Origin of the sequence: Spirillospora sp. NPDC048823 (assembly GCF_043198445.1) — a bacterium.
In the GTDB taxonomy this organism is placed as follows: Bacteria; Actinomycetota; Actinomycetes; order Streptosporangiales; family Streptosporangiaceae; genus Spirillospora.
Genome location: NZ_JBICUT010000006.1, coordinates 113,890 through 168,188 on the forward strand (window position 1 = coordinate 113,890; position 54,299 = coordinate 168,188).

At 69.5% G+C, this 54,299-nt stretch carries 63 protein-coding genes (2 of these 63 only partly in view); 12 read left to right on the forward strand and 51 right to left on the reverse strand.

The window, feature by feature from the left end; all coding sequences use genetic code 11:
• The 8 genes from truA to infA all read right to left on the reverse strand — a co-directional run.
• Window positions 1-879 carry the 5' portion of a tRNA pseudouridine(38-40) synthase TruA gene (gene truA / locus ACGFK0_RS16145; protein ID WP_392905401.1) on the reverse strand. 9 nt of this gene lie to the left of the window's left edge, so the window shows 879 of its 888 coding nt (coding positions 1-879); it begins with the start codon at window positions 877-879; the stop codon falls past the left edge of the window.
• 324 nt (window positions 880-1,203) lie between these two features.
• A complete protein-coding gene (gene rplQ / locus ACGFK0_RS16150; RefSeq protein ID WP_392905403.1) occupies window positions 1,204-1,722 on the reverse strand; it encodes a 50S ribosomal protein L17 in 519 nt (172 codons plus the stop codon).
• A 94-nt stretch (window positions 1,723-1,816) separates the two neighbouring features.
• Entirely contained in the window at window positions 1,817-2,830 is a 1,014-nt protein-coding gene (locus ACGFK0_RS16155) for a DNA-directed RNA polymerase subunit alpha (RefSeq protein ID WP_392905405.1), read from the reverse strand.
• A gap of 119 nt (window positions 2,831-2,949) precedes the next feature.
• On the reverse strand, window positions 2,950-3,576 hold the full coding sequence (gene rpsD / locus ACGFK0_RS16160) for a 30S ribosomal protein S4 (RefSeq protein ID WP_392905408.1): 627 nt from the start codon (window positions 3,574-3,576) through the stop codon (window positions 2,950-2,952).
• Window positions 3,577-3,595: 19 nt separating this feature from the next.
• The gene (gene rpsK, locus ACGFK0_RS16165; RefSeq protein ID WP_021596710.1) at window positions 3,596-3,997 is read right to left on the reverse strand and encodes a 30S ribosomal protein S11; all 402 of its coding nucleotides are present in this window, start codon (window positions 3,995-3,997) and stop codon (window positions 3,596-3,598) included.
• A gap of 61 nt (window positions 3,998-4,058) precedes the next feature.
• A complete protein-coding gene (rpsM, locus tag ACGFK0_RS16170; protein ID WP_358449826.1) occupies window positions 4,059-4,439 on the reverse strand; it encodes a 30S ribosomal protein S13 in 381 nt (126 codons plus the stop codon).
• Window positions 4,440-4,626: 187 nt separating this feature from the next.
• Entirely contained in the window at window positions 4,627-4,740 is a 114-nt protein-coding gene (gene rpmJ, locus ACGFK0_RS16175; protein WP_021596712.1) for a 50S ribosomal protein L36, read from the reverse strand.
• 72 nt (window positions 4,741-4,812) lie between these two features.
• Window positions 4,813-5,034 carry a translation initiation factor IF-1 gene (gene infA / locus ACGFK0_RS16180; protein ID WP_018657567.1) on the reverse strand — a complete coding sequence of 74 codons (222 nt, stop codon included), beginning with the start codon at window positions 5,032-5,034 and terminating at the stop codon, window positions 4,813-4,815.
• A gap of 264 nt (window positions 5,035-5,298) precedes the next feature.
• Between infA and ACGFK0_RS16185 the strand changes: the two genes are divergently transcribed.
• Entirely contained in the window at window positions 5,299-5,895 is a 597-nt protein-coding gene (locus ACGFK0_RS16185) for a hypothetical protein (protein ID WP_392905412.1), read from the forward strand.
• Between the two features lie 17 nt (window positions 5,896-5,912).
• On the opposite strand, the gene ACGFK0_RS16190 is transcribed toward ACGFK0_RS16185, so the two are convergent.
• Window positions 5,913-6,479, reverse strand: a complete 567-nt coding sequence (locus tag ACGFK0_RS16190; RefSeq protein WP_392905414.1) for a GNAT family N-acetyltransferase — start codon at window positions 6,477-6,479, stop codon at window positions 5,913-5,915.
• Window positions 6,480-6,743: 264 nt separating this feature from the next.
• Between ACGFK0_RS16190 and ACGFK0_RS16195 the strand changes: the two genes are divergently transcribed.
• Window positions 6,744-7,559 (forward strand): phosphodiesterase, encoded by an 816-nt coding sequence (locus ACGFK0_RS16195; RefSeq protein ID WP_392905416.1) that lies wholly within the window; start codon window positions 6,744-6,746, stop codon window positions 7,557-7,559.
• Window positions 7,560-7,590: 31 nt separating this feature from the next.
• On the opposite strand, the gene ACGFK0_RS16200 is transcribed toward ACGFK0_RS16195, so the two are convergent.
• From ACGFK0_RS16200 to ACGFK0_RS16355, 32 genes are all read right to left on the reverse strand, one after another.
• The gene (locus tag ACGFK0_RS16200; protein ID WP_392905418.1) at window positions 7,591-8,037 is read right to left on the reverse strand and encodes a DUF1707 domain-containing protein; all 447 of its coding nucleotides are present in this window, start codon (window positions 8,035-8,037) and stop codon (window positions 7,591-7,593) included.
• 73 nt (window positions 8,038-8,110) lie between these two features.
• On the reverse strand, window positions 8,111-8,941 hold the full coding sequence (gene map, locus ACGFK0_RS16205) for a type I methionyl aminopeptidase (protein WP_392905420.1): 831 nt from the start codon (window positions 8,939-8,941) through the stop codon (window positions 8,111-8,113).
• Window positions 8,942-9,065: 124 nt separating this feature from the next.
• Window positions 9,066-9,716, reverse strand: a complete 651-nt coding sequence (locus ACGFK0_RS16210) for an adenylate kinase (RefSeq protein ID WP_392905422.1) — start codon at window positions 9,714-9,716, stop codon at window positions 9,066-9,068.
• Complete coding sequence (secY, locus tag ACGFK0_RS16215; protein ID WP_392905425.1) at window positions 9,716-11,014, reverse strand: preprotein translocase subunit SecY; 1,299 nt, start codon at window positions 11,012-11,014, stop codon at window positions 9,716-9,718. The genes ACGFK0_RS16210 and secY overlap by 1 nt, the downstream gene beginning before the upstream one ends.
• Before the next feature lie 226 nt (window positions 11,015-11,240).
• Entirely contained in the window at window positions 11,241-11,720 is a 480-nt protein-coding gene (gene rplO, locus ACGFK0_RS16220; RefSeq protein ID WP_392905427.1) for a 50S ribosomal protein L15, read from the reverse strand.
• A gap of 1 nt (window position 11,721) precedes the next feature.
• Complete coding sequence (gene rpmD / locus ACGFK0_RS16225; protein WP_021596720.1) at window positions 11,722-11,904, reverse strand: 50S ribosomal protein L30; 183 nt, start codon at window positions 11,902-11,904, stop codon at window positions 11,722-11,724.
• Window positions 11,901-12,521, reverse strand: coding sequence for a 30S ribosomal protein S5 (gene rpsE / locus ACGFK0_RS16230; RefSeq protein WP_373293705.1), 621 nt, complete (start codon window positions 12,519-12,521; stop codon window positions 11,901-11,903). Before rpsE ends, rpmD begins: the two co-directional genes overlap by 4 nt.
• 34 nt (window positions 12,522-12,555) lie before the next feature.
• Window positions 12,556-12,942 carry a 50S ribosomal protein L18 gene (gene rplR, locus ACGFK0_RS16235; RefSeq protein WP_392905431.1) on the reverse strand — a complete coding sequence of 129 codons (387 nt, stop codon included), beginning with the start codon at window positions 12,940-12,942 and terminating at the stop codon, window positions 12,556-12,558.
• A 2-nt stretch (window positions 12,943-12,944) separates the two neighbouring features.
• Window positions 12,945-13,481, reverse strand: coding sequence for a 50S ribosomal protein L6 (gene rplF / locus ACGFK0_RS16240; protein WP_392905433.1), 537 nt, complete (start codon window positions 13,479-13,481; stop codon window positions 12,945-12,947).
• A gap of 16 nt (window positions 13,482-13,497) precedes the next feature.
• The gene (rpsH, locus tag ACGFK0_RS16245) at window positions 13,498-13,896 is read right to left on the reverse strand and encodes a 30S ribosomal protein S8 (protein ID WP_358448868.1); all 399 of its coding nucleotides are present in this window, start codon (window positions 13,894-13,896) and stop codon (window positions 13,498-13,500) included.
• A 145-nt stretch (window positions 13,897-14,041) separates the two neighbouring features.
• Window positions 14,042-14,227 (reverse strand): type Z 30S ribosomal protein S14, encoded by a 186-nt coding sequence (locus ACGFK0_RS16250; RefSeq protein ID WP_018657585.1) that lies wholly within the window; start codon window positions 14,225-14,227, stop codon window positions 14,042-14,044.
• A gap of 4 nt (window positions 14,228-14,231) precedes the next feature.
• Window positions 14,232-14,822 (reverse strand): 50S ribosomal protein L5, encoded by a 591-nt coding sequence (gene rplE / locus ACGFK0_RS16255; protein WP_392905438.1) that lies wholly within the window; start codon window positions 14,820-14,822, stop codon window positions 14,232-14,234.
• Between the two features lie 5 nt (window positions 14,823-14,827).
• Complete coding sequence (gene rplX / locus ACGFK0_RS16260; protein WP_392905440.1) at window positions 14,828-15,136, reverse strand: 50S ribosomal protein L24; 309 nt, start codon at window positions 15,134-15,136, stop codon at window positions 14,828-14,830.
• Window positions 15,136-15,504, reverse strand: coding sequence for a 50S ribosomal protein L14 (rplN, locus tag ACGFK0_RS16265; RefSeq protein WP_358448874.1), 369 nt, complete (start codon window positions 15,502-15,504; stop codon window positions 15,136-15,138). Before rplN ends, rplX begins: the two co-directional genes overlap by 1 nt.
• Window positions 15,505-15,581: 77 nt before the next feature.
• Window positions 15,582-15,854 carry a 30S ribosomal protein S17 gene (rpsQ, locus tag ACGFK0_RS16270; RefSeq protein WP_392905444.1) on the reverse strand — a complete coding sequence of 91 codons (273 nt, stop codon included), beginning with the start codon at window positions 15,852-15,854 and terminating at the stop codon, window positions 15,582-15,584.
• Complete coding sequence (gene rpmC, locus ACGFK0_RS16275) at window positions 15,851-16,090, reverse strand: 50S ribosomal protein L29 (RefSeq protein WP_392905447.1); 240 nt, start codon at window positions 16,088-16,090, stop codon at window positions 15,851-15,853. The genes rpsQ and rpmC overlap by 4 nt, the downstream gene beginning before the upstream one ends.
• On the reverse strand, window positions 16,090-16,509 hold the full coding sequence (gene rplP / locus ACGFK0_RS16280; protein WP_358448880.1) for a 50S ribosomal protein L16: 420 nt from the start codon (window positions 16,507-16,509) through the stop codon (window positions 16,090-16,092). Before rplP ends, rpmC begins: the two co-directional genes overlap by 1 nt.
• 7 nt (window positions 16,510-16,516) lie before the next feature.
• Window positions 16,517-17,383, reverse strand: coding sequence for a 30S ribosomal protein S3 (gene rpsC, locus ACGFK0_RS16285; RefSeq protein ID WP_392905451.1), 867 nt, complete (start codon window positions 17,381-17,383; stop codon window positions 16,517-16,519).
• On the reverse strand, window positions 17,383-17,763 hold the full coding sequence (rplV, locus tag ACGFK0_RS16290) for a 50S ribosomal protein L22 (protein WP_358448884.1): 381 nt from the start codon (window positions 17,761-17,763) through the stop codon (window positions 17,383-17,385). The genes rpsC and rplV overlap by 1 nt, the downstream gene beginning before the upstream one ends.
• 31 nt (window positions 17,764-17,794) lie before the next feature.
• Window positions 17,795-18,076: a 30S ribosomal protein S19 gene (gene rpsS / locus ACGFK0_RS16295; protein ID WP_358448886.1), complete on the reverse strand. Its 282-nt coding sequence runs from the start codon at window positions 18,074-18,076 to the stop codon at window positions 17,795-17,797.
• Between the two features lie 12 nt (window positions 18,077-18,088).
• On the reverse strand, window positions 18,089-18,922 hold the full coding sequence (gene rplB / locus ACGFK0_RS16300; protein WP_392905454.1) for a 50S ribosomal protein L2: 834 nt from the start codon (window positions 18,920-18,922) through the stop codon (window positions 18,089-18,091).
• Window positions 18,923-18,962: 40 nt separating this feature from the next.
• Window positions 18,963-19,262 (reverse strand): 50S ribosomal protein L23, encoded by a 300-nt coding sequence (rplW, locus tag ACGFK0_RS16305; RefSeq protein ID WP_392905456.1) that lies wholly within the window; start codon window positions 19,260-19,262, stop codon window positions 18,963-18,965.
• Window positions 19,263-19,273: 11 nt separating this feature from the next.
• A complete protein-coding gene (gene rplD, locus ACGFK0_RS16310; RefSeq protein WP_392905459.1) occupies window positions 19,274-19,876 on the reverse strand; it encodes a 50S ribosomal protein L4 in 603 nt (200 codons plus the stop codon).
• Window positions 19,873-20,523, reverse strand: coding sequence for a 50S ribosomal protein L3 (gene rplC / locus ACGFK0_RS16315; protein ID WP_392905462.1), 651 nt, complete (start codon window positions 20,521-20,523; stop codon window positions 19,873-19,875). Before rplC ends, rplD begins: the two co-directional genes overlap by 4 nt.
• Window positions 20,524-20,537: 14 nt before the next feature.
• Window positions 20,538-20,846, reverse strand: coding sequence for a 30S ribosomal protein S10 (gene rpsJ, locus ACGFK0_RS16320; protein ID WP_018657599.1), 309 nt, complete (start codon window positions 20,844-20,846; stop codon window positions 20,538-20,540).
• Window positions 20,847-20,955: 109 nt separating this feature from the next.
• The gene (gene tuf / locus ACGFK0_RS16325) at window positions 20,956-22,149 is read right to left on the reverse strand and encodes an elongation factor Tu (protein WP_392905465.1); all 1,194 of its coding nucleotides are present in this window, start codon (window positions 22,147-22,149) and stop codon (window positions 20,956-20,958) included.
• Window positions 22,150-22,231: 82 nt separating this feature from the next.
• Complete coding sequence (gene fusA, locus ACGFK0_RS16330) at window positions 22,232-24,343, reverse strand: elongation factor G (protein WP_392905467.1); 2,112 nt, start codon at window positions 24,341-24,343, stop codon at window positions 22,232-22,234.
• Between the two features lie 42 nt (window positions 24,344-24,385).
• Window positions 24,386-24,856 (reverse strand): 30S ribosomal protein S7, encoded by a 471-nt coding sequence (gene rpsG / locus ACGFK0_RS16335; protein ID WP_021597494.1) that lies wholly within the window; start codon window positions 24,854-24,856, stop codon window positions 24,386-24,388.
• A complete protein-coding gene (gene rpsL / locus ACGFK0_RS16340) occupies window positions 24,856-25,230 on the reverse strand; it encodes a 30S ribosomal protein S12 (RefSeq protein ID WP_358448900.1) in 375 nt (124 codons plus the stop codon). Before rpsL ends, rpsG begins: the two co-directional genes overlap by 1 nt.
• 503 nt (window positions 25,231-25,733) lie before the next feature.
• Complete coding sequence (locus ACGFK0_RS16345; protein ID WP_392905470.1) at window positions 25,734-27,347, reverse strand: hypothetical protein; 1,614 nt, start codon at window positions 27,345-27,347, stop codon at window positions 25,734-25,736.
• Window positions 27,348-27,588: 241 nt separating this feature from the next.
• Window positions 27,589-28,011 (reverse strand): aldo/keto reductase, encoded by a 423-nt coding sequence (locus tag ACGFK0_RS16350; protein WP_392905975.1) that lies wholly within the window; start codon window positions 28,009-28,011, stop codon window positions 27,589-27,591.
• Window positions 28,008-29,324 carry an ABC1 kinase family protein gene (locus tag ACGFK0_RS16355; protein WP_392905472.1) on the reverse strand — a complete coding sequence of 439 codons (1,317 nt, stop codon included), beginning with the start codon at window positions 29,322-29,324 and terminating at the stop codon, window positions 28,008-28,010. Before ACGFK0_RS16355 ends, ACGFK0_RS16350 begins: the two co-directional genes overlap by 4 nt.
• A gap of 132 nt (window positions 29,325-29,456) precedes the next feature.
• Here ACGFK0_RS16355 and ACGFK0_RS16360 point away from each other — a divergent pair, with 132 nt between their 5' ends.
• The 3 genes from ACGFK0_RS16360 to ACGFK0_RS16370 all read left to right on the forward strand — a co-directional run bounded on the left by ACGFK0_RS16360 (window position 29,457) and on the right by ACGFK0_RS16370 (window position 32,334).
• A complete protein-coding gene (locus tag ACGFK0_RS16360) occupies window positions 29,457-30,620 on the forward strand; it encodes a sensor histidine kinase (protein WP_392905475.1) in 1,164 nt (387 codons plus the stop codon).
• Complete coding sequence (locus ACGFK0_RS16365; RefSeq protein ID WP_392905478.1) at window positions 30,617-31,270, forward strand: response regulator transcription factor; 654 nt, start codon at window positions 30,617-30,619, stop codon at window positions 31,268-31,270. Before ACGFK0_RS16360 ends, ACGFK0_RS16365 begins: the two co-directional genes overlap by 4 nt.
• 326 nt (window positions 31,271-31,596) lie before the next feature.
• Complete coding sequence (locus ACGFK0_RS16370) at window positions 31,597-32,334, forward strand: DUF2382 domain-containing protein (protein WP_392905480.1); 738 nt, start codon at window positions 31,597-31,599, stop codon at window positions 32,332-32,334.
• Between the two features lie 173 nt (window positions 32,335-32,507).
• Here ACGFK0_RS16370 and ACGFK0_RS16375 read toward each other — a convergent pair whose 3' ends face one another.
• Window positions 32,508-32,960 (reverse strand): VOC family protein, encoded by a 453-nt coding sequence (locus tag ACGFK0_RS16375; protein ID WP_392905483.1) that lies wholly within the window; start codon window positions 32,958-32,960, stop codon window positions 32,508-32,510.
• 21 nt (window positions 32,961-32,981) lie between these two features.
• Between ACGFK0_RS16375 and ACGFK0_RS16380 the strand changes: the two genes are divergently transcribed.
• The 3 genes from ACGFK0_RS16380 (at window position 32,982) to ACGFK0_RS16390 (ending at window position 36,798) form a co-directional block, all read left to right on the forward strand.
• Window positions 32,982-33,626: a CGNR zinc finger domain-containing protein gene (locus tag ACGFK0_RS16380; protein ID WP_392905486.1), complete on the forward strand. Its 645-nt coding sequence runs from the start codon at window positions 32,982-32,984 to the stop codon at window positions 33,624-33,626.
• A gap of 120 nt (window positions 33,627-33,746) precedes the next feature.
• Window positions 33,747-35,147, forward strand: coding sequence for a pyridoxal phosphate-dependent decarboxylase family protein (locus tag ACGFK0_RS16385; protein ID WP_392905488.1), 1,401 nt, complete (start codon window positions 33,747-33,749; stop codon window positions 35,145-35,147).
• A 19-nt stretch (window positions 35,148-35,166) separates the two neighbouring features.
• Window positions 35,167-36,798, forward strand: coding sequence for an FGGY-family carbohydrate kinase (locus ACGFK0_RS16390; protein ID WP_392905490.1), 1,632 nt, complete (start codon window positions 35,167-35,169; stop codon window positions 36,796-36,798).
• Here the strand turns inward: ACGFK0_RS16390 and ACGFK0_RS16395 are convergent.
• Entirely contained in the window at window positions 36,767-38,317 is a 1,551-nt protein-coding gene (locus tag ACGFK0_RS16395) for an acetolactate synthase large subunit (protein WP_392905493.1), read from the reverse strand. The two genes, ACGFK0_RS16390 and ACGFK0_RS16395, sit on opposite strands and share 32 nt — an antisense overlap.
• Window positions 38,318-38,333: 16 nt before the next feature.
• Entirely contained in the window at window positions 38,334-39,707 is a 1,374-nt protein-coding gene (locus ACGFK0_RS16400) for an FAD-binding oxidoreductase (protein ID WP_392905495.1), read from the reverse strand.
• 198 nt (window positions 39,708-39,905) lie between these two features.
• Between ACGFK0_RS16400 and ACGFK0_RS16405 the strand changes: the two genes are divergently transcribed.
• The 4 genes from ACGFK0_RS16405 (at window position 39,906) to ACGFK0_RS16420 (ending at window position 41,729) form a co-directional block, all read left to right on the forward strand.
• Window positions 39,906-40,340, forward strand: a complete 435-nt coding sequence (locus ACGFK0_RS16405; protein ID WP_392905497.1) for an SRPBCC domain-containing protein — start codon at window positions 39,906-39,908, stop codon at window positions 40,338-40,340.
• On the forward strand, window positions 40,327-40,680 hold the full coding sequence (locus tag ACGFK0_RS16410; protein ID WP_392905500.1) for an ArsR/SmtB family transcription factor: 354 nt from the start codon (window positions 40,327-40,329) through the stop codon (window positions 40,678-40,680). The genes ACGFK0_RS16405 and ACGFK0_RS16410 overlap by 14 nt, the downstream gene beginning before the upstream one ends.
• Before the next feature lie 3 nt (window positions 40,681-40,683).
• A complete protein-coding gene (locus tag ACGFK0_RS16415; protein ID WP_392905502.1) occupies window positions 40,684-40,905 on the forward strand; it encodes a hypothetical protein in 222 nt (73 codons plus the stop codon).
• A 251-nt stretch (window positions 40,906-41,156) separates the two neighbouring features.
• Window positions 41,157-41,729 carry a hypothetical protein gene (locus ACGFK0_RS16420; RefSeq protein ID WP_392905505.1) on the forward strand — a complete coding sequence of 191 codons (573 nt, stop codon included), beginning with the start codon at window positions 41,157-41,159 and terminating at the stop codon, window positions 41,727-41,729.
• 83 nt (window positions 41,730-41,812) lie between these two features.
• On the opposite strand, the gene ACGFK0_RS16425 is transcribed toward ACGFK0_RS16420, so the two are convergent.
• The 7 genes from ACGFK0_RS16425 to ACGFK0_RS16455 form a co-directional block, all read right to left on the reverse strand.
• Window positions 41,813-42,040 carry a hypothetical protein gene (locus tag ACGFK0_RS16425; RefSeq protein WP_392905507.1) on the reverse strand — a complete coding sequence of 76 codons (228 nt, stop codon included), beginning with the start codon at window positions 42,038-42,040 and terminating at the stop codon, window positions 41,813-41,815.
• Between the two features lie 243 nt (window positions 42,041-42,283).
• Window positions 42,284-46,156, reverse strand: coding sequence for a DNA-directed RNA polymerase subunit beta' (locus ACGFK0_RS16430; RefSeq protein WP_392905510.1), 3,873 nt, complete (start codon window positions 46,154-46,156; stop codon window positions 42,284-42,286).
• Window positions 46,157-46,176: 20 nt separating this feature from the next.
• Complete coding sequence (gene rpoB, locus ACGFK0_RS16435) at window positions 46,177-49,644, reverse strand: DNA-directed RNA polymerase subunit beta (protein WP_392905513.1); 3,468 nt, start codon at window positions 49,642-49,644, stop codon at window positions 46,177-46,179.
• Between the two features lie 539 nt (window positions 49,645-50,183).
• Window positions 50,184-51,155 (reverse strand): hypothetical protein, encoded by a 972-nt coding sequence (locus ACGFK0_RS16440; RefSeq protein WP_392905515.1) that lies wholly within the window; start codon window positions 51,153-51,155, stop codon window positions 50,184-50,186.
• Window positions 51,152-51,640 (reverse strand): hypothetical protein, encoded by a 489-nt coding sequence (locus tag ACGFK0_RS16445; RefSeq protein WP_392905517.1) that lies wholly within the window; start codon window positions 51,638-51,640, stop codon window positions 51,152-51,154. The genes ACGFK0_RS16440 and ACGFK0_RS16445 overlap by 4 nt, the downstream gene beginning before the upstream one ends.
• Window positions 51,641-51,659: 19 nt before the next feature.
• Window positions 51,660-53,150, reverse strand: coding sequence for an MCE family protein (locus ACGFK0_RS16450; RefSeq protein ID WP_392905520.1), 1,491 nt, complete (start codon window positions 53,148-53,150; stop codon window positions 51,660-51,662).
• Window positions 53,147-54,299: the 3' portion of an MCE family protein gene (locus tag ACGFK0_RS16455; protein ID WP_392905522.1), read on the reverse strand. 170 nt of this gene lie beyond the right edge of the window; 1,153 of the gene's 1,323 nt are visible here — the last part of the coding sequence; its start codon lies beyond the right edge, outside the window; the stop codon is at window positions 53,147-53,149. The genes ACGFK0_RS16450 and ACGFK0_RS16455 overlap by 4 nt, the downstream gene beginning before the upstream one ends.

The following is a 54,299-nucleotide window of genomic DNA, read 5'->3' on the forward strand; positions in this document are numbered from 1 at the left end:
CGCCTCCAGGTCGGTCGCCGCCGGGGTCGGCTCCGCGCCGGCCGCGGCGGCGGCGTTGAGCGTCCGGACGCGGCGCGTCTCCTGCGCGCGCCTGGCCAGGCTGTCGTCGTCCGGGTAGCGGATCTCCTCCAGCGACAGCCCGTGCGCGGACACCACGGTCACCCCCGAGTCGCGGACGCGGGCGGCCAGCACCTCGGCGGGCCACTCGACCTCGCGGCGGCCGTCCCCGACCATCAGCAGCGCACCGATGAGCGCGCGGACCATCGAATGGCAGAACGCGTCCGCCTCCACGGTCGCGAGAGCGAGATACGGGTCGCGCTCATCGCGGGCCCACTCGTAGCGCAGCAGTTCCCGGATGGTCGTCGCGCCCTCCCGCCTGCGGCAGTACGCGGCGAAGTCGGCCTCCCCCACCAAGCGCCGCGCGGCCTCGTTCATCCGATCCAGGTTCAGCGGACGCGGATGCCACAGCACGTCGTGGCGGCGCAGCGGCTCCACACCGAACGGGTTGTCGCACACCCGGTACACGTAGCGGCGCGACAGTGCCGAGAACCGCGCGTCGAACCCCTCCGGGGCGATCGACACGCGCCATACCCGCACATCGGGCGGCAGCAGCCCCGCGAGGCGGCGCGGCATCGTCCCGTTGATCGCCGAGTACGCCGCGACGGGCACCACCAGATGGGCGACCTGCCCCCGGGCATGGACGCCGGCGTCCGTACGGCCGGCGACGGTGAGCATGGGCGGCGGGTCCAGGCGCAGCATGCGCGCCAGCGCGTCCTCGATGACGCCCTGGACGGTGCGCTGGTTCGGCTGTCTCGCCCAGCCCGCGAAGTCCGACCCGTCGTAGGAGATGTCGAGCCGGAGTCGTACAAGAGCGGTCATGTCAGCCGATTGATCCTTTTGCGTCACTGCCTGTTCCGTTCCCCCATGAGCCGCTCCGCTCGATGGGCACTCCCCTGACACGCTCGCCAGCGATGCGTCGCCCCCCTGACATGACCATGTGATCAAGTCTGGCAAATGTAAGGCCCGCCGTCCCGGAGGGGGAGCGGCGGGCCTCTTCATCATGTCGGCCGAAACCGTCAACGCAATGGCCAAGGGGATCGGCGACCCCGCACGCGCGGGGAGCAATCCTCCAGCGACAGCCCTTCTGCGGGCGCCACGGGACCGTCCCCACGTAGGCGGGAGGCACCCTTGGCAATCAGGGCTTTACTTAGCGTCGCCCTCGTTGTCTTCGTCGTCCCCGGCTTCCGCCGCCTCGGCCTTGGTGTCCTTGGCCTCGGGCTCGGCCTTGCTGAGGGTGACGTCACCCTCGGCGGGAAGCTCTTCCTCGCTGAGCTCCGGCGCCGGGGCGGCCTTGGCTGCCGGCATCTGCTCCTGCACCAGCTCGATCACGGCCATCGGGGCGTTGTCGCCCTTCCGCGGACCGATCTTGGTGATGCGGGTGTAGCCGCCGGGACGGTCGGCGAAACGCGGCGCGATCTCGGTGAAGAGCTCGTGCAGGACGCCCTTGTCGCGGATCGTCCTCGCCGCAAGGCGACGGTTGTGCAGGTCGCCCTTCTTCGCCTTGGTGATCAGCTTCTCCGCCAGCGGACGCACCCGCCGGGCCTTGGCCTCGGTGGTGGTGATCCGGCCGTGCTCGAACAGCGCGGTCGCCAGGTTCGCCAGCATCAGCTTCTGGTGCGCAGCGCTGCCGCCGAGGCGGGCGCCCTTGGTGGGCTTGGGCATGGTGCTTCCTTTCTGCGCCGGCCGTACCAGGTACCGGCGTCAGCTGGTTCCGGACGGCCGGGGAACGCGCCCCCGGCCGCCGGAATCGGGTTTGTCAGTACTGCTCGGTCTCGGCGTAGCTCTGGTCGTCGTCGCCGTAGTTGTCCGCCGCCGCACTCGGGTCGAATCCGGGCGGGGAGTCCTTCAGCGACAGGCCCATGTCGTTGAGCTTCTGCTTGACCTCTTCGATCGACTTGGCGCCGAAGTTGCGGATGTCGAGCAGGTCCTGCTCACTGCGGGCGACGAGCTCGCCCACCGAGTGGATGCCCTCGCGCTTGAGGCAGTTGTAGGAGCGGACCGTGAGGTTCAGCTCCTCGATCGGCAGGGCCAGGTCCGCGGCGAGCGCGGCGTCCGTCGGGGACGGGCCCATGTCGATGCCCTCGGCCTCGACGTTGAGCTCCCGGGCGAGGCCGAACAGCTCGACGAGGGTCTTGCCGGCGGAGGCGACCGCGTCGCGCGGCAGCATCGACTGCTTGGTCTCCACGTCCAGGATGAGGCGGTCGAAGTCGGTGCGCTGCTCGACTCGGGTCGCCTCGACCTTGTAGGTGACCTTCAGCACGGGCGAGTAGATGGAGTCGATCGGGATCCGGCCGATCTCCTGGCCCGGCTGCTTGTTCTGCGCGGCCGAGACGTAGCCGCGGCCGCGCTCGACCGTCAGCTCCATCTCCAGCTTGGCCTTGTTGTTCAGCGTGGCGATGTGCAGGTCCGGGTTGTGGACCTCGACGCCCGCCGGCGGCGCGATGTCGGCCGCGGTCACCTCGCCCGGGCCCTGCTTGCGCAGGTACATGACGACGGGCTCGTCGTGCTCGGACGAGACGACGAGCTCCTTGAGGTTCAGGATGATGTCGGTGACATCCTCCTTGACCCCGGGCACGGTGGAGAACTCGTGCAGGACGCCCTCGATCCGGATGCTGGTGACGGCCGCACCGGGGATCGAGGAGAGCAGGGTACGACGCAGCGAGTTGCCGATCGTGTAGCCGAAGCCCGGCTCCAGCGGCTCGATGGTGAACCGCGACCGGTACTCGTCGACCTGCTCTTCGGTGAGAGTGGGACGCTGAGCGATGAGCATGGTGGTGCCTTCTTTCCGCGGTGCCCGCTATTTGACTACCGCAGTGTTCTCTTGAGTGTTCCCCGAACCGCCGGGATCCCACGGGACGAACCGCAGAATCCCGGCGGGAGGCAGAGCTCCTACTTGGAGTAGAGCTCGACGATCAGCTGCTCCTGGACGGGAGCGTCGATCTGCTGCCGGACCGGCATCGAGTGCACGAGGATCCGCATCTTCTCGCCGTCCACCCCGAGCCACGCCGGGACGGGACGGTCGCCGACCTCGGCCTTGGCGACCTGGAACGGCGTCATCTCCATCGACTTGGGCTTGACGTCGACGATGTCGGCCTCGCCCACCAGGGCCGACGGGATGTCGACCTTCTTGCCGTTGACCCGGATGTGGCCGTGGCGGATGAGCTGACGGGCCATGTCGCGCGACTTGGCGAAGCCCGCGCGGTAGACCACGTTGTCGAGGCGGCGCTCCAGGAGCGTGAGCAGGTTGTCACCCGTCTTGCCCTGCTGGCGGTTGGCCTCGACGTAGTAGTTGCTGAACTGCCGCTCCAGGACGCCGTAGATGCGCTTTGCCTTCTGCTTCTCACGGAGCTGCAGGAGGTACTCGGTCTCCTTCGGCCGACCGCGGCCGTGCTCACCCGGAGGGTAAGGACGGATCTCGATCGGGCACTTGGGGCCCTCGCACTTGCTGCCCTTGAGGAACAGCTTCATCTTCTCGCGGCGGCAGAGCTTGCAGTCCGCACCGGTGTAACGAGCCATTGTTCTAGATCTCCCCTGCTCAGACCCGGCGACGCTTCGGCGGGCGGCAGCCGTTGTGCGGAACGGGCGTGACGTCCTGGATCGAGCCCACCTCCAGGCCGGTCGCCTGCAGCGACCGGATGGCGGTCTCGCGGCCCGAGCCCGGGCCCTTCACGAAGACGTCGACCTTGCGCATGCCGTGCTCCATCGCGCGCCGGGCGGCGGCCTCGGCGGCCTGCTGCGCGGCGAACGGGGTGGACTTGCGCGAGCCCTTGAAGCCGACATGGCCCGAGGAGGCCCAGGAGATCACGTTGCCGTTGGGGTCGGTGATCGAAACGATCGTGTTGTTGAACGTGCTCTTGATGTGGGCGTGCCCGTGAGCGACGTTCTTCTTTTCCTTGCGGCGCACCTTCTTGGCGCCGACACGGCTCTTAGGAGGCATGTGCTCTCTCTACTCTTGAGGTCATCGATCCGGTGACGGCCCCGGTCAGGGACCGTGCGGACTACTTCTTGCCGACCTTCTTCTTGCCGGCCACGGTCTTCTTCTTGCCCTTGCGGGTACGCGCGTTGGTCTGCGTGCGCTGACCGTGCACGGGAAGCCCGCGGCGGTGCCGGATGCCCTGGTAGCACCCGATCTCGATCTTGCGGCGAATGTCCGCCTGGACCTCGCGTCGAAGATCACCCTCGATCTTGTAGTTCGACTCGATCCAGTCGCGGAGCTTGATGATCTCTTCGTCGCCCATCTGGTGGACGCGCAGGTCGCCGCTGATGCCGGTGCCCTCAAGGGTCTCCAGCGCCCGCGTACGGCCGATGCCGAAGATGTAGGTGAGAGCGACCTCCAGGCGCTTTTCGCGCGGGAGGTCGACGCCGAGGAGGCGTGCCATCGTGGGCAGTCCCTTCATTTCGCGGAGGTATGGACGCATCGCGTCCGCACACACCCTGCCCGGGTGGCGGCCCCGGCCTCCGGCGGTCCGAGGGTGCTCCTCCACACGACGGTGCCGTACGTCCGGTCAAGGGACGTACGGCCACGTGCGAAGGCTGCGATGCGCTTGCTGTTGTGCGGGCTGTGCGTCAGCCCTGACGCTGCTTGTGGCGCGGGTCGGAGCAGATCACCATGACCCGGCCGTGCCGGCGGATGACGCGGCACTTGTTGCAGATCTTCTTCACGCTCGGCTTGACCTTCACTGGGTCTCCTAGATCAGGGTCACCCCCGCGCCGCCACGCACGGGGAAGGCAACCCCAGTGGGATTGGTGGGTTTACTTGTAGCGGTAGACGATCCGACCGCGCGTGAGGTCGTAGGGGCTCAACTCCACAACGACGCGGTCGTCCGGCAGGATTCGGATGTAGTGCATCCGCATCTTGCCGCTGATGTGGGCGAGCACCTTGTGCCCGTTGTCGAGTTCCACCCGGAACATGGCGTTCGGGAGGGACTCGATGACGGTGCCCTCGATCTCGATGGCCCCTTCTTTCTTGGGCATGTCCTCCGCGCTTCACTGGTCGGCTCATTGGACTCGGCCCGGCTCTCCGCGAGGAGAATCGGCCACAACCCACCGCCACGACGCTTGACGCGTCCGGAACAGGGAATCGGGCGGCCGACGACGGACCGACAAAGGAGTCTACGTCAACCGGTCGCCTTATGCGAAATCAACGCATGATACGGGTCGGGAGACCGCTCCCGACCCAAGCATACCTCGCCTGCGCGTTGTACCTTTCGAGGAGAGATACGTCCGAGGAGGGTCAGCATGCCGAGCTATGACTTCGCGCTGATCCTCAGCCGTCCCCTCTACGAGGACGAACTGGACCCGCTGTTCGACCGCACGCACGGCGCGGTCACGGTGTCGATCATCAGCGAGCCCGAGTTCCGCTCGGCCGACCGTCCTCCAGCCACCCATCACCATCCGGCCGACCGCATGGGCAACGCATCCTGCTCCTGGGCGGGCCGCACCCTCGCGGTGGCGATCATGGAGGTCGTGGAGCACGTCGAGACCAGCGCGCCCGGCGTGCACGTCCTGCAGGTCGAGGCCGACCCGCTGCTGACGATCCGCGACATCAGCGAGCGGGTCGGGCGCTCCCTCGACTCGGTCCGGCACGCCATCACCGGTTCCCGCGGCGTCGCCGGCTTCCCCTCGTCGGAGATGTCGACCGCCGGCCACCGGCTGTGGCGCTGGTCCAAGGTGGCCGCCTGGTACGAGCTGGACGACCCGCAGCTCGTCGAGGCCAAGCCGACCGTCCAGGCGATCAACGGCTGGCTCGCCCTCCGCGACGTGGTGCCGGACGTGGCCCCCGCCCCCGAAGAGGTCACCTCGGCGTTGTCCCTGGTCATCCCGCACGTCGCCTGAGCGCCGGGCCGGGCGGCTCACCAGCCGGACGGACACCGCGCGGGTTCCGGCTCGACGACGGAGAACCAGGCGGACGGGATGACCCGGCCGTCCGGGAGCACATGCGTCTCCGGGCCGGCGGCCGGGTCGAAGCCGGCTCTCCACAGCGAGCGGACACACGCGAGGTTCTCCGGCTCCGCACCCGCCCGGACCTCGGTGATGCGCAGATGCAGCTGGGCGAGCGCGAGCCCGGCCGCGAACAGTTCGGCACCGAGCCCGCGGCCCCGGTACGCGGGGGCCAGGTAGCCGCCCAGCTCGCAGAGATCCGCGGACCGCGGGGTCAGCATGAGGGTTCCGGCGACCGTGCCGCGCTCGGGATCGATCGCCAGCATCCCCGTCTGCACGCACCGGCTCGGCAGCCCGAAACGGGCACGCCCGCCGGTCGCCGGCGCCGAGAGCAGGCGGTCGCGTTCGTCTTCGGCAACCAGGTCCTCCGGGCTCCAGCCGAGCCATCGCTGCGCCTCGGGATCGCTGCCGAGGGCCCCGGTGAGACGTGCGTCCGCCATCGTCAGCGAGCGGAGCAGCAGCCTGGGGGTCGTGATCACATGACGGCCGCGTGCGCATACGCGGCCCATCCCTTTGGGCTTCCATATCGCCTGCATGCGCATCCCTTCCGCCGCGGTTCGCCGGAAGGCAAGGTAGCGGTACGTCCCCGGCACGGGCGCCCGGGGCCGTCCGGGGCGTTGCGGCGGGGCCGGGTCGACAGTGGGGCCGTGCGGACGCGAAGATCGTCCCGGTACCCCCGGGGGTGGTTCGGGGGGTGCCTCGGCCGCGGGTCCGTGATGTGCTTGGGCAAGGGGGAAGGATCGATGGCGATCATCGCGCAGTTGAGCGATATCCACCTGGCCGCCGGACGCGACGGGCAGGTCGACGACGGTTCCGGGCCGGTCCGCGCGCTGCGGGCCGCCGTGTCGAGCCTGCTCTCGCTGCCCGCCCGCCCCGACGCCGTCGTGCTCACCGGCGACCTCGCCGACGGCGGGCGACCCGCCGAGTACGCCCGCCTGCACGCCCTGCTGTCCCCGCTGCCGATGGCCGTCTACCCGATGCCCGGCAACCACGACGACCGCGACGAGATGCGCAAGGTCTTCAACGACGTTCCGGCGGTCGCGGCGACGGGGAGCGCTCCACGGGCCCCCGTCCAATACGCCGTCGACGTCGCGGGCGTGCGGCTCGTCTGCTGCGACACCACCGTGGACGGCCATCCGCACGGGCACATGAGCGAGGACCGGCTCGCCTGGCTCGACACGACGCTCGGCGCCGCACCCCGCACCCCGACGGTCGTCGCCACCCATCATCCGCCGTTCCCCATCGGGATCCGGTTCATCGACGACATGCGGTTCGTCGACCCCGCCGGCTTCGCGTCCGTGATCGCCAGGCACCGGCAGGTGGTGCGGGTGATCTCCGGGCACGTCCACCGCGGCTCGGTCGGCTCCATCGCCGGGACCGTCAGCACCACCTGCCCCAGCACCTACCGGCAGCTGTTCCTCGACCTGACCCAGCCCGGGCGCGCCGCGGTCACCGGGGAACCCGCGGGGTTCGCCATCCACCTCGTCGGCGAGGACGGCACCGCCACCACGCATTTCGTCCCGACCGGGAACTACCGCCCCCTGATGGACGTCGAGTGACCCCCGGCGACGTGGCCCGCGACCCGTCCGGTCAGCAGTCGCCCGGCCGGTTGCCGAAGAGCGTGCGGATGAGCAGGACCGCGCCCCACGGTCCTATCACCCACACCCACCACGGGTAGACCCACCCGGCCGAGATCGCGATGATCAGCCAGACCGTGAAGTTGATCGCGCTGACCGTCGCCCACGTGGCCCACATCGCCCGGTTGCCGGTGATGTAAAGCTCCCGCGACGGGACCGTGGCGGGCGACGCGGTGCTCTTCCCCTGCGACGCCGGGACGGGAAGCTGGTAGAGGTCCTCCTCGGGCAGGTCCGCGGTGATCTCCTGGAGCTGCCCGACGGTCTTCGCGTCGTACACCGCGTCCAGCCGCTCCTGCAGCTCGTCCATCGTGATCCGGCCCTCGCCGCAGTGTTCCCGCAGGCTCGCCGCCACCCGGTCGCGGTCGGCGTCCGAGGCCCGGAAGTCAGGGTTCGGCGCCATGGTTCCTCCGCTCAGCAAGAAGCATCAATTCCCATTATGAAGGGACGAACAGGCTGAGCCTCCGGCCACGCCTTCAATCTTTGGCGTAAGCCTCGACACCGAGCTTCGCGAACCACTCCCGGCCCTCGTCCAGGGCCGTCAGGACGCGCGGGCCGTCGGGGGTGACCGCGAACGTGTGCTCGAAATGCGCCGAGGAACGCCCGTCGAGGGTGACGACCGTCCAGCCGTCGTCCAGCTCCACGGCCTCCTTCGTGCCGAGGTTCACCATCGGCTCGATCGCGAAGCACATCCCCGGCTCCAGGACGGGCCCGTGCCCGGCTGCGCCGTGGTTCGGGATCAGCGGGTCCATGTGCATCTCGGTGCCGATGCCGTGGCCGCCGTAGCCCTCGACGATGCCGTAGGCGCCCTCAGAGCGGATGTGAGCCTCGATCGCGTGCGACATGTCCGTGAGCCTGGCCCCGGCGGTTCCGGCCGCGAGACCGTGCCACAGGGACGCCTCGGTCACCTCCAGGAGCCGCCGCAGCTCCGCGGTGATCTCCCCCACCGGGACGGTGATCGCCGCGTCGCCGTGCCAGCCCTCGACGATCGCGCCGCAGTCGATGGAGATGACGTCGCCGTCCCGCAGCACCTTCCCGGCGTCCGGGATGCCGTGCACGATCTCCTCGTTGATCGACGCGCAGATCGTCCCGGTGAAACCGTGGTAGCCCTTGAAGGAGGGGACGCCGCCGTTGTCGCGGATGTGCCGCTCGGCCAGCCGGTCCAGATCCAGGGTCGTGATGCCCGGCTTGACGGCCTCCCGCAGAAGCTCCAGCGTCCGGCCGACCAGCAGCCCGGCCGCGCGCATCAGCTCGATCTGCTCCGGGGTCTTCATCTGGATCTCGAGCCTACGTCGTCTGTTGAACATCTCTCCCCCTGAACAGGGCCGCCCGCACCGGCATCAGCACGCCGCCCGCATCACCACGCCCGCACAACGGGTCCACACGGGCCGGAGCGGAGGACGCGGGGCCGCGCGGCCCCGCGTCCCACCGTCACGTCTCCAGCGGGCGGAGCGCGGTCAACGCGCGCTTGGTGACCTCTTCGACCGGGCCGGTCGCGTCGATGCCGACCAGCGTGTGCTCGTCGGCGTAGAACTGCACCAGCGGGGCCGTGTCCTGCTTGTAGACCTCCAGGCGATGCATGACGACCTCTTCCTTGTCGTCGTCGCGCTGGAACAGGCGTCCGCCGCAGTCGTCGCAGATGTCGTCCTGCTTGTCGTCGAAGTCGACGTGCCAGATGCGCCCGCACTTGTCGCAGGTGCGCCTGCCCGACAGTCGCCGGACGACCTCGTCCTCGTCGACCACCAGCTCCAGGACCATGTCCAGCCGGGTGTCCCACTCCGCGAGGATCTTCTTCAACGTCTCCGCCTGCGGGACGTTGCGGGGGAACCCGTCCAGGAGGAACCCGTCGCGGGCGTCGTCCTCGCCGAGCCGGTCGCGCACCATCGCGATCGTTACCTCGTCGGGCACCAGATCGCCGCGGTCCATGAACTGCTTGGCCTGCCGGCCGAGCTCGGTGCCGCCGCTCACGTTGGCGCGGAAAATGTCACCTGTCGAGATCTTCGGGATGGACAGATGAGATGCGATGAACTGGGCCTGCGTCCCCTTGCCCGCTCCAGGGGGGCCCACCAGGACGATACGCACTACCGCAGGAAACCCTCGTAGTTGCGCTGCTGCAGCTGACTCTCGATCTGCTTCACGGTATCCAGTCCGACGCCGACGATGATGAGGATGCTCGCGCCGCCGAAGGGGAACTCCTGGGTCGCGTTCAGGAGTGCGAACGCCACCATCGGAATCAGGGACACGAGCCCCAGGTACAGGGCACCGGGTGTGGTGATCCTGGTCAGCACGAAGTCGAGGTACTCGGCGGTCGGCCGGCCAGGGCGGATACCTGGGATGAATCCACCATACTTCTTCATGTTGTCGGCCACTTCAGTGGGGTTGAACGTGATCGCCACGTAGAAGTAGGTGAAGAAGATGATGAAGCCGAAGTAGATCGCCATGTGCCAGGCGTTGTCCTGCTGCAGGTACGGCTGGACCTTCTGCAGCCACTTGGTGTCGGGCCACAGCTGGGTCGCCAGAACCGGCAGGTAGAGCAGCGACGACGCGAAGATGATGGGGATGATGCCGGCCTGGTTGACCTTCAGCGGGATGTAGGTCGACGTCCCGCCGTACATGCGGCGGCCCACCATGCGCTTGGCGTACTGGACGGGGATTCGCCGCTGCGCCTGCTCGACGAACACGACACCGGCCATGATCGCCATGCCGACGATCAGCACGATCGCGAAGACGAGGCCGCCCTTGGCCTTGTAGATGCTCCAGAACTGGGCGGGGAAGACCGCCACCACCTGCGTGAAGATCAGCAGCGACATGCCGTTGCCGACGCCCCGGTCGGTGATCAGCTCACCCAGCCACATGATGACCGTGGTGCCCGCCACCATGCAGATGACCATCGTGATGATCGGGAAGAGGCTCGTCTCGTAAAGGATGTCCCCGGCGCCGGACACACCCTGGAACAGCTGCCCCGTGCTCGCCATCGCCACAATGCCGGTGGCCTGCAGAATCGCCAGCCCGACCGTCAGATAACGGGTGTACTGAGTGATCTTCGTCGTGCCTGCCTGGCCCTCTTTCTTCAGGGCCTCCAGGCGCGGGATCACCACCACGAGCAGTTGGAGGATGATGCTCGCCGTGATGTAGGGCATGATGCCGAGCGCGAAGATCGACAGCCTCAGCAGCGCGCCGCCGCTGAACAGATCGACAAGGCCGTAGAGCTGATTGCTCTCTTTGGCCGCGTCCGCGGTCTCCTTCAGCACGCCCACATCGACGTTCGGCGTCGGGACGATCGACCCGAGCCGGAACACCAAGATGATGAACAACGTGAACAACAGTTTTTTACGCAGGTCAGGCGTACGGAAAGCCCGAGCGAACGCGGTCAGCACCATTCCTCCTGCGTGACTGGCGAGTTCATGGCCGCCGAGGGGCCGGTTACAGGTCCATGATTTCGGGCGGAGGATACCCGCTGAGATACCGGAGTGCGGAATCTCACTCGGATCGCCTTCGCCCGTGTGACTCTAACAGCAGACGGGACCGGGGCCGTCCCGCCCGCCGCCGGGACCTCACGGCCCCCGGCGCACGGCGAACACGGCCCCGGTATCAAGGTGTCTCTTCCTACAGCTCGTCGGCGGTTCCACCGGCGGCGGCGATCTTCTCCTTGGCGGATCCGGAGAAGGCGTGCGCCTTCACCTGAACCGCGACGGAGATGTCGCCGGTGCCGAGGACCTTCACCGGACGGCCGCGGCGCACAGCGCCCCTGGCCGCCAGGTCCTCCGCCGTGACCTCGCCGCCCTCGGGGTAGAGCGCGGCGAGCTTGTCCAGGTTCACGACCTGGAACTCGACCCGATTCGGGTTCTTGAAGCCCTTCAGCTTCGGCACCCGGCGGATCAGCGGCATCTGGCCGCCCTCGAAACCGACGGGGACGGTGCTGCGGGCCTTGGTGCCCTTGGTGCCGCGGCCCGCGGTCTTGCCCTTGGACGCCTCGCCGCGACCCTTGCGGATCTTGGTCTTCTTGGCGCCGGGGGCCGGACGCAGGTCGTGCACCTTGAGCGGGGTTCCCTCGGAAACGTCCTTCTTACCGAGATCAGCCGCCATGTCAGTCGACCTCCTCGACGGTGACCAGGTGGGCCACCGTCCGGATCATGCCGAGCACCTCGGGGCGGTCCTCGCGGACCACGCTCTGCCCGATCTTCTTCAGGCCGAGGGTGCGCAGCGTGTCACGCTGGTTCTGCTTCTCGCTGATCACCGACTTGGTCTGCGTGATCTTCAGGTTGCTCATGAGCTCGCGACCTCCGGCCTCGGCTCACTGCCCGCGGCACGCGCCCGCAGCATCGCCGCGGGGGCGACGTCCTCGATCGGCAGGCCGCGCTTGGCCGCGATCTCCTCGGGACGCTTGAGCGCCTTCAGACCGGCGATCGTCGCGTGCACGATGTTGATCGCGTTGTCGCTGCCCAGCGACTTGCTGAGCACGTCCTGGATGCCGGCGGCCTCCAGGACGGCGCGCACCGGGCCACCCGCGATCACACCGGTACCGGGGCTCGCCGGACGCAGCAGGACCTCGCCCGCCGCGTCCCGCGCCTGCACCAGGTGCGGGATGGTGCCCTGGATCCGCGGCACCTTGAAGAAGTGCTTCTTGGCCTCCTCGACGCCCTTGGCGATCGCCGCGGGCACCTCCTTGGCCTTGCCGTAGCCGACGCCGACGGTGCCGTTGCCGTCACCGACGATCACCAGGGCGGTGAAGCTGAAGCGACGACCGCCCTTGACGACCTTGGCGACACGGTTGATCGCCACGACCTTCTCGATGTACGACTGGCCCTTGTCGGCGCCACCGCGGCGGTCGTCGCGGCGGTCGCGACGGTCGCCACCCTGACCGCCACCACGCCTCTGCGCTGCCATCAGTGGTTCCTCTCGTTTGCCGTGTCCACGGTCATCAGACCTTCAGGCCTCCCTCGCGCGCACCTTCCGCGACGGCGGCGATGCGACCGTGGTACTTGTTGCCGCCGCGGTCGAACACGACCGCGGAGACGCCGGCCTCCTGGGCCCGCCGTGCGATCAGCTCGCCGACCTTGCGGGACTTGGCCGTCTTGTCGCCGGAGTCGGCGCGCAGGTCCGCCTCCATCGTCGACGCGCTGGCCAGCGTGTGGCCCTTGTCGTCGTCGATGACCTGGACGAACACGTGCCGGCTGGAACGGGTCACGACCAGGCGAGGCCGCACGGCGCTGCCGAGGACCTTCTTGCGGACCCGCAGGTGCCGGCGCTTCCGTGAAAGCACACGACCGCTCGTGGCCTTGCCGGCCAGGGTCTTGGTGCCTGCCATGACTACTTACCAGCCTTTCCGACCTTGCGGCGGATTTGCTCACCCTCGTAGCGCACGCCCTTGCCCTTGTACGGGTCGGGCTTGCGCAGCTTGCGGATATTGGCGGCGACCTCGCCGACCTTCTGCTTGTCGATGCCCTCGACGATCAGCTGGGTCGGCCGCTCCACCGTGAAGCTGATGCCCTCGGGCGGCTCGACGGTGATCGGGTGGCTGTATCCGAGCGAGAACTCCAGGTTCTTGCCCTTGGCCACCACACGGTAACCGACACCCTGGATGACCAGGGTCTTCTTGTAGCCGTCGGTCACACCGACGACCATGTTGTTGATCAGCGTCCGGGTGAGCCCGTGCAGACCGCGCACCTTGTTGATGTCGTTCGGCCGGGTCACCGACAGTGTGCCGCCGTCCAGCTGAACCTCGATGGGCTCGACCACGGTGTGCGACAGCGTGCCCTTCGGCCCCTTGACGGTGACCTCGCGGCCGTCGACGGTGACCTCGACGCCACTGGGCACAGTGATGGGGTTTCGTCCGATTCGAGACATTTCTAGAACCCTCCCCTCACCAGACGTAGGCGAGGACTTCGCCGCCCACGCCGCGCTTGCCCGCCTGCCGGTCGGTCATCAGGCCGGAGGACGTCGAGATGATCGCGACGCCCAGCCCGCCGAGGACCCGGGGCAGGTTGTCCTTCTTCGCGTACACGCGCAGACCCGGCTTCGAGACGCGCTTGATCCCGGCGATCGAACGCTCCCGGGTCGGGCCGAATTTCAGCTCGATCAGGAGCTTCTTGCCGACCTCGGCGTCCTCCACGGTCCAGCCCGAGATGTAGCCCTCCTGCTGGAGGATCTCGGCGATGTGCGCCTTGATCTTCGAGTACGGCATGGCCACGCTGTCGTGGTACGCCGAATTCGCGTTCCGCAGACGCGTCAGCATGTCTGCGATCGGGTCGGTCATCGTCATGGCCTGCTGGCCCTCCTCGCCGCGGTTTCCTCGGGCTGATGTGGCCCGTGGACCTTCGGCGCGGTCATGGGCACCCTCGCGGGTGCCCGGTCGGTCATTACTGGCCGGCGTCCGCCCCCGGGGATCATCGCCCCGGGGGTCGCGGTCACCAGCTGGACTTCGTGATGCCAGGCAGCTCGCCGCGGTGGGCCATCTCCCGGAAGCACACGCGGCACAGGCCGAACTTCCGGTAGACGGAGCGCGGACGCCCGCAGCGCGAGCACCGAGTGTAGGCGCGCACGCCGAACTTCGGCTTCCGCGCCGCCTTGGCGATCAGCGACTTCTTCGCCATGTGCTCAGCTCTCCTTGAAGGGGAAGCCCAGGAGCTTGAGCAGCGCCCGGCCCTCGTCGTCGTTCTTCGCGGTCGTCACGACCGTGATGTCCATGCCCCGCTGCCGGTCGACCTTGTCCGGGTCGACCTCGTGGAACATGACCTGCTCGGTCAGCCCGAAGGTGTAGTTGCCGTTGCCGTCGAACTGCTTCGGCGACAGGCCGCGGAAGTCACGGATACGGGGCAGCGCGGTCGCGAGCAGCCGGTCCAGGAACTCCCACATCCGGTCGCCGCGCAGCGTGGCGTGCGCGCCGATCGGCATGCCCTCGCGCAGCTTGAACTGGGCGATGGACTTCTTGGCCCGGTTCACGGCCGGCTTCTGGCCGGTGATCAGCGACAGGTCGCGGATCGCGCCCTCGATCAGCTTGGCGTCCTTGGCCGCGTCGCCGACGCCCATGTTGACCACGATCTTGGTCAGCGTGGGGATCTGCATGACGTTGGCGTAGCCGAACTGCTCGCGCATCTGCCCCGCGATCTCCTCGCGGTAGCGGAGCTTCAGCCGCGGCTTGGGGACGGGGCGGGCGTCGGTCTGCGTCTCGGTGACGGTGTCGGTCATCGGTCTCAGATCTCCTTACCGCTACGGCGCGAGATCCGGACCTTCGTGCCGTCCTCGTTGATGCGGTAACCGACCCGGACCGGCTTGCCGTCCTCGACGATCGCGACGTTGCTGACGTGCAGCGGCGCCTCCATCGTGATGCGACCGCTTTCCCTGCCGGCACGCTGCTGGTCGGCCTTGACGTTCTTGGTCATGAGGTTGACGCCCTCGACGACCACGCGCTCGGCGCGCGGAAGGACGCGCAGGACCTTGCCCGTCGCACCCTTGTCCTTGCCGGCGAGGACGATCACCTCGTCGCCCTTACGAATCTTCATCAGAGCACCTCCGGCGCGAGCGAGATGATGCGCATGAACTTCTTCTCGCGCAGTTCGCGGCCCACCGGGCCGAAGATACGGGTGCCGCGGGGGTCGCCACCGTCCTTGATCAGAACGGCGGCGTTCTCGTCGAAGCGGATGTAGGAGCCGTCCGGGCGCCGGCGCTCCTTGCGGGTGCGCACGACGACGGCCTTGACGACGTCACCCTTCTTCACGCCGGCGGCGGGAAGGGCGTCCTTCACCGTCGCGACGATGACATCGCCGACTCCCGCGTAGCGCCGACCCGAGCCGCCGAGAACCCGGATGCAGAGGATCTCCTTCGCACCCGTGTTGTCGGCGACCTTGAGTCGCGACTCCTGCTGGATCACGTCAACTCCTGTTCGTCACACCGGTTCTGATCGCCGCGCCCGGCGGGCGCCGGCGATCAGCCTGGTGGAACCAGTAATTACTTGGCCTTCTCGAGGACCTCGACCACACGCCACCGCTTGGTGGCCGACAGCGGCCGGGTCTCCATGAGACGGACGCGGTCGCCGACACCACACTCGTTGGCCTCGTCGTGCGCCTTGTAGTTCTTCGTACGGCGGATCACCTTGTGGTACCTGCGGTGGGTCACGCGGTCCTCGACGGACACGACCACGGTCTTGTCCATCTTGTCGCTGACCACGAGGCCCTCAAGGACCTTGCGGGCGACCCGCTTGTCGGTCTGCTGGTCGGTCATTCGTCGTCCTCCACGGCGTCATCGACCGTGACGATGCCGAGCTCGCGCTCCCGCATCACGGTGTAGATGCGGGCGATCTCGCGCTTCACGGTGCGCAGCCGCCCGTGGCTCTCAAGCTGGCCGGTCGCGGCCTGGAAGCGGAGGTTGAACAGCTCCTCCTTGGCTTCCTTGAGCTTGGTGACCAGGACGTCCTCGGGCTCGGTCCGCAGGTCGTCGGCGGCAAGTCCCTTGGCCATCAGCCCTCACCCACTTCCCGCTTAACGATCTTGCACTTCATTGGAAGCTTGTGGATCGCACGCGTGAGGGCCGCGCGAGCGACCTCCTCGTTCGGGTAGGAGAGCTCGAACAGCACCCGACCCGGCTTCACGTTGGCGACCCACCACTCGACCGAGCCCTTACCGGAACCCATGCGGGTCTCGGCGGGCTTCTTGGTCAGCGGACGGTCCGGGAAGATGTTGATCCAGACCTTGCCGCCGCGCTTGATGTGCCGCGTCATCGCGATACGAGCGGCCTCGATCTGCCGGTTGGTCACGTACGCGCTCTCGACGGCCTGGATGCCGTACTCGCCGAACGTCACCCTGGTCCCGCCCTTGGCCATGCCCCTGCGCTTCGGGTGGTGCTGCTTGCGGTGCTTGACCTTGCGAGGGATCAGCATGGGTTACTCAGCTCCCCTCACCCTGCGGAGCAGCTTCGGCCGTCTGCGCCGGCTGCTCGGAACTCTGCTGCTTCTTCGGTGCGCCACCGCGCTCGCCGCCGCCGGCGCGCTCGCCACCGGCGCCGCCGCGGCCGCCACGGCCACCGCGGCCACCGCCGCCACCGCCGCGGCGGTCACCGCGACGCTCACGGCCACCGCCGCCGCCGGCCGCACGCTGCTGCGCGGCCTGCTGCTCGCGCTCGGCGCGGGTCGACGCGGCCTCGCCCTTGTAGATCCACACCTTGACGCCGATGCGGCCGAACGTCGTCCGGGCCTCGTAGAAGCCGTAGTCGATGTCGGCGCGCAGCGTGTGCAGCGGGACCTGGCCCTCGCGGTAGAACTCCGACCGCGACATCTCGGCGCCGCCGAGACGGCCGCCGCACTGCACCTTGATGCCCTTGGCGCCCGACTTCATCGCCGACTGGATCGCCTTGCGCATGGCGCGGCGGAACGCGACCCGGCTGGACAGCTGCTCGGCCACGCCCTGCGCGACGAGCTGCGCGTCGATCTCGGGGTTCTTCACCTCGAGGATGTTCAGCCGGACCTGCTTGCCGGTCAGCTTCTCCAGGTCGCCGCGGAGGCGCTCGGCCTCCGCGCCGCGGCGGCCGATGACGATGCCCGGCCGGGCGGTGTGGATGTTGACCTCTACACGGTCACGGGTCCGCTCGATCTCCACCTTGGAGATGCCCGCCCGGTCCATGCCCTTCTGCAGCATGCGCCGGATCTGGACGTCTTCCTTGACGTAGTCCTTGTAGAGCTTGTCGGCGAACCACACGGACTTGTGGTCGGTGGTGATGCCGAGCCGGAACCCGTGCGGGTTGATCTTCTGACCCACTACCGGGCCCTCCTCGTCTTCTTACCGCCGGCACCGGCCGAAGCCTCGTCCCGCGACTCCACGACCACTGTGATGTGGCTCGTGCGCTTGTTGATGCGGTAAGCCCGGCCCTGGGCGCGGGGGCGGAAACGCTTGAGCGTCGGCCCCTCGTCGACCCACGCACGGCTCACGACCAGCGTGTCCGAGTCGAGCTTGAAGTTGTGTTCGGCGTTGGCGATGGCACTCGCCAGCACCTTGCCCACAGGCTCACTCGCAGCCTGGGGGGCGAACCGCAGCACCGCCTGAGCCTCCGCGGCAGGCAGGCCGCGGATGAGGTCCACCACGCGGCGGGCCTTCCTGGGCGTGACGCGGATGAACCGCGCCTGGGCCCTGGCTTCCATCGCTGTTCCTCTCCGTACGATTACTGCCTGCTCAGCCTCGGCGGCTGCGGCGGTCTTCCTTGACATGGCTGCGGAACGTCCGCGTCGGCGCGAACTCGCCGAGCTTGTGCCCCACCATGGCGTCGGTGATGAACACCGGGACGTGCTTGCGGCCGTCGTGCACGGCGATCGTGTGACCGATCATGTCCGGCACGATCATGGAGCGCCGCGACCACGTCTTGATGACGTTCTTGGTGCCCTTTTCGTTCTGCGTGTCCACCTTCTTCATCAGGTGGTCGTCCACGAACGGGCCCTTCTTAAGGCTACGTGGCATGACGAGCGACTCCTACCGCTTCTTCTTGCTGCGACGACGGACGATCAGCCGGTCGCTCGACTTGTTCGCCTGGCGAGTGCGGCCTTCCTTCTTGCCGGCCGGGTTCACCGGGTGCCGGCCACCGGAGGTCTTGCCCTCACCACCACCGTGCGGGTGGTCGATCGGGTTCATGGCCACACCGCGGACGGTGGGGCGCTTGCCCTTCCAGCGCATGCGGCCGGCCTTGCCCCAGCTGATGTTCGACTGCTCGGCGTTGCCGACCTCGCCGACCGTCGCGCGGCACCGCACGTCCACCATCCGCATCTCACCGGACGGCATGCGCAGCGTGGCGTACTTGCCCTCCTTGGCCAGCAGCTGGACGCCGGCGCCCGCACTGCGGGCGATCTTGGCGCCGCCGCCGGGCCGCAGCTCGATGGCGTGGATGACGGTACCCGTCGGGATGTTGCGCAGCGGCAGGCAGTTGCCCGGCTTGATGTCGGCGCCCGGCCCGTTCTCGACCCGGTCGCCCTGCTTCAGGCCGCGCGGGGCGAGGATGTAGCGCTTCTCGCCGTCCACGTAGTGCAGCAGCGCGATCCGCGCGGTGCGGTTCGGGTCGTACTCGATGTGCGCGACCTTCGCCGGGACGCCGTCCTTGTCGTGCCGGCGGAAGTCGATCACGCGGTAGGCGCGCTTGTGCCCGCCGCCCTGGTGCCTGGTCGTGATGCGGCCGTGGTTGTTGCGGCCGCCCTTCTTGGGGAGCGGACGCAGCAGCGACTTCTCGGGCTCACTGCGTGTGACCTCGACGAAGTCGGCCACGCTGGAGCCGCGACGACCCGGAGTCGTCGGCTTGTAGTTACGGATGCCCATCTTATTCGTTCATCCCTTGTCTGCTTCGGGCCCCGGCCTTCTAGGCCGGGCCTCCGAAGATGTCGATCCGCTCGCCCTCGGCCAGGCTGACGATGGCGCGCTTGGTGTCCTTGCGCTTGCCGTAGCCGAACCGTGTGCGCTTGCGCTTGCCCTGCCGGTTGAGCGTGTTCACGTTCGTCACCTTGACGCCGAACACCGACTCGACGGCCTGCTTGATCTGCGTCTTGTTGGCGTCCGGGCGGACGATGAAGGTGTACTTGTTCTCGTCCAGCAGCCCGTAGCTCTTCTCCGAGACGACCGGCGCGATGATGATGTCGCGGGGGTCGGCGATCTTGTTCATGGCGACCCTCCTTACTTCTTCGCCGCGCGCGAGATGAACGCGTCGTAGGCCGTCTTCGTGAAGACCACGTCGTCGTTCACCAGCACGTCGTAGGTGTTGAGCTGGTCGGAGACGAGCACATGCACACTCGGCTCGTTGCGCAGGCTCTTCCAGGTCAGGTCGTCCTCGCGGTCCAGGACCAGGAGGACGCGCTTGGCCTGGGTGACCTCGCGCAGCGCCTTCAGCGCCGTCTTCGTCTTCGGGGTGTCGCCCTCGATGAGGCCGTCCACCACGTGCACCCGGCCGAACCGCGCGCGGTCCGACAGGGCGCCGCGCAGCGCGGCCGCCTTCATCTTCTTGGGCGTCTTCTGCGAGTAGTCCCGCGGCTGCGGGCCGTGCACGACGCCGCCGCCGGCGAACTGGGGAGCGCGGATCGAGCCCTGCCGGGCCCGGCCGGTGCCCTTCTGCCGGTACGGCTTCTTGCCGCCGCCGCGGACGTCGCCGCGGGTCTTGGTCGAGTGCGTGCCCTGCCGCGCCGCGGCCAGCTGCGCCACCACGACCTGGTGGATCAGCGGCACGCTGGTCTTCGCGTCGAAGACCTCGGCGGGCAGGTCGATGTCGAGCTTCGTCGTCACTTGCCCGCTCCCTTCACTGCGTCGCGGACCAGCACCACGCCGCCGTTGGGACCGGGAACCGCGCCCTTGATGAGCAGCAGGTTCTTCTCCGCGTCGATGGCGTGGACGGTCAGGTTCTGCACGGTGGTACGGGCGTTGCCGTGCCGTCCCGCCATGCGAAGGCCCTTGAAGACGCGACCGGGGGTCGCGCAGCCGCCGATCGAACCCGGTGAGCGGTGCTTGCGCTGGGTGCCGTGCGAGGCGCTGAGGCCCTTGAAGCCGTGGCGCTTCATGACACCGGCGGTGCCCTTGCCCTTGCTCGTACCGGTGACGTCGATCTTCTGGCCGGCCTCGAAGACGCTGGCGGTGATCTCCTGGCCGAGTTCGTACTCGGTGGTGTCGTCCGCCCGCAGTTCGACGAGATAGCGGCGCGGCGTGACGCCGGCCTTCTCGAAGTGACCCGTGCGCGGCTTGTTCACCTTGCGCGGGTCGATCTGCCCGAAGCCGAGCTGGACGGCGGTGTAGCCGTCCTTCTCCTGGCTGCGGAGCTGGGTGACGACACACGGCCCGGCCTGGACGACGGTCACCGGAACGATCCGGCCCTCATCGTCGAAGACCTGGGTCATGCCGAGCTTCTCGCCCAGGACGCCCTTCCTCTGCTTACTCATTGTCGGTGCGTCCCTCAGAGCTTGATCTCGATGTCAACGCCGGCCGGAAGGTCGAGCCGCATCAGCGAGTCGACCGTCTTGGGCGTCGGGTCGATGATGTCGATCAACCGCTTGTGCGTGCGCATCTCGAAGTGCTCGCGGCTGTCCTTGTACTTGTGCGGCGAGCGGATGACGCAGTACACGTTCTTCTCGGTCGGCAGCGGCACCGGGCCCGCGACCTTGGCGCCCGTCCGCGTCACCGTCTCAACGATCTTCTTCGCCGAGGTGTCGATGACCTCGTGGTCGTAGGCCTTGAGCCGGATGCGGATCTTCTGTCCCGCCATGGTGGCCTCGGTGTCCTTTGCTGTAGTGCCGCTGTTTACTTCGGTGGTCGTGATGCGGCGGCCCGGCTTCGGTCTCCCAGCGGCCGGGCCGCCGCACACGAGAGTGGTGTTACTTGATGACCTTGGTGACGCGACCCGAGCCGACCGTCCGGCCACCCTCGCGGATGGCGAACTTCAGGCCCTCCTCCATGGCGACGGGCTGGATCAGCTCGACGCGCATCTCGGTGTTGTCGCTCGGCATGACCATCTCGGTGCCCTCGGGCAGGTTCACCACGCCGGTCACGTCCGTGGTGCGGAAGTAGAACTGCGGGCGGTAGTTGTTGAAGAACGGCGTGTGGCGGCCGCCCTCGTCCTTGGACAGGATGTAGACCTGCGCCTCGAACTCGGTGTGCGGGGTCGTGGTGCCCGGCTTGATGACGCACTGGCCGCGCTCGACGTCCTCGCGCTTGATGCCGCGCAGGAGCAGGCCGACGTTGTCGCCCGCCTGGCCCTGGTCGAGCAGCTTGCGGAACATCTCGACGCCGGTGACCGTGGTGGTCGTCGACTTCTCCTTGATGCCGATGATGTCGACGGTCTCGTTGACGTTGACGACACCGCGCTCGACGCGGCCGGTGACGACCGTGCCGCGGCCGGTGATCGAGAAGACGTCCTCGATCGGCATCAGGAACGGCTTGTCGATGTCGCGGACCGGCTCCGGCACGTTCTCGTCGACGGCGGTCATCAGCTCGACGATCTTCTCGCCCCACGCCTCGTCGCCCTGCAGGGCCTGGAAGGCGGACACGCGGATGACGGGCAGGTCGTCGCCCGGGAACTCGTACTCGGTGAGCAGCTCGCGGACCTCGAGCTCGACGAGCTCCAGGATCTCCTCGTCGTCCACCATGTCGCACTTGTTCAGCGCGACGACGATGTAGGGCACGCCGACCTGGCGGGCCAGGAGCACGTGCTCCTTGGTCTGCGGCATCGGGCCGTCGGTCGCGGCCACCACCAGGATGGCGCCGTCCATCTGCGCCGCACCGGTGATCATGTTCTTGATGTAGTCCGCGTGACCCGGGCAGTCCACGTGCGCGTAGTGCCGGGCCTCGGTCTGGTACTCGACGTGCGCGATCGAGATGGTGATGCCGCGCTCGCGCTCCTCCGGCGCCTTGTCGATGTCCTCGAACGGCGTGAAGGGGTTGAGGTCCGGGTACTTGTCGTGGAGCACCTTGGTGATCGCCGCGGTAAGGGTGGTCTTACCGTGGTCGATGTGTCCAATGGTGCCGATGTTCACGTGCGGCTTCGTCCGCTCGAACTTGGCCTTCGCCACTGGTTGCTCCTTGTTGCGATCCTCGGCCGTTTAGACGACCGCTTCGATGTACGTCTTGGTGATCTGTGGGCAGGCCCGGTGGTTATTCGCCCCGCGCCTTGGCGATGATCTCCTGCGCGACGTTCGTGGGAACCTCGGCGTAGGAGTCGAACTGCATGACGAAAACAGCCCGGCCCTGGGTCTTGCTTCGCAGATCACCCACGTAGCCGAACATCTCGGACAGGGGCACAAGCGCCTTGATGACGCGCATGCCGTGCCGCTCGTCCATGGACTGGACCTGACCGCGGCGGCTGTTGAGGTCGCCGATCACGTCGCCCATGTTCTCCTCGGGCGTGGTGACCTCGACCGCCATCATCGGCTCCAGCAGCGTGGGGGACGCCTTGCGGGCGGCCTCCTTGAACGCCATGGAACCGGCGACCTTGAACGCCATTTCCGACGAGTCGACCTCGTGGTAGGCGCCATCCTGCAAAGTGACCTTGACGCCCACCATCGGGTAGCCGGCGAGGACACCGAACTCGGCGGCCTCCTGGCAGCCCGCGTCGACCGAAGGGATGTACTCCCGCGGGATGCGGCCACCGGTGACCTTGTTGACGAACTCGTAGCCGTCGGACCCGCCGCCCAGCGGCTCCAGGTCGATGATCACGCGGCCGAACTGGCCGGAGCCACCCGTCTGCTTCTTGTGGGTGTACTCGACCTTCTCGACCCGCTTGCTGATCGTCTCGCGGTAGGCGACCTGCGGCTTGCCGACGTTGGCGTCGACCTTGAACTCGCGCTTCATCCGGTCGACGAGGATCTCCAGGTGGAGCTCGCCCATGCCGGAGATCACGGTCTGGCCCGTGTCATCGTCGGTGCGGACCGTGAAGGACGGGTCCTCCTCGGCCAGCCGCTGGATCGCGGTGCTCAGCTTCTGCTGGTCGGCCTTCGTCTTCGGCTCGATCGCGACGTGAATGACCGGTGCCGGGAAGTTCATCGACTCCAGCACGATCGGGTTCTTGTCGTCGCACAGCGTCTCGCCGGTGGTGGTCTGCTTGAGCCCCATCACCGCGACGATGTCACCGGCGCCGGCGCGCTCGATCTCGGTGCGCTTGTTGGCGTGCATCCGGTAGATCTTGCCGATGCGCTCCTTGCGCTCCTTGACGGAGTTCATCACGTTCGACCCGGACTCCATGACGCCCGAGTAGACGCGCACGAAGGTGAGCTTGCCCAGGTGCGGGTCGCTCATGATCTTGAACGCCAGCGCGGAGAACGGCTCCTCCTCGCTCGGCTTCCGGGTGAGCACCTTCTCCTCGTCGCGGACGGCGTGGCCCTCGATGGCCTCGACGTCCATCGGGGAGGGCAGGTACCGGACGATCGCGTCCAGCAGCGGCTGCACGCCCTTGTTCTTGAAGGCCGTGCCGCACATCACCGGGGTGAGCTTCGCGGCGATCGTCGCGCGGCGGATGCCGGCGTAGAGCTGCTCGACCGTGGGCTCCTCGCCCTCCAGGTACAGCTCCATGATCTCGTCGTCGTTCTCGGCGAGGGTCTCGACCAGCTTGTCGTGCCACTCGCGCGCCGTCTCGGCGTGCGTCTCGGGGATGTCGAGGGTGTCGTACATCTCGCCGAGCTTGGCCTCTTCGTTCCAGACCAGGGCCTTCATCGTCACGAGGTCGACGACGCCCTTGAAGTCGGCCTCGGCGCCGATCGGCAGCTGCAGCGGGAGCGGCGTCGCGTTCAGCCGGTTCTCGATCATGTCGACGCAGCGGTGGAACTCCGCGCCGACGCGGTCGAGCTTGTTGACGAAGCACATGCGGGGCACGCCGTACCGGTCGGCCTGGCGCCACACCGTCTCGGACTGGGGCTCCACGCCGGCGACTCCGTCGAACACCGCGACCGCGCCATCGAGCACCCGCAGGTTGCGCTCCACCTCAACGGTGAAGTCGACGTGCCCCGGAGTGTCGATGATGTTGATCGTGTGATCGTCGTCGTCCACGGGCCAGTGGCAGGTGGTGGCGGCGGAGGTGATGGTGATCCCCCGCTCCTGTTCCTGCTCCATCCAGTCCATGGTGGCCGCGCCGTCGTGGACCTCGCCGATCTTGTAGCTGATGCCCGTGTAGTACAGGATCCGCTCGGTCGTCGTGGTCTTGCCCGCATCGATATGGGCCATGATCCCGATGTTGCGGACCTTGGCCAGGTCTACACCGGTTTTGGTAGCCACTGTCGTCCTCGCGTCGTCTCGTCGTTGCGATTCCCGCCGGGGTTACCAGCGGTAGTGGGCGAAGGCCTTGTTGGACTCCGCCATCTTGTGCGTGTCCTCGCGCTTCTTCACAGACGCACCGAGGCCGTTGCTGGCGTCGAGCAGCTCGTTCATCAGCCGCTCGGTCATGGTCTTCTCGCGGCGCTGCCGGGCGTACACCACCAGCCACCGGAGGGCGAGCGTGGTGCTGCGGGCCGGCCGCACCTCGACCGGGACCTGGTAGGTCGCGCCACCCACGCGGCGGCTGCGGACCTCCAGGGTCGGCTTGACGTTGTCGAGCGCGCGCTTCAGCGTGACGACCGGGTCGTTGCCGGTCTTCTCGCGGGCGCCCTCCAGAGCGTCGTACACGATGCTCTGCGCGATCGAACGCTTGCCGTCCAGGAGAATCTTGTTGATGAGCGCGGTGACCAGCGGCGAGTTGTACACCGGGTCAGCGATCAGCTGGCGCTTGCCAGCGGGGCCCTTGCGCGGCATCAGCTCTTCTCCTTCTTCGCGCCGTACTTGCTGCGCGCCTGCTTGCGGTTGCGGACGCCCTGCGTGTCGAGCGAACCGCGGATGATCTTGTAGCGAACACCCGGGAGGTCCTTCACACGACCGCCGCGCACGAGCACGATCGAGTGCTCCTGCAGGTTGTGCCCGACACCCGGGATGTAGGCCGTGACCTCGATCCCACTGGTCAGCCGGACACGGGCGACCTTCCGAAGCGCGGAGTTCGGCTTCTTGGGCGTCGTCGTGTAGACGCGCGTGCAGACGCCCCGCCGCTGGGGGCTGTCCTTCAGCGCGGGCGTCTTGTTCTTGGTCACCTTGTCCGTCCGGCCCTTTCGGACCAGCTGCTGGATCGTGGGCACCGCGTCTCCGTCTTCCTCGTACCAAGCCGGTAAGTCTTAATGCTGCAATCCCAGCCTCAGGCGAGGCTGTGACCTGCCGGTTTCCCGACCTCTCCGACCCACGCGGTCGGGCGTGTCGCCACCTCACGGAAATACAGCCGCGCGAAACCGACACAGACCGCCCGGCCCATACAGGGCCGAATCAAGCCGGGGAGTAGATGCGGCGCTGGGGCTGGCCTCTCAGACCTCGCCGACGCACACGCATAGCGACCCGCGCACAGCGGGCACAAGTGAGAAGGTTACCGACCGCCGCGCCAAAGTGCAAAGTGAACAGGGCACTACCGTGCGCCCGCCCTCGGGCGCAAGCCCGCGAGCCTTGGAAAGCCTTCTTCCCGGGACGTTGAACGACGGAATGCCGACGGATGTTCCCCCCTCCGAAGGAGGGAGGACCCGTCGGCATTCTGTCCCACATCCCACAGTTGGGGAAGATGTGGACCAGCTTTTACGCCGTGCCGGACCGGTCGCTACAGAACGAAAGTGACGACCACGACGACGATGATGACCACGGCGGCAACGACGCCGCCGATGAGCAGGAGCATGTTCTTGCTGCCCTTGCTGCCTTTGCCCCCTTCGGCCCCGTAACCGGGCTGCTGCCCGTACTGTCCCGGCTGACCGTACTGCCCCGGCTGCCCCTGCTGGCCGTAGGGCTGCTGGCCGAACTGCTGTCCCTGCCCCTGGGCCTGCTGCTCGCCCGGCTGGCCGAACTGCTGGCCGTAACCCTGCTGCTGAGCCTGCTGCCCGAAGTCCTGCTGCTGTCCATAGGGTTGCTGGCCGTAACCCTGCTGCTGCTCGGCGGGCTGGCCACCGAACTGCTCGGGCTGCCCGTACCCCTGCTGCTGCCCGAACTGCTGGCCGCCCTGCTGCTGGGCCTGGCCCCACTGCTGCTGGCCGATGTCCATCCGGGTGTGCTCGGCCATGCCCTGCGATTCGACGCGGCCCTGCAGGTCGGCGCGGCCCTGGGACGGGTCGAACGCCTCGGTCGGACGCGCGTCCTCCACGCCGCTCTCACCGGGCGGGCGGTACAGGTCCTCCACCGGGTTGCCGGTCGGCTGCGAACCGGCGCCGTACCCCGACTCGGGCGGCGGCACCATCATCGTCCGCTCGCTGTCGACCTGGCCGTGCTGACCCGGCTGCGCGGGCTGTGCCGGCTGGACGCCGGGCTGGGACGACTCCGGCGACCACGGCTCGGGCGTGGACGGCGGTGTCGGGGCCTGCCACGGCTCCGCCGCCGGAGGCTCCTGCTTGCGTTCTGGGCCGGTGGCGACCGGGATGTCGGTACCGGGCGACCAGTGCAGCGTCGCCTGGTCGTCCACCACGGGCCGCTGCGGCTCTTCCGGCGCGGCGGCGGCCGGGCCGGGGACGATCAGCGTGCGGTCCTCCTGCAGCTGCTCGGGCTGCGCCGGTGCCTGCTCGCCGGGCGCACCGGCCTCGGGCGGCGGGAAGCCGCCGCCCTGGCCGCCGAACGGGGGCTGCCCGTACTGCGGCTGCTGCTCCTGGGGCGCGCCGTGCATCGGCTGCTGCGGGTATCCCGGCTGCTGCCCGTACTGCGGCGCCTCGGGCGGCTGGCCGTACGGGGCCTGCTCAGGCTGCCGGCCATAGGGAGCCTGCTCAGGCGCCTGGCCGTACGGAGCCTGCTCGGACGGCTGGCCGTAACCGGGCTGCGGCTGGCCATAGGGCTGCTGCTCCCCCGGCGGGACGTACTGCTCCTGCGGCGGCGGGAACCCGCCCGGACCGGGAGGCGCGCCGTAGGGCGGGGCCGGCGGCTGCCCGTACGGGGCCTGCTGTTCCTGCGGACCGCCGAACGGCTGCTGCGGCGGCGCCGGGGGCTGCTCGCCGTACTGCTGAATCGGCTGCTCGACCATCGTGGGGGGCGGCGGAGGCGGCGCCGGCCGCTCTTCTTCGCGGGGCTCCTGCGGCTGCGGCGCGGGGGCATTGCCGCCCAGCTGCGGAGCCCCGAACACCACGGTGCGGTCTCCCAGCGGCCGGGCGGGCGGCTCCTGGCTCTCGGACGGCCCGGGTCGGCCCTCGTCGTCCGGCAACGGCCGCTGCGGACCCTGCGTGCCGTCATTCTCGGTCATCGTCGGGCTCCTTCAGCGCCGTCGTCCCGGGGCTCCCCAGCTCCCGGAAGTTCAGAAGCGCGCGGCGCATAACGCGGCCTCCGACCCTTGTCACCCATGTCCCCACGTAGCCGTCTCGTCATGCGTGGGCGTTCTCGTCCCCAGCCTGCCCCGATCGCCGGTGGTATCGCAAATCATCACTCTTCATAGACGCCGGGCACCCCCGGAACGTTCAGGTCCGGGGCCGCCGGCTTCTGGTCCGTCAGGAATGCCCGGCGACCGGGTGCGGGCGGTACGGCGCCTCCAGTCGCGCGACTTCCCGCTCGTCCAGTTTCAGTGCCTCCGACGCGACGGCGTCCTCCACATGAGTGAGTTTCGTCGCGCCGACGATCGGTGCCGTCACCCCGGGCCGGCCGAGCAGCCACGCGAGCGCCACCTGCGCCGGCGGGACGCCCCGCTCCTTCGCGACATCGCGGACGGCATCGACGACGTCGAAACCGGCCTCCGTCTTCCAGGTCGCGGTCGGGGCGGGGATCGTGGCGGGCAGCGGCAGCCGGGCCGCCTGATCGCACGCCGCTGAGCGGGCGGCGGCAGGGGCCCGTCCGGATGGGACGAGCCCCTGGGCGTCATCCTCCCCCGGCCATGCGGCGACACAACCACCCCAAAGGTCAAGGAAACCCGCTATATGCCCAGGTCATGGCGCCGGTGCCGGGGTCGGTCCGCGAGCCAGTGCAGGGCCTCGCGCTGGAACGGGACCTCCGCGCCGAGCTGGCAGAGAACGCCGATGCCCACGCCGAGGGCGCGTTGGGCATGGACGTAGCCCGGTGGGAAGGCCAGGCCGAGGCCGACCGGCATCGAGGCCGTCATCCCTTCGAGGGTGTCGCGGAGGAAGGCGCCGTCGAAGCGGAAGGTCTCGGTCCGGACGGCCGCTCCCGTCCGTTCGAAGAGCGCCCTGAGCCGGGCGCCGTCCGCCCGCACCCCGGGCCGCAGGAAGCCCAGGTCGCGGAGGACGTCGACAAGTTCCTCCGGGTCTTCGGCGAGGTGGACGCGCATCCATTTGTGGAGCGGGCTCGGGGTGCCGGGCTCGTGGCGGTACACCGCGCCGAAGTCCAGGACGCCGAGGCGGCCGTCGTCGAACAGCCGGAAGTTTCCGGGATGCGGGTCACCGTGCATCATCCCGGTCCTGGGGATGCCGGAGAACATGAGCCTGGTCAGGAGGAGCCCGGCGCGGTCCCGCCGCTCCTGGTTCCCGGTGGCGATGATCTGCGCCAGCGGGGTGCCCCCGATCCATTCCGAGACGAGGACCCGGCCGTCCTGAAGGAGCACCTCGGGGACGGCGAAGTCGGGATCGTCGAGGTAACCCGCTCTGAACGCCTCCTGCGCCGCGGCCTCCCGTGCGTAGTCGAGTTCCGCGGCCAGGCCGTCCATCAGTTCGGCGGCCAGCGCGCGGCCGTCCAGTTCGGGGGCGATGAAGGAGGTGAACCAGCGCATCGCGAACACGGTCAGGTCGCGGTCGTCCAGCAACTGCTCCCTGGCGTCGGGGTGCTGCACCTTGACCGCCACGGGACGGCCGTCCGACCAGACGGCGCGGTGGACCTGGCCCAGTGAGGCGACCGCGGCGGGCTCCGGGTCGATGGCGGCGAAGAGGTCCGGCCAGCCGGGGCCGAGGTCGTCCGCCAGCACCTGCCGTACCCGGGCGGCGTGCTCGGGCCGGGCCGCCTCCTGCAGCCGGGCCAGCCGCTCCCGGTAGACCGCGGAGATCGCCGGCGGCAGCGCCGTCTCGTACACCGACAGGACCTGGCCGAACTTCATCAGCCCGCCCTTGAGCCCGCCCAGGACGTCGAAGAGCTGGTCGGCGGTGCGCTCGTGCAGTTCCAGCGACGCCTCGTCGGTCAGCCGGCCGAGCGCCTTGAGCCCGCCGGCGACGGCCGTCCGCCGGCCGATTCCCAGCGGGAGCGCCGACAGCCTCGCCATCCGGGACAACGCCTGAATTCGCATGGCGCCAGCATCCGCGGCGCCCCGGCCCGGCCGCTTCGCCCCGCGGTCCCCGGCTCGCCCCGACCGTGGGGGGAGCGGCAGTGCGACCACGGTCCGATGACCGCGCCGCCCGGGGAAATCTAGGATCTGCGCATGCGCTGGACCACCCCGCCCTGGCCGTTGCTGAGGCTGCTCGCCTGGGTGGGAACGTGCTGGGCGCTGCTCGCGGTGCTGCTGGCCCCGTCCCCGCCCGTCCGGACCGTCCTGGTCACCGGGTACGCCGCGCTGTGGGCGTGGCAGTCGATACGGCCGTGGAAGCCGCCCGTCAGGGCGGTGCCGGTGCTGGCGCCGCTGCTCCTCCTGATCATCGCGCTGGCACCCCCGGCGGGCCGGGGCGGCGGGTTCCGGCCGTTCCCGTTCGCCGAGGGCACCTACTCCGACGGCGCGCTGGCGATCGCCGGCGCGCCCATCTGGATCCATCTCGTCGTGCTCGCCCGGGGACGCGACCTGGCCTGGTCGGTGCCGCTGACGCTCGCGCTCGCCCCCGTCCGGCAGCTGCTGGCCGGCGGGCTGCCGCTCTGGCCGGCGTGGCTCATGTGGGGGGCCGGTTTCCTGGTGCTCGGCTCGGCGTTCCGCGTCCACGGAAAGCTGTACGAGGCGCGGCTGCGGCTCGCCCGGGAGGCCGTGGCCGAGGAGCGCCGGAAGATCGCACGCGAGGTCCACGACCTGGTCGGGCACGGGCTGGGCGTGGTGATGCTGAACATCACCGCGGCGAGGCTCGCCACCGCCCGGGGCGACACCGGGGCGGCGGGCGAGGCGCTGGCGGAGGCCGAGCGGGCCGGGCGGCAGAGCGTCCGCGACGTCCACCGCGGCCTGGTCCTGCTGCGCGACCCGTCCGCCGCCGGACCGTCCGTCACCCTCGCCCCGCCCACCGCGGAGGACACCGGCGCCCTGGTCGCCGAGTTGCGGGACGGAGGGTTCGCGGTCACGCTCAGCACCCGGGGCGACCTGGGCACCGTCGACCCGGCGGTCGGGCTCACCATCTTCCGGGTGGTCCAGGAGGCCCTGTCCAACACCGCCAGGCACGCGCCCGGCGCGGCGGCCGAGGTCACCGTGGCGGTCGGGGACGGCACCGCCGAGGTGACCGTGACCGATCCCGGACCGGCCGGCCCGCGCGGCCGGTCCGCGGCGGGCGGGCTCGGACTCGTCGGGATGCGCGAACGCGTCACCGCGCTCGGGGGCGACCTGCGCGCCGGACCCGACGGTCCCGGCTGGACGGTCCACGCGACCATCCCCCTCACCGGGACGGCCTCGTGATCAGGCTGCTGCTCGTCGACGACCAGCAACTCGTCCGCGCCGGGCTGGCGCGCATCTTCGACGGCGAACCGGACGTGGAGATCGTCGGCGAGTGCGCGGACGGCGACGAAGTGACCGGGGCGGCGGCCCGCTGCGCCCCGGACGTGGTGCTGATGGACGTCCGGATGAAACGGCTGGACGGCGCCGCGGCGACCAGGCTGCTGCGGTCCCGCCCCGGCGCACCGCCCGTGCTCGTCCTCACCATGTTCGACGACCCCGAGGTCGTCGCCGCCGCGCTCGCGGCCGGCGCCGCCGGTTTCGTGCTGAAGGACGCGCCCGGCGAGGAGATCATCCAGGCGGCCCGCGCCGTCGCCGCCGGGAAGGGCTGGCTCGACCCCGCCATCACCCCGCAGGTCCTGCGCGCCTACCGGACCGGGCTCCGTCCCCGCCCGGCGTCGTCCGGCGATCTCTCGCTGCGGGAACGCCAGGTGCTGTCGCTCATCGGCACGGGCGCCACCAACCCCGAGATCGCGGCCCGGCTCCACATAGCGGAGGGCACGGTCAAGACCCACGTCGGCAGCATCTTCACCAAGCTCGGCCTCCGCGACCGCGCCGCCGCGGTCATCTACGCCCTCCGGCACGGCCTCGCCGGCGACGAGCCCGACGCGTAGCCGCCGGGCGTCCCGGCCAAGGCGGTGGCGGTCCGGTGCCGGGGATCGCGGCGGCGCGGTCGTGGGGCCGAACTCCGCGGCGAGGACGTCCAGGCGGGAACCGTCGCCCGCGCCGGGTGCGCCGGTCCGACCACGCGCCCCGAGGCCGGCGAGCCGACCGCGCAACACCGACAAAGCGCTGCATTGTTCCCGACAGGCCAGAAAATGTGTGCAAATCAGCCTTTAATGGAATTTACCCTGGAAGAGGCATCCTTTCGCTTTTCAGTGGTAGGGCTTCAAGAGTCAAAGAAAGGATGCACATGCTTACCAAGGAACAAATTCCTCAGGTGTTGGACCACCCGCTCTACGACGAGGGCGGCAGCAAGGTCGGCGACGTCAAGCACGTCTTCCTCGACGACCGGACCGGGCGTCCCGAGTGGCTGGGCATCCAGATCGGACTGCTGGGCAACAAGGAGACCTTCGTCCCGACCAGCGGAGCCGAGTGGGTTTCCGACCATGTCGAGGCGGGGTACGAGAAGGAATTCATCAAGCAGGCACCCCACGTGGACGTCGAGGCCGGGCACATATCGGCGGACGAGGAGGAGCGGCTGTACCGCTACTACGGCATTGAGCCGGGCGGAACGCGCGCCCCCGCACAGCCCGGGGAGGCGGCGCCGGAGCGGGCACGCGAGCCCGACGACGCGATGACCCGCTCTGAGGAGCAGCTCCACGTCCACAAGGAGACCCGGGAGAGCGGCCGGGCCAGACTGCGCAAGTACGTGGTCACCGAAGAGCAGCAGATGACCGTTCCGGTCAGCCACGAAGAGGTCCGGGTCGAGCGCGAGCCGATCACCGATGAGAACCGGGACGCGGCGATGCGCGGATCGGAGATCACCGAGGCCGAGCACGAGGTCACCCTGCACGAGGAGCGGCCGGTGGTGTCCAAGGAGACCACCCCGGTGGAGCGCGTGCGGGCCAGTAAGGAGACCGTCACCGAAGAGGAGACCGTCGGCGGCGAGATCCGCAAGGAGCGCATCGAGATGGAAGAGGAGGACGCAAGACGGCGAGGCCGCAGCGAGCGGTGACCCGTCTCCCGCCCCGGGCCGACCGGCGGCCTGGGGCGTCCCCACGCCCTGCCCCCGCCACTCCGCGCTACCGCATCAGGCCGGAGCCATCCCGCGGCGAGTACTGGCACACCAAGACCGTCAGGGGCGACGTCTACGCGGTCGGCAAGAGCGCGGCGAATCACTAGCCCGGCCTACGCGGCGCAGAACTCGTTGCCTTCGGGGTCCTGCATGACCCACCAGTGCCCGGCGGGTCCCCGGTCGAACTCGCGGACGCGGGTCGCTCCCAGCCCTTCCAGCCGGGCGACCAGCTCGTCGAGGCCGCCGGGCTCGCTGTGGACGTCGATGTGCAGGCGGTTCTTGCCGGACTTGCCCTCGGGCACGTCCTGGAAGAGCAGCCGCCGTCCGCGGCCGACGCCGCTGACCTCGTCGAACGGGTCCTCGGGGTGGCGGATCGCGGCATAGCCGCGGAAGGTCTTGCGTCCGCGATGTTCGTGTACCGCCTCCTCGCCGATGCGGCCGGCGGCCAGCACCTGCTCGACGAGCGCGCTGGGATCCTCCACCTCGTAGCCCAGGGCCGCTGCCCAGAAGTCCGCGAGCGCGGATGCGTCCGTACTGTCGATGACCAGCTTCCAACCCAATGCCATGTAACCAGTTATATTAGTTACATGGCCTCCTCTGCAACCACGGGACTGACGCTGCGCTCCCGTACCGGCGCCACCTACCGGTTCGACCCCGGCGCGCTGTGCCTGGAGCTGCTGACCACCGGCGGCCCCGGCCCCTACCGCAGGTACGAGGTCCTGTTCGAGCCCGCCGACCTGGCCGCCTGGGCAGAGCGGTCACGGCTGACCCCGACACCCGCACTGCAGGTCTCGAAAGCCGAGGTGACCAACGCGCGGAACCTGCGCGACGCGCTGTTCCAGGTGGTCATCGCCCACCTGCACAGCGACCCGTACCCGCCCGACGACCTGGGGACCCTCAATAAGGCCGCCGCCCGTCCGGCGCTGGCACCCGCCATCACGCCGGACGGGGAGCGGCAGTGGGCCGGAACCCCCAAGGGCACACACCTGCTGGCCACCGTCGCGCGGGACGCCATCGACCTGCTGACCGGCCCGTTCGCCCACCGCATCCGCACCTGCGCCGGCGACAACTGCCAGCTCGTCTACGTCGACACCTCACGCCCCGGCCGCCGCCGCTGGTGCTCGATGGAGCACTGCGGCAACCTCCACAAGGTGAGAGCCTCACGCGCCCGCCAGTCCGAGCCGGACCATGGATCGAGCAAGGCCTGCCCCTCATCCGATGACGGGAGTTGATCATGGCGACCGCCGAACGGACGGGACGAAAGTCCCTGTTCCCCGGGGGGGACGTCGGCTCAGGATCGTTGGTAGGCGTGCCCGCGAGGAGGTCGCCGCGCAGGTCTGGAAGGCGGACACATGACGGACTACCCCTACGCCGGCCGGTTCCGGAGCTACGAGAGGCTGCCCGAGGAGGGGCGGCCCCGGGCGGAGATCCTCGCCGAAGTCCGCGAGATGGCGGCTCAGGAGGACGCCTTCTGGGAGACGGGCAAGGCGTCCGGGACGGTGTACTGCGGGGACCACGAGCACTACGACTTCATGACGGAGACGTACGGCCTGTTCGGTCACGCCAATGTGCTCCAGCGCGACATGTTCCCCAGTGCGACGAAGTTCGAGGGCGAGATCCTCGCCATGACCCTCGACCTCATGCACGGCGGCGCGGTCACCGGGACCGACCCGGGCGGCCTGGTGACGACCGGCGGCACCGGGAGCATCCTGCACGCGATGCTGGCCTACCGGGACGCGGCCGCCCGGCACCGCGGCATCGCCCGGCCCAACATCGTCAAACCGGAGACCGCGCACCCCGCGTTCGACAAGGCCGGCCACCTGTTCGGCATCGAAGTGCGGGAGGCGCCGGCCGACCCCCGCACGACCCTGGTGGACGTCACCGCGGCGGCCGGGCTCATCGACGCGAACACGGTCGCGGTGATCGGCTCGGCGGGCAACTACGGGTACGGCACGATCGATCCCATCGCGGACCTGTCGGAGCTGGCGCTCATCCGCGGCGTCGGCCTGCACGTCGACGCCTGCCTGGGCGGGTTCGTCCTCCCCTTCGGTGAGGAGCTCGGCCTGGACATCCCGCCGTTCGACTTCCGGCTGCCGGGCGTGACCAGCATCTCCGCCGACACCCACAAGTACGGGTACGGCCTCAAGGGCACGTCCACGCTGCTGTTCCGCGACAGCGCGCTGCGCAACGAGCTGTACTTCTTCCACACCGGGTGGAGCGGCGGCAAGTACCTGTCGCCGGGCATCGAGGGCTCCCGGTCGGGCGGGCTGCTGGCCGCCACCTGGGCCGGGATGGTGCGGCTCGGACGCGCAGGCTACCGGCGGTACGCCGAGCAGATCTTCGGCACCGCGCGCCAGATGCTGGAGGCCGTCCGGTCGCACCCCGAGCTGCGCGTCATGGGAGAGCCGACGTTCCTGTTCAGTTTCACGTCGGACGTGTTCGACATCTACCACGTGTACGACTTCATGTCCGGACGCGGCTGGCGGTTCAACGGCCAGCAGTATCCCGATGCGATCCACATGGCCGTCACCAGACCGCAGACCCGGCCCGGCGTCGCGGACGCCTTCGCGGCCGACCTCGCCGACGCCGTACGGTATGCCGCCGAACGGCACGAGGCGGGCGAGTCTCCCCTCTCGGGCGCGGTGTACGGGGGTGTGCCGGGCGGGCTCACCGAGGAGGCGGACGACTTCATCCGGCAGATCATGACCGGCATCCTCGACACCCAGCAGTCGCTGCCTCCGGCCGCGCGCTGACCGGGCGGAGGAACCGACCATGCCCGCACGCGCGCCCGCCCCCGGGGACCGCTACATCCTCGCCGTCGACCTCGGCTCGACCGGGGTGAAGATCGGCCTCGTCTCGCTCACCGGGGAGATCGCCCTGTGCGAACTCGGCGTGGTCACCACCCGCCGGTCCGGTGACGGCGCCTCCACCCAGGACGCCGGGCAGTGGTGGGAACTCATCACCGCCGCCGCGCGGCGGGTGATGGCCGCCGGAGTGATCCGCCCCGAGCAGCTCGTCGCGGCCTCGTGCACCGGCCAGTGGGCCAGCACGGTGCCGGTGGACGAGTCGGGCCGTCCCGTCGGCGACTGCATGCTGCACGACGACACGCGCGGCGCGCCGTACTCCCGGGCCCTCATCGGCGGACCGGTCGCCGGGTACGCCCCGCGCAACATCCTCGCCTGGGTGCGCCGGACGGGTGGGGCGCCGTCGCCGTCGGGCGCCGACCCGATCGGGCACCTGCTGTTCCTGCGCCACGAGATGCCCGCCGTGTACGCCGCGGCGCGCTGGTTCATGGAACCGGTCGACTATCTGACGATGCGGATGACCGGGGTCGCCGCCGCCACCCACGCCTCGATGACGGCGGCCTGGCTGACCGACAACCGGCGGCCCGGGACGCTGCGGTACGACGCCGGCCTGGCCCGCAGGGCGGGGATCGACACCGGCCGGCTCCCGCCGCTGCGGCCCGTCGGCTCGGTGGTGGGCGTGATCCCCGAGCGGGTGGCCGGGGAGCTGGGGGTGCCCGCCGGGCTGCCGGTGGTCACGGGCCTGCCCGACCTGCATGCGTCGGTCCGCGGCGCCGGGACGATGGACGACTTCCAGGCCCACCTCGCGATCAGCACGACGTCCTGGATCGGGCTGTCGGTGCCGTTCAAGAAGACCGACGTCCTGCGGTCCATCGCCAGCGTGCCGGGGCTGGGGGACGGTTCCTACGTCGTCGCCAACAACCATGAGACCGGCGGCCGGTGCCTGCAATGGCTGCACGAGACGATCGTGGGCGCCGCCACCACCACCGCATCCGACTACGAACGGCTCGTGCGCCGGGCCGAAACCGTGCCGGTGGGCAGTCACGGCGTCATCTTCACCCCCTGGCTGGACGGCGAGCGGTCCCCGGTGGACGACCGCGACGCCCGCGCCGGCTTCCACAACCTGTCGCTGACCACGACGCAGGACGACCTCGTCCGCGCGGTCCTGGAGGGCGTCGCCTACAACAACCGCTGGCTGCACGAGGCGGTCGAGCGGTTCGCGGGACGCCCCCTCGACCCGATCAGGCTGATCGGCGGCGGTGCCCGGTCCGACCTGTGGTGCCAGATCCACGCCGATGTGCTCGGCCGCACCGTCGAGCGGGTCGCCGACCCGATGAACGCCGGCCTGCGCGGCCAGGCCGTCTTCGCGGGGCTGTCGCTCGGCGCCGTCCGCCGCGAGGACGTCCGGATCGGGGTCGACCGCGTCTTCACCCCCGACCCCGCCGCCGGGGCGGAGTACGAACGGCTCTACCGCGAGTTCCCCGGCCTGTACCGGAGCCAGCGCGGCATGTTCCGCCGGCTCGGGCGCGGCGCCCGCCGCACGGCCGCCGCGCCCCGCCCGCGGCGGCTCATCCCAGCGGCGGCACGACGGCCTCGATGAGGTGCGGGCCCGGTTCGGTGACCGCCCGGCCGAACTGGACCGCGAACTCCTCCACCGTGCGGGCCCGGGTCGCCGGAACCCCCATGCCGGACGCCAGCGCGACGAAGTCCAGGGCCGGCCGCGACAGGTCGACCATGTCCCGCGCCACGCTCCCCGCGGCGGGCGGTTCCGCCGTCGCCCCGACCCGTGTCATCTCCATCGACAGGATCGCGTAGGAACCGTTGGCGAACACGACGGTGGTGACGTCGAGCCCCTCCCTGGCCTGCGTCCACAGCGCCGACGGCATGTACATCGCGCTGCCGTCCGACTCCAGGCAGACGACCGGCCGGGACGGGCACGCGATCGCGGCGCCGACCGCGACGGGCATTCCCTGGCCGATCGCGCCACCGGTCAGGGTCAGCCAGTCGTGCGGCGGCGCGCCCGCGGTGGCGTCCGCCAGCCACAGCCCCGACGTGTTCGACTCGTCCGAGACGATCGCCCCCTCGGGCAGCAGCGCCCCGACGACGGCGGCGGCCGTCTCCGCCGTGAGCGTCCCGGACGGCATGTCCGGCCGCGCCGCGGGCCGCGGGGTCGGTTCGACGTCCGCGGCGACCGCGTCGGCGAGCCGGGTGAGCGCCGCGGCCGCGTCGCCGCCGAGGTCATGCACCCGGCACCCGTCCGGGACGAGGTCGCCGGTGCGGCCCGGGTAGGCGAAGAACGTCGCGGGCCGCCGCGCACCGGCCAGGATGATGTGCCGGGCGCCCTCCAGCTGCGCCGCCGCCATGTCGCCCAGGTAGAGCAGCCGCCCCATCGCCGGGAGCCCGGCGCCGCGCTCCAGGCGGGCCGGGAACGTCTCGCACAGCGCCCGCGACCCGGTCGCCGTGGCGATGCGGTCGGCCGCCTCCAGCCCGGCGCGGCGGGTCGCGTCGCCGCCGATCAGCAGGACGCACGGTTCACCGCCGGTCAGCGCGGCGGCCGCCGCCTCCAGCACATCGTCGCCCGCCGGTTCGGGCGCGGGAAGGGGCGGCGGCGCCGCGACCCGCCCGCCCTCCGACCAGGCGACGTCCGCGGGGACGATGAGCGTCGCGACGCCCCCGGCCAGTGCGGCCCCGACCGCCTCCGCCGCGGCGGAACCGGCGTCCGCCGCGTCCGCGGGCCGGCCCACCCAGCGCGACACCGACCCGGCGACGGCCGCGATGTCGGACTGCAGCGGCGCGTCGAACCGCTGATGGCCGGTGGCATGGTCACCGACGACGGCCACGACCGGTGTCCGTGCCCGCCGCGCGTTGTGCAGGTTGGCCAGCCCGTTCCCGAGTCCCGGGCCGAGGTGCAGCAGGACGGCGGCGGGCCGCGGCGCCATCCGCCCGTACCCGTCGGCGGCACCCGTCGCGACGCCCTCGAACAGGCACAGCACGCCCCGGGCACGCGGTTCGCCGTCCAGCGCCGCCACGAGATGCAGCTCCGACGTGCCCGGATTCGCGAACCACACGTCGACGCCCGCGTCCGACAGGGTGTGCGCCATCGCCTGCGCGCCGTTCATAAGTGTCTCCCCATGCTCAGCCGAACAGGACGCCCCGGTTGAGTATCCCGTCCGGATCGAAGGCCTTCTTGATCCGCCGCATCAGCTCCACCTTCGCCGGATCCTCCAGGGCGAGGAAATAGGGGACCTTCTCCCGTCCGATGCCGTGCTCCCCGCTGATGGTGCCGCCCGCCTCGACGGTCTTGGCGAATATGCCGCTCATCACGGCGGTCAGCACCTCGGGGTCGGGCTGGAACAGTGAAAGGTGCACATTGCCGTCACCCGCGTGACCGCAGCCGCTGATGAGCGTCCCATGCCGGTCGCCGATCTCGTGGACGGCGGCGAAGAATCCGGCCAGGACGGCGCGCGGCACGACCGCGTCCACGATCGCGTCGGCCCCGGCGGCGCGGGCGGCCCAGAACGCGTTCTCCCGCGCCGTGACGAACCGCCGGAGAGCGTCGCCGGCGAGCACGTACCCGTCGGCGGCGCCGAGGTCCGCGAGCCGTTCCCCGAGCGCCTGGACGTCCTCGTCCAGCCGATCGGCCGAATGGTTCTCCAGGACCACGAGCAGATAGGCCTGCGCGGTGTCCCGGACATGCTCCGGAACCCCGAGATCCAGCCCGGCGTTCGCGGTGATCGCCGCCATGGCGAGCATGTCGACGTACTCCAGGACGAGCGGGTCCAGCCCCCCGCCGGTCAGCCGCGGGACGGCCGCGGTGACCGCCGCCGTGCCGGGGAACGGCGCCAGCACCCCGGCCCGGTTCGCGAGCCGGGGCCGCAGCCGCAGCGTCGCCTCGGTGACCAGGGCGAGCGTGCCCTCCGATCCCACGATCAGCTGGGTCAGGTCGTAGCCGGTGGACGTCTTCACGTACCGGCCGCCGCTGCGGATCACCTCGCCGCCCGCGAGCACCGCCTCCAGGCCGAGGACGTGGTGGCGGGTCACGCCGTTCTTGACCGCGTGCATGCCGCCCGCGTTCGTGGCGATCGTGCCGCCGACGGCGGCGCCGTCCTCGCCGGGGAACACCGGATACACCAGCCCCGCGTCGGCGGTCGCGCGGTCGAGTTCCGCGAGCGTGACGCCCGGCTGCACCACCGCCACCTGATCGTCCGCGTCGATCTCCAGGATCCGGTTCATCCGCTCGAAGGACACCACCAGGCCGCCCGGACACGGCACCGCCGCGCCGGACAGGCCGGTCCCCGATCCCCGGGCCGTCACCGGGACCCCGAGCCCGCCGGCGACCCGCAGCACCGCGGCGACCTGCGCGGTGTCCGCCGGGCGCACCACCGTGAACGGCCCTTCCACCGCGACGCCCAGCGACTCGTCCCGGCCATAGTGCGGGGGGACGGCGTCGCCCGACAGCACATGCTCGGGGCCGACGACATCCGCCAGCGCCGTGCGGACGTCCGCCATGTTCCCTCCCACCGGCATCCGCGGCCTGAATCGGCGATTCCACCGCATCTCCGTCCGGCAAGTCTGACCTCCCCCTCCCGCCCTGGGCAGGGACCATCGGGCGCCTCGACGAGGCCGAAGGTCCCACGGCCAAAGTTGCGCAATCCAATGGTTGCGATATATGTTGCAACCAGTTGATTGCGTCACTTGGAGGTCATGGTGCCCGTACCGGATCGGATCGAGCGCGTGCTCGACCTTCACCACCCTCCCGAGAAGGTGTGGGCGGCTCTGACCACGCCCGAAGGTCTGGGTGGCTGGTTCGGGTCCAGTGCCGAGGTCGACGACTTGCGCCCCGGCGGCCAGGCCCGCGTGCGGTGGGGGCAGGACGAGGAGAACATCCTGTGCATCCAGGTCGTGGAGCCGCCCCGCCGGTTCGCCTACACATGGGCGATCGAGGGATTGCCTCCGAGCGATCCCCGCCGGACCCACGTGGAGTTCACGCTGGAGCCGACGCCCGCCGGCACCCGGCTCACGGTCGTGGAGACCGGCTTCGCCCAGCTGCCGGATGACCTCACCGCCGCCTACGAGGGCAACGTCACGGGATGGCGGACGAAGCTGCCCGAACTGGCCGAGTACCTCGATGCCGCGGCCTGATCATCCCGATGCCGAGCCGATCGCACAGGCGGTCTTCACCGCGCTGGCGGACCCGACCCGGCGCGGCATTCTCGCCGACCTCGCCGCGCACGGACCCGCGACGGCGACGGATCTGGCCGGCCGGCTGCCCATCTCGCGGCAGGCCATCGCCAAACACCTCCGTCTGCTGACCGACGCCGGACTCGTCCGGGCCGAGGCCGGGGAGCGGCGCCGGATCCGCTACCGCCTGCAGACCGGGCCGGTGGCAGTGGCCCAGTCGTTCCTGGCCGCGCTCACGCGTGACTGGGACGGCCACCTGGACCGCCTGCGCGACCACCTCGATCAGACCCAGGAGAGATGAACCATGAACCTGACCCTGTGGTTCGACCGGGTCGACAACTACGCACACCCTGACCTTTGGCTGGAACTGTTCACCGACGACGTCGACCGTGCCGCCGCGCACCTGGCCGCGCATGGCATCGGCGTCCAGGACGAACTGGAGCCGCTCCCCTCCGGGATGAACGCCCACTGGATCAGCAACCCCGTCGGAGTCCCGCACATCGTCCGCCTCCCCGACGACGGCTGAACCGTCAGGCACCGTCTTCGAGGTGCCGGACGGCTTCGGATCGGACGGTGCCGGGGTCGGCGCCGAGTTCGCGGAGCAGCCGTGCGGCGGGCCCTTCGGCTCTTCCAGCAGGGCGGCGAGCAGACGGATGAAGCCCAGGCAGACGAGGCATCACGCCATCTCGCATCGCTATCGCGCCTGGTATCGGAGGAAGTGGTCGGACGAGGCGTCCACGGACACGGCCCGGCCGAGCCTCCGTTACGGTGCGCTGTGTGCAGCCAAGGACCTGGGTGACCCTCGCCGCCGTCGCGGCGCTCGCCGTCGGCGTCGCGGCCTGGCGGCAATCGTGGCGGGTGTGGCCGCCCGCGCCACACGTCGACCGGCACCTCACCGGCGACGTCCTGCCGGTGATCGACCGGTACCTGGAGAGCGGCCGCGCGGTGGTGTGGCCGAGTTCTCTGCCCGCCCGGCTGAGCCCGCGCTGGTTCTGCGCGGAGGACCCGATCGAGACCGAGCGGCGCGGCCCCCAGGTGCGTGTGTCACTTGAGGTCATGTGCAACGACTACGCCCGGGAGGGCGGCGATCTGGTAACCCACACCGGGACCCGCACCCCGCTGCTGGTGACGCTGGACCATCGCGGTGACGTACCGGTCGTCCAGGACGTCGCGGAGCCGGTCGACGGCGCGGGATTCCGTCCGTCCCTGGAGCGCATGTTCTCCGCACGCGGGGTCGCCGAATTCGACCGGCGCCACCGTCGGGGCAACGGCGTTGACGCCCCAGACGCCGAGGCAGCGCGCGCATTCGGGCTTCCTCCCGGCACCCAGGCCCGCCCCCACCGCGGTTAGCCAATCCCGCGGTTCAGGCTTGGTGCGCCGGGACGCGGGCTACCGCTTGACCTGGGACAGCAGTGCCGCGAAGACACGCCGGGTCAGGCGAAGGCGCGGCACTCCACCTTGGCGCGGCGTTCGGTCATGCCCTGCTGGGTCGCCGTGGTCACGCACGCCTTCTGCTTCTCGGTGAGCTGGGGCTGGCCGCACTCGGTGACGCTGGAGTAGGTGCGGCAATCCTGCCGTGCGGGCGCGTTGGACGCCTCGGCGGCGACGGCGCCGCCCGTACCGGTGATCCCGACGACCGCGGCGATCAAGGCGCCGGTCATGACCCTCTTCATATGCTTTCTCCCCCGTCATGCGCATCAGCCAACGGCTGTCATCGTCCCCGGGGCATCCAGTGGCAAAACACCTCAAAGGGTCAAGAAAGCGACTATATGCCCAGGTCAACGCTTCGGCCGGCCCGCCGCGCCGACGGGCGACGGAGTTCGTCCAGGAGCCTGGGGCTCCGTCAATGCGGAAGGCCGCCGCCCGCGTGCTGCGGACGGCGGCCCTCACGGGTCGTGCGGGTGTTACCGGTTGTACTGGCCGAAGTCGTACTCCTCCAGCGGCACGGCCTCGCCGGACCCCTGGCCGAAGGCGTACTCGGCGCCGTCGTCGTAGGAGCCGACGGAGTACACCGCCGCCTTGGCCTCCTCGGTGGGCTCGACCCGGACGTTGCGGTACTGCGGCATGCCGGTACCGGCCGGGATGAGCTTGCCGATGATGACGTTCTCCTTGAGGCCCAGCAGCGGGTCGCTCTTGGCGTGCATCGCCGCCTCGGTGAGCACCCGGGTCGTCTCCTGGAAGGACGCCGCCGACAGCCACGACTCGGTCGCGAGCGAGGCCTTGGTGATGCCCATCAGGACAGGACGGCCGGCGGCGGGAACCCCGCCCTCGGCCACGACGGACCGGTTGCGCCCCTCGAAGATCGGCCGCTCGATCAGGTCACCGGGCAGCAGGTCGGTGTCGCCCGACTCGAGGATGTTCACCCGCTTCAGCATCTGGCGGACGATGATCTCGATGTGCTTGTCGTGGATCGACACGCCCTGCGACCGGTAGACCTCCTGGACCTCCTGGACCAGGTGGAGCTGCACGGCGCGGGGACCGAGGATGCGCAGCACCTCGTGCGGGTTGATGGCGCCCGCGATGAGCTGCTGGCCGACGCCCACGGCCTCGCCCTCCTTGACCAGGAGGCGGGACCGCATCGGCACCGGGTAGGCGATCTCGTCGGAGCCGTCGTCCGGGACGACGACGACCTTGCGGGCCTTCTCCGTCTCGTCGATCTTGACGCGCCCGGCGACCTCGCTGATCGGGGCCACACCCTTGGGGATGCGGGCCTCGAACAGCTCCTGGACACGCGGCAGACCGTGCGTGATGTCGCCGCCCGCCACACCACCGGTGTGGAAGGTCCGCATGGTGAGCTGCGTTCCGGGCTCGCCGATGGACTGTGCGGCGATGATGCCGACGGCCTCACCGACGTCGACCCGCTTGCCGGTGGCCAGCGAACGGCCGTAGCAGGCGGCGCAGACGCCGATCTTGGCCTCGCAGACCAGGGCGCTGCGGGTACGGACCTTGTCCACGCCCGCCTCGACCAGGCGCGACACGACCGCGTCGGACAGGTCGGTGTCGGCCGGGAAGATGACCGTCCCGTCGACGACGACGTCCTCGGCGATCGTGCGGCCGACCAGGCTCGTCTCCGAGGTGGCCAGCTTGACCAGGGTGCCGTCGGACAGCTTGTCGGCGACCTCGAAGGGGATCGTGCGGTCGGTGCCGCAGTCCTCCTCGCGGACGATGACGTCCTGCGCGACGTCCACCAGGCGCCGGGTCAGGTAACCCGAGTCGGCGGTGCGCAGCGCGGTGTCGGCCAGGCCCTTGCGGGCGCCGTGCGTCGAGATGAAGTACTCGACGACCGACAGGCCCTCGCGGAACGACGACTTGATCGGACGCGGGATGGTCTCGCCCTTGGGGTTGGAGACCAGGCCGCGCATGCCGGCGATCTGGCGGAGCTGCAGCGGGTTGCCGCGGGCACCCGACTGGATCATCATCCAGATCGGGTTGTCCTTCGGGAACGACGCCTCCATGTCCACCGCGACGTCCGCGGTGGCCTTGTTCCAGATCTCGATGAGCTCCTGCTTGCGCTCATCGTCGGTGATCAGGCCGCGGTTGAACTCCCGCTGCACCTTCTCGGCACGCTGCTCGTAACCGCCCAGGATCTCCTGCTTGTTCGGCGGCGCGAGCACGTCGTCGATCGCGATCGTGACACCGGACCTGGTCGCCCAGTGGAACCCGGTGCTCTTCAGCGCGTCGAGGGCGTTGGCGACGGCGACCTTCGGGTAGGTCTCCGCCAGCTCGTTCACGATCGCCGACAGCTGCTTCTTGCTGATCTCGTCGTCGACGAACGGGAAGTCGTCCGGCAGCGTCTCGTTGAACAGCGCGCGGCCGAGCGTGGTCTCCAGCCGGTACGGCTGGCCCGGCTCGTAGCCCTCCGGCGCGATCCACTCGCGCGGCGGCGGGACGTCCTTCAGCCGCAGGTGGATCTTCGCCTGCAGGTCCAGCTCGCCCCGGTCGTAGGCCATGATCGCCTCGGCGACCGACCCGAACGCGCGCCCCTCGCCGGCGGACCCGTCCTTCTGCGTCGTCAGCCAGTACAGGCCGATGACCATGTCCTGGGTGGGCATGGTGACGGGCTTGCCGTCCGACGGCTTCAGGATGTTGTTGGTCGACAGCATCAGGATGCGCGCCTCGGCCTGGGCCTCGGCCGACAGCGGCAGGTGCACGGCCATCTGGTCGCCGTCGAAGTCCGCGTTGAACGCGGTGCAGACGAGCGGGTGGATCTGGATGGCCTTGCCCTCGACCAGCTGCGGCTCGAACGCCTGGATGCCGAGGCGGTGCAGGGTCGGCGCCCGGTTCAGCAGCACCGGGTGCTCGGTGATGACCTCTTCCAGCACGTCCCACACGACCGGGCGGGCCCGCTCGACCATCCGCTTGGCGGACTTGATGTTCTGTGCGTGGTTGAGGTCGACGAGCCGCTTCATGACGAACGGCTTGAACAGCTCCAGCGCCATCTGCTTGGGCAGGCCGCACTGGTGCAGCTTCAGCTGCGGGCCGACGACGATGACCGAACGGCCGGAGTAGTCGACGCGCTTGCCCAGCAGGTTCTGCCGGAACCGGCCCTGCTTGCCCTTGAGCATGTCCGACAGCGACTTCAGCGGACGGTTGCCCGGCCCGGTGACCGGGCGGCCGCGGCGGCCGTTGTCGAACAGCGCGTCGACGGCCTCCTGCAGCATCCGCTTCTCGTTGTTGACGATGATCTCGGGCGCGCCCAGGTCGAGCAGGCGCTTGAGCCGGTTGTTCCGGTTGATGACACGGCGGTACAGGTCGTTCAGGTCGGACGTCGCGAAACGGCCGCCGTCCAGCTGCACCATCGGACGCAGGTCCGGCGGGATCACCGGGATGCAGTCCAGCACCATGCCGAGCGGGCTGTTGCGGGTGTTGAGGAACGCGGAGACGACCTTCAGCCGCTTGAGGGCGCGGGCCTTCTTCTGGCCCTTGCCGGTGCGGATGATGTCGCGCAGCTTCTCGGCCTCGGCGTCGAGGTCGAAGTTCTGCAGCCGGGCCTGGATGGCCGCGGCCCCCATGCCGCCCTCGAAGTACTTGCCGAACCGGTCGCGCATCTCGCGGTAGAGCAGCTCGTCGCCCTCCAGGTCCTGGACCTTGAGGTTCTTGAAGCGGCTCCAGACCTCGTCGAGGCGGTCGATCTCGCGCTGCGCGCGGTCGCGCAGCTGCTTCATCTCCCGCTCGGCGCCGTCGCGCACCTTGCGCTTCTGGTCGGCCTTCGCGCCGGCCTCCTCCAGCTCCGCCAGGTCGCCCTCCAGCTTCTGCTGGCGGGCCTCGACCTGCGCGTCGCGGGCCTGCTCGATCTGCTGGCGCTCCACGGAGATGTGGGCCTCCAGCGTCGGCAGGTCGCGGTCGCGCCGCTCGGCGTCCACGCTGGTGATCATGTAGGCCGCGAAGTAGATGATCTTTTCGAGATCCTTCGGGGCCAGATCCAGCAGGTAGCCGAGACGGGACGGGACGCCCTTGAAGTACCAGATGTGCGTGACCGGAGCGGCCAGCTCGATGTGGCCCATCCGCTCACGGCGCACCTTGGCGCGGGTCACCTCGACGCCGCAGCGCTCGCAGATGATGCCCTTGAACCGGACGCGCTTGTACTTACCGCAGTAGCACTCCCAGTCCCGGGTCGGGCCGAAGATCTTCTCGCAGAAGAGCCCGTCCTTCTCCGGCTTGAGGGTCCGGTAGTTGATCGTCTCCGGCTTCTTCACCTCGCCGTGCGACCACTGGCGGATGTCGTCAGCGGTCGCCAGGCCGATGCGTAGCTCGTCGAAGAAGTTGACGTCAAGCAACAGATTTCCCCTTGAGTTGATCAGACCTCTTCGACACTGCTCGGCTCACGCCGGGACAGGTCGATGCCGAGCTCCTCCGCCGCACGGAAGACGTCCTCGTCGGTGTCGCGCATCTCGATGGACATGCCGTCGCTGGAGAGCACCTCGACGTTGAGGCACAGCGACTGCATCTCCTTGATGAGCACCTTGAAGGACTCGGGAATGCCGGGCTCGGGGATGTTCTCGCCCTTGACGATGGCCTCGTACACCTTCACGCGGCCGAGGACGTCGTCGGACTTGATGGTCAGCAGCTCCTGCAGGGCGTAGGCGGCGCCGTACGCCTCCAGCGCCCAGACCTCCATCTCACCGAAGCGCTGGCCGCCGAACTGGGCCTTACCGCCGAGCGGCTGCTGGGTGATCATGGAGTACGGGCCGGTCGACCGCGCGTGGATCTTGTCGTCGACCAGGTGGAGCAGCTTGAGGATGTAGATGTAACCGACCGAGATCGGGTCCTTGTAGGGCTCGCCGGTACGGCCGTCGAACAGCCGCGCCTTCCCGCCCGGCTCGACCATGCGGTCGCCGTCGCGGTTGGGCAGCGTGCTCGCGATCAGGCCGGTGACGTCGTCCTCGCGGGCACCGTCGAAAACCGGCGTGGCGGTCTTCGTCCACGGCTCGGCCTCGTCGGCGCCGATCGCCTTGAGCGCCTTCTGCCAGTCCTCGGAGTCGCCCTCGATCTTCCAGCCGCGGGACGCGACCCAGCCGAGGTGGGTCTCCAGGACCTGGCCCACGTTCATGCGCCCGGGGACGCCCAGCGGGTTCAGGACGATGTCGACCGGGGTGCCGTCCTCCATGAACGGCATGTCCTCGACCGGCAGCACCTTGGAGATGACGCCCTTGTTGCCGTGCCGGCCGGCGAGCTTGTCGCCGTCGGTGATCTTGCGCTTCTGCGCGACGTACACCCGGACCAGCTCGTTCACGCCGGGCGGGAGCTCGTCGCCCTCGTCGCGGGAGAACACCCGGACGCCGATGACCTTGCCCTGCTCGCCGTGCGGCACCTTCAGCGAGGTGTCGCGGACCTCACGGGCCTTCTCACCGAAGATCGCCCGCAGCAGCCGCTCCTCCGGGGTCAGCTCGGTCTCGCCCTTGGGCGTGACCTTGCCGACCAGGATGTCGCCGGGGACGACGTCGGCGCCGATGCGGATGATGCCGCGCTCGTCGAGGTCGGCCAGGACCTCCTCGGAGACGTTCGGGATGTCCCGGGTGATCTCCTCGGGGCCCAGCTTGGTGTCGCGGGCGTCGACCTCGTGCTCCTCGATGTGGATCGAGGAGAGGACGTCGTCCTGCACCAGGCGCTGGCTGAGGATGATGGCGTCCTCGTAGTTGTGGCCCTCCCACGGCATGAACGCCACGAGGAGGTTCTTGCCGAGCGCCATCTCGCCGTCGTCGGTGCACGGACCGTCGGCGACGACCTGGCCGAGCTCGACCCGCTGGCCCTCCTCGACGATCGGCTTCTGGTTGAAGCAGGTGCCCTGGTTGGACCGCTTGAACTTGGCGACGCGGTAGGTCGTCCGCGTGCCGTCGTCGTTCATGACGGTCACGTAGTCGGCGGAGACCTCCTCGACGACACCGGCCTTCTCGGCCGTGATGACGTCGCCGGCGTCGGTCGCGGCACGGTACTCCATGCCGGTGCCGACCAGCGGCGCCTCGCTGCGCAGCAGCGGGACGGACTGGCGCTGCATGTTGGAGCCCATGAGCGCGCGGTTGGCGTCGTCGTGCTCCAGGAACGGGATCATCGCGGTGGCGACCGAGGTCATCTGCCGCGCCGAGACGTCCATGTACTGGACCTCGCGGGCGGGGACGAGTTCGACCTCGGCGCCCTTGAGGCGGACCAGGACGCGGTCGTCGACGAAGGTGCCGTCGTCGTTGATCAGCGAGTTGGCCTGCGCGACGACGAAGCGGTCCTCCTCGTCGGCGGTCAGGTAGTCGATCTGCTCGGTGACGATGCCGTCGGTGACCCGCCGGTAGGGCGTCTCGACGAACCCGAACGGGTTCACCCGGCCGAACGCGGCGAGCGAGCCGATCAGCCCGATGTTCGGGCCTTCCGGCGTCTCGATCGGGCACATGCGGCCGTAGTGGGACGGGTGGACGTCGCGGACCTCCATGCCCGCCCGCTCACGCGACAGACCACCGGGGCCCAGCGCGGACAGCCGCCGCTTGTGCGTCAGCCCGGCCAGCGGGTTGGTCTGGTCCATGAACTGCGACAGCTGGCTGGTGCCGAAGAACTCCTTGATGGAGGCGACGACCGGCCGGATGTTGATCAGGGTCTGCGGCGTGATCGCCTCGACGTCCTGGGTGGTCATCCGCTCGCGGACGACGCGCTCCATCCGGGCCAGGCCCAGGCGGACCTGGTTCTGGATCAGCTCGCCCACGGTGCGCAGGCGCCGGTTGCCGAAGTGGTCGATGTCATCGACCTCGATCGGCACCGCGACGGCGCTGAGGGTCGCCTCCTCCTCGCCGGCGTGCAGCCGGACGAGGTACTCGATCGTGGAGACGATGTCGTCCTCGGTGAGCGTGCCCTGGTTCATGTCCAGGTCGAGGCCGAGCTTCTTGTTGATCTTGTAGCGCCCGACCTTGGCGACGTCGTAGCGCTTCGGGTTGAAGTACAGGTTCTCCAGCAGCGTCTGCGCGGACTCGCGCGTCGGCGGCTCACCCGGGCGCAGCTTGCGGTAGATGTCGAGCAGTGCGTCGTCCTGGCCGGAGGTGTGGTCCTTCTCCAGGGTGACGTTGATCGACTCGTAGGAGCCGAAGCGCTCACGGATGCGCGCCTCGTCCCAGCCGAGCGCCTTCAGCAGCACGGTGACCGGCTGCTTGCGCTTGCGGTCGATGCGCACGCCGACGTTGTCGCGCTTGTCGATCTCGAACTCGAGCCAGGCGCCACGGCTCGGGATGACCCGGCAGCCGTAGATGTCCTTGTCGGACGCCTTGTCGAGTGCCCGGTCGAAGTACACGCCGGGCGAGCGGACCAACTGGGAGACGACGACCCGCTCTGTGCCGTTGATGATGAAGGTGCCCTTCGGGGTCATGAGCGGGAAGTCGCCCATGAACACCGTCTGGCTCTTGATCTCACCGGTGGTGTTGTTGATGAACTCCGCCGTGACGAACATGGGGGCGGAGTAGGTCATGTCCTTGTCCTTGCACTCCTCGACGGAGTACTTGGGCGGCTCGAACCGGTGGTCGCGGAACGACAGGGACATGGTCCCGGAGAAGTCTTCGATCGGACTGATCTCTTCGAAGATCTCCTCCAGCCCCGACTGGGTCGGGACACTCTTACTTCCGGCCTTCTGGGCCGCCTCGACCCGGGCCTTCCACCTCTCGTTGCCCAGCAGCCAGTCAAAGGAGTTGGTCTGCAGAGCAAGGAGGTCCGGGACTTCGAGCGGCTCCTTGATGCGCGCGAAGGAGACGCGGTTCGGACCGGTTGCGGTATTCGAGGCGTTGCGCGAGGCTGCCAAGAGGTGGTCCTTCCGAGGGCTCGCGGCGTAACTGACGACACGCACGCCAGACGATCCACGTCTGAGACCTGCACAAAGGGGTCCAAAAGGGACCACGGCAGGGGTGCTCTCACACGCGGATAGTCAGAGGGCAGCGCAAAGGGGCAGTGTAGCCGACTGGTACACCGCTCGCAACTCTAGCGCCGCAGTATGCATCACGTTGCCATGGAGCATCGCCCCTCAGCGCCTCTCAGTCAAGAGCGGAGTTGGACTTTTCGGGCCCTGACCTGCAGTGAGGAAGGCCATAGTTTAGTGAGGGGGCGGCCCCCCCAAAAAACCCGTTGCGACGCGGGCGATCCTCACGCCGCCGTTGCGGTCGTCGTGCCCGTTGTGTTCGGTGCTGCGCCGCTGCGGTCGCCTGCGTCGACGGGCATGCGCCCTCCGCTCGCTGCGCTCGCTCCACGCGCCTGCCGTGCTCCGCCGGCCCAGGTCCGGTCCAAGACGGGTCTTGTGCCTGGTCCGGGCGGCGGATCAGCGGGGGGTCAGCGGATCACGGGGGATCAGGAGATGACGGTGAGTTCGGACGCCAGCCATTTGCCGTCGTCCTCGACCATCGTCATCTTGATGCGCAGCGGTTCGGGGAGCCGCTGCTCCTTGTCGTCCTTGGTGACCGACGAGCGGTTGGCGTAGACGAGCGTCACGACCTTGTCGGGCGTCGCGCTCACGACGCCGACCTTCATCACGGTCGTGGTGGAGATGGCCTGCTGCTGGACGGCGATGGTCTTGAGCTGCTGGGCGAGCTTCTCGTACTGGGTGTGCAGCTTGCCCGTCGTCGTGGCGGACGCGGCCTTCAGGTCGGAGTCGAGCGTCTGGTAGTCGTACGACGACAGCTTCTGGGCCGCGCGGGAGGAGGCCATCGACGCCTCCTTGGCCGCCGCCGCGGTCGCCTTCTGCTCGCCGACCTTCATGGCGAGCATCGTCGTGCCGGCACCGAGCGCGACCGTCAGGACGGCCAGGACGGCGATGACCGTCGAAAGCCCGCCCGCGCGGATGCGGCGGCGCGGCTCGTCGTCGTCCTCGTCGTCCTCGACTTCATCGACTTCATCGACTTCGCCCTCGTCGACGTCGTCGGATTCCTCGCCGGAATCGTCGGAGTCCGGCTCGGCGGTCTCGGTGTCCTCTATGGGCTCCGCGACGGCGGAGGTGGCCTCTGAAGCGCCTGAGTCGTCCTCTGACGCTTCATCATCGGTGGACGCACCTTCGGAGGCCTTCCGGCCACGCCGGGGCTTCTCCAGCGACTTGACGTCTTCGCCGGAGTCCTCTTCGGTCTGCTCGGCCTCGTCCGCGGCGATCTGCGCGAGCCGCGCGGCCTCCTCCTTGGCCTTGGCGGCGGCCTCCTCCGCCAGCCGGGCGGCCTCGGCGGCCTCCTCGGCGGCCTTGTCCGCCTTCGTCGCGGGCTTCTTCTTGCCCGCCGGCTTCTTGCCGGCGTCCTTGTCCTTCGGGGAGCGCTTGCCCCGGCCGAGCATCGTCACGGGACAACCTCCAGTCCGGACACGAGCCAGCGGTCGTCGACCCGCGTGAGGTCCATCTGGTACCGGTACGCCTGAGGCGTGCCGTTCTTGACCTTGTCGTTGGTGACGGTCCCGGTCAGGGAGACCATCACCTCGGCCGAGTCGTCGTCGATGGAGACCAGCGCGGCCTCGACGTCACTGACCGTCGATTTCGCCTTGGCCTTGGTGACCTGGTCCATGAAGGCCTTCGACTGGGACGCCAGCTTGTTCTTCAGATCACCGGTGGTGCCGGCCACGATGCGGTCCAGATCGCGCTGGGCGGTGTCGACGTTCAGCGACATCAGGTTGACGCCCATCTGCCGCGCCGACTGGATCGCCTTCGCCTTCTGGTCGGCCTCGTCCTTGTTCTGGAGAGTGATCACGCCGAGCCAGCCGGCCGCGACGGCCAGGCCGGCCACGACGACGCTCAGCACGATGGCGCTCACCAGAGACAGCCGCCGCCTCATCGGGTCCGCCCTCCCGGATTCACTGGCTCAGCGGTCCGAGCAGGAGCCACTTCCACGAGTTTTCCTCTCCCAACTCACGGGTACCGGCGCTGCGGGGCATCGCGTAGCGCTTGCCGTCGGGTCCGTAGACCGCACCGGTCGTTGGATCGTATCCAGCGAATTCGACTGAATTGGCCGGATAGGACAAGTACAGGCGGCCGTTCGTCAGCTGTGCGGTGGGCTCGGGAGCGGCCTGGGTCTTGGCCGAGGTCTTGCCCGAGGTCTTGCCGTCGCTCTTGGCCTCCGGCTTGCCACCGTCGCCGTCATCGCCGTCGCCGTCGTTCACGTACGCGCCGCCCTCCGGGAACCCGGCGCCCGCGGTCGCGCCGGGCGGGACCTGCGGATAAGGCGCGATGGCCTCGCGGGGGAAGTTGCGGGGGCCGCGGACGGCGCTGGGCGAGTCATGCGGCGCCGTGCAGCCGACGTCCAGGCGCGGCTTCTTCTCGGAGGTGTCCTGCGGCCAGCGGCGCTTCACCTTCTCGTAGCCGTCGGTGCACGGAGGCGGCGAGTCGATGTTCAGCGCGAGGCCCAGGTGCTGGGTTCCGTCGCCAGGCGTGACGGTGAACGCACCGCCGACGGCCAGCGGGTAAAGGATGAGCATCGAACGCAGCCCCGCCTTGCGGGACGAGATGATCTGGCCGGTGGTGGTGAGGTTGGCCAGGAGGACGGGCAGCGTCGGCGCGAGCTGGTTGATGGCCTTGTGCGTCTCGTCCACCGCGCCCGGCACGCCGTCGATGGTGCTGCGCAGCGCCGGGTCGTCGTTGCGCAGCGAGGCGCTCAGCTCGTTCAGGTTCCGTGCGAAGCCCCGGATGTTGGCACCCTGCCCGCGCTGGGTGTCCAGGACGGTCACGCTGTTGTCCAGCAGCTGCTTGGTGTCGGGGTAGGCCTGCTCGGCGGTCTTCAGCAGCCGGTCGGTGTCGTCCAGGATCGACTGCAGGTCCTCGGCGGAGCCGGAGAACGCCTTGTTCAGCTCGCCCACGATGATGCCGAGGTCCTTGGTGTCCACCGACCCGACGAGCGAGTCGACGTTGCGCAGCAGCTCGGCCGTGGACACCGGCAGCTCCGTGCGCGACCGCGGGATCGTGTACGGCTCGCCCTCGTGCAGGTACGGCCCGCTCTTCTTGGTGGGCTCCAGGTCGATGTACTGCTCGCCGACCGCCGACCGGTTCGCCACGATGGCCTTGGTGCCCTCGCGCGGGATCTGCTCGCCGCGTTCGAGTTCCAGCTTGACGCGGATGCCGTCCTTGGTCAGCTCGATGGGCCCGACACGTCCGACCGGGACGCCGCGGTAGGTGACCTCGGCGTTGGTGAACACGCCGCCGGAGTCGGTGAGGTCGACGTAGGCGACGTACTCCTGGCCGAGCAGGTCGCGGCCGATCCCGATGTAGTTCACCGACACGATCGTCACGCCGACGACGGTGATCACCGCGAAGGCGATCAGCTGGAAGATGATGCCGCGCTTGAGAATCATGAAAGGCCCCCGGTCATCAGGGTCCGCAGACCGCCGTCATCGGACGGCGGGCCGAGCGCGCCCGGACGTCCCGGCTGGTTTCCCTGCTGGTTCGTCCCGCCGGCGGGCAGCCCCGGCAGCCCGCCGGAGCCGTTGCCGTCCCCGGTCTGGGGCAGCACGCCCAGCGGGGTGTCGGGCAGCGTCACGTTCGGCACCTGGAGCATGCCGCGCATCTCCTTGCCGCTGCCGAGCAGCCCCTCAAGGTCGGTGCCGCCGAGCAGGTTGTGCGCGATGGACTCGAAGTCCAGGTCGACGGTCATGTGGACGTTGCCGTAGTCGCCCTCGATGACGTTCCCGAACGTGCCGGGGAACGGGAACGTGATGACCGACTCCAGCGCCCTCGGCAGGTCGGAGCCGGCCTTGTTGAGGTTCCGCAGGATCTTGTCGAGATCCTTGAGATTGGCGAGCAGGTCGGCCTTCGACTGGTTGATCACGTGGGTGGTGGTGCGGCTGAGCTTGTTCAGCGCGACCAGCATCTTGGTGAGGTCGGCGCGGTTGCGGTTCAGGACGGCGATCGCCGGGCCGGTCTCGTCGATGGTGTCCCGGATCGTCTTGCGCTCGTCCGCCAGCTTGCCGCTGAGCCGGTCGATGCTGTCCAGCGCCCGGGTGATCGCGGCGCGGTTGCGGTCCAGCGTCCCGGCGAAGGTGTCGACCCGGTGCAGCACCGACTTGATCGTGGACTCGCGGCCGCCCATCGCCGCCTGCAGCTCGTGGCTGATCGTGGAGACCTGCTCCAGCCCGCCGCCGTTCAGCAGCAGCGACATCGCCGACAGCACCTCTTCGATCTCGGTGCCGCGGGTCGTGCGGTTCAGCGGGATCAGGTCGCCCTCCTCGAGTTCCCCGGACGGAGGCTCGTTCGTCGGCGAGTCGATCTGCACGAACTTCTCGCCGAGGAGACTCGTCTGGCCGATCGTGGCGACGGAGTTGTCGGGAAGCTTGACGTCGCCGCGCACCTTGACGGTGACGACGGCGTGCCAGCCGCGCTGCCCGCCCTGCCCGCCCGGCCCGCCGGCGAGGTCGATCTCCTCGACCTGGCCGACCGACACGTCGTTGACCTTGACCGCCGACTGCGGGACGAGGTCCAGCACGTTCTCGAACTCGATCTTCACG

Excerpts from the sequence above, each read along its gene's own strand:
- rpsK (WP_021596710.1), bottom strand. The coding sequence starts at position 3,997 with ATGCCTCCTAAGAGCCGTGTCGGCGCCAAGAAGGTGCGCCGCAAGGAA.
- rpsG (WP_021597494.1), bottom strand. The coding sequence starts at position 24,856 with ATGCCGCGCAAGGGCCCCGCTGGCAAGCGCCAGCTGATCGCTGACCCG.
- ACGFK0_RS16345 (WP_392905470.1), bottom strand. The coding sequence starts at position 27,347 with ATGACCGAGAATGACGGCACGCAGGGTCCGCAGCGGCCGTTGCCGGAC.
- ACGFK0_RS16375 (WP_392905483.1), bottom strand. The coding sequence starts at position 32,960 with ATGGCATTGGGTTGGAAGCTGGTCATCGACAGTACGGACGCATCCGCG.
- ACGFK0_RS16400 (WP_392905495.1), bottom strand. The coding sequence starts at position 39,707 with ATGGCGGACGTCCGCACGGCGCTGGCGGATGTCGTCGGCCCCGAGCAT.
- ACGFK0_RS16450 (WP_392905520.1), bottom strand. The coding sequence starts at position 53,150 with ATGATTCTCAAGCGCGGCATCATCTTCCAGCTGATCGCCTTCGCGGTG.
- rplF (WP_392905433.1), bottom strand. The coding sequence starts at position 13,481 with ATGTCTCGAATCGGACGAAACCCCATCACTGTGCCCAGTGGCGTCGAG.
- rplR (WP_392905431.1), bottom strand. The coding sequence starts at position 12,942 with ATGGCAGGCACCAAGACCCTGGCCGGCAAGGCCACGAGCGGTCGTGTG.
- rplX (WP_392905440.1), bottom strand. The coding sequence starts at position 15,136 with ATGAAGATTCGTAAGGGCGACGAGGTGATCGTCCTCGCCGGCAAGGAC.
- rpsS (WP_358448886.1), bottom strand. The coding sequence starts at position 18,076 with ATGCCACGTAGCCTTAAGAAGGGCCCGTTCGTGGACGACCACCTGATG.
- rplB (WP_392905454.1), bottom strand. The coding sequence starts at position 18,922 with ATGGGCATCCGTAACTACAAGCCGACGACTCCGGGTCGTCGCGGCTCC.
- ACGFK0_RS16155 (WP_392905405.1), bottom strand. The coding sequence starts at position 2,830 with ATGCTCATCGCTCAGCGTCCCACTCTCACCGAAGAGCAGGTCGACGAG.
- rpsE (WP_373293705.1), bottom strand. The coding sequence starts at position 12,521 with ATGGCAGCGCAGAGGCGTGGTGGCGGTCAGGGTGGCGACCGTCGCGAC.
- ACGFK0_RS16385 (WP_392905488.1), top strand. The coding sequence starts at position 33,747 with ATGACGGACTACCCCTACGCCGGCCGGTTCCGGAGCTACGAGAGGCTG.
- rplP (WP_358448880.1), bottom strand. The coding sequence starts at position 16,509 with ATGCTGATCCCTCGCAAGGTCAAGCACCGCAAGCAGCACCACCCGAAG.
- rpsD (WP_392905408.1), bottom strand. The coding sequence starts at position 3,576 with ATGGCTCGTTACACCGGTGCGGACTGCAAGCTCTGCCGCCGCGAGAAG.
- map (WP_392905420.1), bottom strand. The coding sequence starts at position 8,941 with ATGTTCAACAGACGACGTAGGCTCGAGATCCAGATGAAGACCCCGGAG.
- ACGFK0_RS16355 (WP_392905472.1), bottom strand. The coding sequence starts at position 29,324 with ATGCGAATTCAGGCGTTGTCCCGGATGGCGAGGCTGTCGGCGCTCCCG.
- rplW (WP_392905456.1), bottom strand. The coding sequence starts at position 19,262 with ATGAACAAGATCGCCGACCCCCGCGACATCATCATCGCGCCGGTCGTC.
- ACGFK0_RS16425 (WP_392905507.1), bottom strand. The coding sequence starts at position 42,040 with ATGACCGGCGCCTTGATCGCCGCGGTCGTCGGGATCACCGGTACGGGC.
- infA (WP_018657567.1), bottom strand. The coding sequence starts at position 5,034 with ATGCCCAAGAAAGAAGGGGCCATCGAGATCGAGGGCACCGTCATCGAG.
- ACGFK0_RS16185 (WP_392905412.1), top strand. The coding sequence starts at position 5,299 with ATGCCGAGCTATGACTTCGCGCTGATCCTCAGCCGTCCCCTCTACGAG.
- rplC (WP_392905462.1), bottom strand. The coding sequence starts at position 20,523 with ATGAGTAAGCAGAGGAAGGGCGTCCTGGGCGAGAAGCTCGGCATGACC.
- rpmC (WP_392905447.1), bottom strand. The coding sequence starts at position 16,090 with ATGGCCAAGGGACTTGCCGCCGACGACCTGCGGACCGAGCCCGAGGAC.
- rpsQ (WP_392905444.1), bottom strand. The coding sequence starts at position 15,854 with ATGACCGACCAGCAGACCGACAAGCGGGTCGCCCGCAAGGTCCTTGAG.
- ACGFK0_RS16200 (WP_392905418.1), bottom strand. The coding sequence starts at position 8,037 with ATGGCGCCGAACCCTGACTTCCGGGCCTCGGACGCCGACCGCGACCGG.
- rpsJ (WP_018657599.1), bottom strand. The coding sequence starts at position 20,846 with ATGGCGGGACAGAAGATCCGCATCCGGCTCAAGGCCTACGACCACGAG.
- rplQ (WP_392905403.1), bottom strand. The coding sequence starts at position 1,722 with ATGCCCAAGCCCACCAAGGGCGCCCGCCTCGGCGGCAGCGCTGCGCAC.
- secY (WP_392905425.1), bottom strand. The coding sequence starts at position 11,014 with ATGGTGCTGACCGCGTTCGCTCGGGCTTTCCGTACGCCTGACCTGCGT.
- ACGFK0_RS16395 (WP_392905493.1), bottom strand. The coding sequence starts at position 38,317 with ATGAACGGCGCGCAGGCGATGGCGCACACCCTGTCGGACGCGGGCGTC.
- rplE (WP_392905438.1), bottom strand. The coding sequence starts at position 14,822 with ATGACCGACACCGTCACCGAGACGCAGACCGACGCCCGCCCCGTCCCC.
- rpmD (WP_021596720.1), bottom strand. The coding sequence starts at position 11,904 with ATGAGCAACCTGAAGATCACGCAGACCAAGTCGGTGATCAGCGAGAAG.
- ACGFK0_RS16380 (WP_392905486.1), top strand. The coding sequence starts at position 32,982 with ATGGCCTCCTCTGCAACCACGGGACTGACGCTGCGCTCCCGTACCGGC.
- rplO (WP_392905427.1), bottom strand. The coding sequence starts at position 11,720 with ATGGCGGCTGATCTCGGTAAGAAGGACGTTTCCGAGGGAACCCCGCTC.
- ACGFK0_RS16250 (WP_018657585.1), bottom strand. The coding sequence starts at position 14,227 with ATGGCGAAGAAGTCGCTGATCGCCAAGGCGGCGCGGAAGCCGAAGTTC.
- rplV (WP_358448884.1), bottom strand. The coding sequence starts at position 17,763 with ATGGAAGCCAGGGCCCAGGCGCGGTTCATCCGCGTCACGCCCAGGAAG.
- ACGFK0_RS16360 (WP_392905475.1), top strand. The coding sequence starts at position 29,457 with ATGCGCTGGACCACCCCGCCCTGGCCGTTGCTGAGGCTGCTCGCCTGG.
- ACGFK0_RS16410 (WP_392905500.1), top strand. The coding sequence starts at position 40,327 with ATGCCGCGGCCTGATCATCCCGATGCCGAGCCGATCGCACAGGCGGTC.
- rpsH (WP_358448868.1), bottom strand. The coding sequence starts at position 13,896 with ATGACGATGACCGACCCGATCGCAGACATGCTGACGCGTCTGCGGAAC.
- ACGFK0_RS16415 (WP_392905502.1), top strand. The coding sequence starts at position 40,684 with ATGAACCTGACCCTGTGGTTCGACCGGGTCGACAACTACGCACACCCT.
- ACGFK0_RS16390 (WP_392905490.1), top strand. The coding sequence starts at position 35,167 with ATGCCCGCACGCGCGCCCGCCCCCGGGGACCGCTACATCCTCGCCGTC.
- rpsM (WP_358449826.1), bottom strand. The coding sequence starts at position 4,439 with ATGGCACGCCTCCTCGGCGTCGACCTCCCGCGCGAAAAGCGCCTGGAG.
- ACGFK0_RS16195 (WP_392905416.1), top strand. The coding sequence starts at position 6,744 with ATGGCGATCATCGCGCAGTTGAGCGATATCCACCTGGCCGCCGGACGC.
- ACGFK0_RS16445 (WP_392905517.1), bottom strand. The coding sequence starts at position 51,640 with ATGAGGCGGCGGCTGTCTCTGGTGAGCGCCATCGTGCTGAGCGTCGTC.